The 52,409-nt window shown below is 39.9% G+C and carries 39 protein-coding genes and 1 other RNA gene (1 of these 40 only partly in view); 11 read left to right on the top strand and 29 right to left on the bottom strand.

Annotation, left to right across the window (positions count from 1 at the left end; translation table 11 throughout):
* Positions 1-484: 484 nt before the first annotated feature.
* The 3 genes from ffs to BW976_RS11145 all read right to left on the bottom strand — a co-directional run bounded on the left by ffs (position 485) and on the right by BW976_RS11145 (position 1,987).
* Positions 485-583, bottom strand: an RNA gene (gene ffs / locus BW976_RS11155) — signal recognition particle sRNA small type.
* Positions 584-696: 113 nt separating this feature from the next.
* Positions 697-1,272: a 2'-5' RNA ligase family protein gene (locus tag BW976_RS11150; RefSeq protein ID WP_076373355.1), complete on the bottom strand. Its 576-nt coding sequence runs from the start codon at positions 1,270-1,272 to the stop codon at positions 697-699.
* Positions 1,273-1,282: 10 nt separating this feature from the next.
* On the bottom strand, positions 1,283-1,987 hold the full coding sequence (locus BW976_RS11145) for a 2'-5' RNA ligase family protein (RefSeq protein ID WP_076373354.1): 705 nt from the start codon (positions 1,985-1,987) through the stop codon (positions 1,283-1,285).
* Here BW976_RS11145 and dinB point away from each other — a divergent pair.
* The 4 genes from dinB to BW976_RS11125 all read left to right on the top strand — a co-directional run bounded on the left by dinB (position 1,986) and on the right by BW976_RS11125 (position 6,244).
* Positions 1,986-3,170, top strand: coding sequence for a DNA polymerase IV (gene dinB / locus BW976_RS11140; RefSeq protein ID WP_076373353.1), 1,185 nt, complete (start codon positions 1,986-1,988; stop codon positions 3,168-3,170). The genes BW976_RS11145 and dinB overlap by 2 nt on opposite strands.
* Before the next feature lie 92 nt (positions 3,171-3,262).
* On the top strand, positions 3,263-4,483 hold the full coding sequence (locus tag BW976_RS11135) for an acyltransferase family protein (RefSeq protein ID WP_076373352.1): 1,221 nt from the start codon (positions 3,263-3,265) through the stop codon (positions 4,481-4,483).
* Positions 4,484-4,501: 18 nt separating this feature from the next.
* Positions 4,502-5,542, top strand: a complete 1,041-nt coding sequence (locus tag BW976_RS11130) for a sensor histidine kinase (protein WP_076373351.1) — start codon at positions 4,502-4,504, stop codon at positions 5,540-5,542.
* Positions 5,543-5,545: 3 nt separating this feature from the next.
* The gene (locus tag BW976_RS11125) at positions 5,546-6,244 is read left to right on the top strand and encodes a LytR/AlgR family response regulator transcription factor (RefSeq protein WP_076373350.1); all 699 of its coding nucleotides are present in this window, start codon (positions 5,546-5,548) and stop codon (positions 6,242-6,244) included.
* A 2-nt stretch (positions 6,245-6,246) separates the two neighbouring features.
* On the opposite strand, the gene BW976_RS11120 is transcribed toward BW976_RS11125, so the two are convergent.
* Genes BW976_RS11120 through BW976_RS11105 form a run of 4 tightly spaced genes read right to left on the bottom strand, consistent with a single transcriptional unit; the run spans position 6,247 to position 8,436 of the window.
* Complete coding sequence (locus BW976_RS11120; RefSeq protein WP_076373349.1) at positions 6,247-6,771, bottom strand: GNAT family N-acetyltransferase; 525 nt, start codon at positions 6,769-6,771, stop codon at positions 6,247-6,249.
* Between the two features lie 17 nt (positions 6,772-6,788).
* A complete protein-coding gene (locus tag BW976_RS11115; RefSeq protein WP_076373348.1) occupies positions 6,789-7,379 on the bottom strand; it encodes a hypothetical protein in 591 nt (196 codons plus the stop codon).
* A complete protein-coding gene (locus BW976_RS11110) occupies positions 7,366-7,863 on the bottom strand; it encodes an RNA polymerase sigma factor (RefSeq protein WP_076373347.1) in 498 nt (165 codons plus the stop codon). Before BW976_RS11110 ends, BW976_RS11115 begins: the two co-directional genes overlap by 14 nt.
* Positions 7,864-7,908: 45 nt before the next feature.
* Positions 7,909-8,436 carry a hypothetical protein gene (locus BW976_RS11105; RefSeq protein WP_076373346.1) on the bottom strand — a complete coding sequence of 176 codons (528 nt, stop codon included), beginning with the start codon at positions 8,434-8,436 and terminating at the stop codon, positions 7,909-7,911.
* A gap of 164 nt (positions 8,437-8,600) precedes the next feature.
* Between BW976_RS11105 and BW976_RS11100 the strand changes: the two genes are divergently transcribed.
* From BW976_RS11100 to BW976_RS11080, 5 genes are all read left to right on the top strand, one after another.
* Positions 8,601-9,974: a dicarboxylate/amino acid:cation symporter gene (locus BW976_RS11100; RefSeq protein ID WP_076373345.1), complete on the top strand. Its 1,374-nt coding sequence runs from the start codon at positions 8,601-8,603 to the stop codon at positions 9,972-9,974.
* Between the two features lie 52 nt (positions 9,975-10,026).
* Entirely contained in the window at positions 10,027-10,530 is a 504-nt protein-coding gene (locus BW976_RS11095; RefSeq protein ID WP_084192157.1) for a hypothetical protein, read from the top strand.
* Between the two features lie 74 nt (positions 10,531-10,604).
* Positions 10,605-10,913: a 50S ribosomal protein L21 gene (gene rplU / locus BW976_RS11090; RefSeq protein ID WP_076373344.1), complete on the top strand. Its 309-nt coding sequence runs from the start codon at positions 10,605-10,607 to the stop codon at positions 10,911-10,913.
* Between the two features lie 50 nt (positions 10,914-10,963).
* Positions 10,964-11,398: a 50S ribosomal protein L27 gene (gene rpmA, locus BW976_RS29940; protein WP_076373343.1), complete on the top strand. Its 435-nt coding sequence runs from the start codon at positions 10,964-10,966 to the stop codon at positions 11,396-11,398.
* 141 nt (positions 11,399-11,539) lie between these two features.
* Positions 11,540-12,403, top strand: coding sequence for an EamA family transporter (locus tag BW976_RS11080; protein ID WP_076373342.1), 864 nt, complete (start codon positions 11,540-11,542; stop codon positions 12,401-12,403).
* A gap of 67 nt (positions 12,404-12,470) precedes the next feature.
* On the opposite strand, the gene BW976_RS11075 is transcribed toward BW976_RS11080, so the two are convergent.
* The 8 genes from BW976_RS11075 to pbpC form a co-directional block, all read right to left on the bottom strand.
* Positions 12,471-13,445: a polyprenyl synthetase family protein gene (locus BW976_RS11075; RefSeq protein WP_076373341.1), complete on the bottom strand. Its 975-nt coding sequence runs from the start codon at positions 13,443-13,445 to the stop codon at positions 12,471-12,473.
* A 101-nt stretch (positions 13,446-13,546) separates the two neighbouring features.
* Positions 13,547-15,682, bottom strand: coding sequence for a ribonuclease R (gene rnr / locus BW976_RS11070; RefSeq protein WP_076373340.1), 2,136 nt, complete (start codon positions 15,680-15,682; stop codon positions 13,547-13,549).
* 139 nt (positions 15,683-15,821) lie between these two features.
* Positions 15,822-17,534, bottom strand: coding sequence for an ABC transporter ATP-binding protein (locus BW976_RS11065; RefSeq protein WP_076373339.1), 1,713 nt, complete (start codon positions 17,532-17,534; stop codon positions 15,822-15,824).
* Entirely contained in the window at positions 17,535-18,245 is a 711-nt protein-coding gene (locus BW976_RS29335) for a 3'-5' exonuclease (protein WP_076373338.1), read from the bottom strand.
* A gap of 96 nt (positions 18,246-18,341) precedes the next feature.
* Positions 18,342-19,946 (bottom strand): hypothetical protein, encoded by a 1,605-nt coding sequence (locus BW976_RS11055; protein WP_076373337.1) that lies wholly within the window; start codon positions 19,944-19,946, stop codon positions 18,342-18,344.
* Positions 19,943-20,530 carry an RNA polymerase sigma factor gene (locus tag BW976_RS11050; RefSeq protein ID WP_076373336.1) on the bottom strand — a complete coding sequence of 196 codons (588 nt, stop codon included), beginning with the start codon at positions 20,528-20,530 and terminating at the stop codon, positions 19,943-19,945. Before BW976_RS11050 ends, BW976_RS11055 begins: the two co-directional genes overlap by 4 nt.
* A gap of 161 nt (positions 20,531-20,691) precedes the next feature.
* Positions 20,692-21,252: a hypothetical protein gene (locus tag BW976_RS11045; protein WP_076373335.1), complete on the bottom strand. Its 561-nt coding sequence runs from the start codon at positions 21,250-21,252 to the stop codon at positions 20,692-20,694.
* Between the two features lie 128 nt (positions 21,253-21,380).
* Complete coding sequence (gene pbpC, locus BW976_RS11040) at positions 21,381-23,774, bottom strand: penicillin-binding protein 1C (protein ID WP_076373334.1); 2,394 nt, start codon at positions 23,772-23,774, stop codon at positions 21,381-21,383.
* An 83-nt stretch (positions 23,775-23,857) separates the two neighbouring features.
* On the opposite strand from pbpC, the gene BW976_RS11035 reads away from it, so the two are divergent.
* On the top strand, positions 23,858-24,583 hold the full coding sequence (locus BW976_RS11035) for a glycosyltransferase family 2 protein (protein WP_076373333.1): 726 nt from the start codon (positions 23,858-23,860) through the stop codon (positions 24,581-24,583).
* Here the strand turns inward: BW976_RS11035 and BW976_RS11030 are convergent.
* From BW976_RS11030 to BW976_RS11010, 5 genes are all read right to left on the bottom strand, one after another.
* Complete coding sequence (locus BW976_RS11030) at positions 24,554-25,327, bottom strand: 4'-phosphopantetheinyl transferase family protein (RefSeq protein WP_076373332.1); 774 nt, start codon at positions 25,325-25,327, stop codon at positions 24,554-24,556. The two genes, BW976_RS11035 and BW976_RS11030, sit on opposite strands and share 30 nt — an antisense overlap.
* Before the next feature lie 8 nt (positions 25,328-25,335).
* A complete protein-coding gene (locus tag BW976_RS11025) occupies positions 25,336-29,364 on the bottom strand; it encodes a non-ribosomal peptide synthetase (protein ID WP_076373331.1) in 4,029 nt (1,342 codons plus the stop codon).
* A gap of 1 nt (position 29,365) precedes the next feature.
* A complete protein-coding gene (locus BW976_RS11020) occupies positions 29,366-35,977 on the bottom strand; it encodes a type I polyketide synthase (RefSeq protein ID WP_076373330.1) in 6,612 nt (2,203 codons plus the stop codon).
* A gap of 221 nt (positions 35,978-36,198) precedes the next feature.
* Positions 36,199-37,371 carry a glycosyltransferase family 2 protein gene (locus BW976_RS11015; protein WP_076373329.1) on the bottom strand — a complete coding sequence of 391 codons (1,173 nt, stop codon included), beginning with the start codon at positions 37,369-37,371 and terminating at the stop codon, positions 36,199-36,201.
* Positions 37,368-38,291, bottom strand: coding sequence for a glycosyltransferase family 2 protein (locus tag BW976_RS11010; RefSeq protein ID WP_076373328.1), 924 nt, complete (start codon positions 38,289-38,291; stop codon positions 37,368-37,370). Before BW976_RS11010 ends, BW976_RS11015 begins: the two co-directional genes overlap by 4 nt.
* Before the next feature lie 213 nt (positions 38,292-38,504).
* On the opposite strand from BW976_RS11010, the gene BW976_RS11005 reads away from it, so the two are divergent.
* Positions 38,505-39,644 (top strand): acyltransferase family protein, encoded by a 1,140-nt coding sequence (locus tag BW976_RS11005; RefSeq protein ID WP_076373327.1) that lies wholly within the window; start codon positions 38,505-38,507, stop codon positions 39,642-39,644.
* 48 nt (positions 39,645-39,692) lie between these two features.
* Here the strand turns inward: BW976_RS11005 and BW976_RS11000 are convergent, their stop codons facing one another.
* From BW976_RS11000 to BW976_RS10960, 9 genes are all read right to left on the bottom strand, one after another.
* The gene (locus BW976_RS11000) at positions 39,693-42,350 is read right to left on the bottom strand and encodes a non-ribosomal peptide synthetase (protein ID WP_076373326.1); all 2,658 of its coding nucleotides are present in this window, start codon (positions 42,348-42,350) and stop codon (positions 39,693-39,695) included.
* Positions 42,351-42,408: 58 nt separating this feature from the next.
* Positions 42,409-43,596 carry a glycosyltransferase family 2 protein gene (locus BW976_RS10995; protein ID WP_076373325.1) on the bottom strand — a complete coding sequence of 396 codons (1,188 nt, stop codon included), beginning with the start codon at positions 43,594-43,596 and terminating at the stop codon, positions 42,409-42,411.
* A gap of 38 nt (positions 43,597-43,634) precedes the next feature.
* Entirely contained in the window at positions 43,635-44,843 is a 1,209-nt protein-coding gene (locus BW976_RS10990; RefSeq protein WP_076373324.1) for a glycosyltransferase, read from the bottom strand.
* Positions 44,844-44,856: 13 nt separating this feature from the next.
* On the bottom strand, positions 44,857-46,191 hold the full coding sequence (locus BW976_RS10985) for a lipopolysaccharide biosynthesis protein (protein ID WP_076373323.1): 1,335 nt from the start codon (positions 46,189-46,191) through the stop codon (positions 44,857-44,859).
* A 10-nt stretch (positions 46,192-46,201) separates the two neighbouring features.
* Positions 46,202-46,816 (bottom strand): acyltransferase, encoded by a 615-nt coding sequence (locus BW976_RS29935; protein ID WP_076373322.1) that lies wholly within the window; start codon positions 46,814-46,816, stop codon positions 46,202-46,204.
* A gap of 4 nt (positions 46,817-46,820) precedes the next feature.
* Entirely contained in the window at positions 46,821-48,341 is a 1,521-nt protein-coding gene (locus BW976_RS10975) for an O-antigen ligase family protein (protein ID WP_139332275.1), read from the bottom strand.
* 203 nt (positions 48,342-48,544) lie between these two features.
* A complete protein-coding gene (locus BW976_RS10970) occupies positions 48,545-50,710 on the bottom strand; it encodes a GumC family protein (RefSeq protein ID WP_084192156.1) in 2,166 nt (721 codons plus the stop codon).
* 2 nt (positions 50,711-50,712) lie between these two features.
* On the bottom strand, positions 50,713-51,393 hold the full coding sequence (locus tag BW976_RS10965; protein WP_076373320.1) for a TolC family protein: 681 nt from the start codon (positions 51,391-51,393) through the stop codon (positions 50,713-50,715).
* Between the two features lie 5 nt (positions 51,394-51,398).
* Positions 51,399-52,409, bottom strand: the 3' portion of a protein-coding gene (locus BW976_RS10960) for a sugar transferase (protein WP_076373319.1). 78 nt of this gene lie beyond the right edge of the window; 1,011 of the gene's 1,089 nt are visible here — the last part of the coding sequence; its start codon lies beyond the right edge, outside the window; it ends in the stop codon at positions 51,399-51,401.

Raw genomic sequence — 52,409 nt, 5'->3', positions numbered from 1 at the left:
CTCAAACCAGCGTACCGGACTGTTTTCCAATCCTACAAATACCTTACGCGAGCCGATATCTATACCGGCTGCATGATGATGCATCTTTTCCATCCTGTTGACTTATCGTTAATAAGCCGTGCCCGAAGGAGTGTAAAGAAAAAGACAGGCTACCCATCGGACAAACACAGTTAGTGTTGTACCATACCCTTAGACTCATTGCTTCAGAACCATACTCAGGGACAGGCAAAAATGCACTATAACTTAGACGGCCACACTGCACGGCTTTGCAAAGATAATGTCATTGAACCCTTAAAGGCCCCCGGATTTTAAAACTCAGGATGACAGCTGGCTTTATATTTTGATTAATATCGAATTTTGAATACAGAACTTAGAAGAGAGGTGGCATTTAAAGGATTTTCATTATTCAAAATTCCTTATTCGGTGTTCTATATTGGAATTTAGTCTTTGAGATTTACTCATTTCCAAAAATTAGGGCACAAAAAAAGGGTAAGCTACTTTTATCGCGCCGCTCAACTCTCTACCCTTGCTGTGTTCCCACCCTGGGGGAGTTCAAGAGGAGCTGGCCGTAAAAGACTTACCCCAGCGCAAATATAGAAAAAGGTTTGTTTATGGTTAATAAATTGTTAAAAAAGATAATTGATTAACGTTTAGATAATTAGCCTTCATTGTAGTGCCAATTGATACAAATACAGGTTAAGCCGCCAGCGGATTTTTACCAAAAGGGATCGTTTTATGCACTTTATATCGGTCGTTTTTGTTATCTATTTCCTTTTCCAGTATGGTTAAGCAATCCGCTAAAAAGGTGTCCCGGTATTCCATTTCCTGAAAATATGGCCATAATTTGTTAAATGAGGCTACCGGTATATTGCGGGCTATGGTGAGATGAGGCGTAATTCTCCTGGTTTTCATTCTCAAGGCGCCTTTAACCTGGTTAAACCAATCTTCGGTGGTTTTATCCAGATCTACCCTGGCATATATGGTTCTGGAATTGGGGCCATGCTTAAAAAAGTCGAAGCCATTGATCCGGAGTTTATGCTGGGGTATGGTTTTAACTTTAAAACTAATCATTTCATAAAAAGGAGTAAGGAGCAAGGGTTTTAGCGTAAGCTGATGCACCTCATCCCTGAAGGATTCGATAGTAATGTGTGCCCGCGCATACATCCCCGGAAATTTTCCGATGCGTTTAACACATTCCTGTTTAAACGAGCCAACTTTTTTATCCACGTGCTCCGGCGGAGAAATAACGGTAAGATAATCTTTGTTGTTCATGGAGATTGGTTTAAAATAGGTTTATCTGATCCTGGATCTGGTTATCTGCGGCGGCTTGTTTGTAAAGGATCGCTTCTGCAGTATTAGCCATTGTCTGCTTGTTCTTAAATTCAAAAATCTTAAAAGGCTGCCATTGCGGTTCATGTGCAAAGGTTTCACGTTTAAGCATTATCAGCTCATTCACCCAAAATGGTTCTACCAGTTTTTTATGGCGGAAGTTTGGCCATAGACGTTCAAAATCGGGCCCGGCAACATCGCGGGTCACAGTGATGTGCGGAATGATGGTTTTACGAATTTTAAGTAGCCTTTTGAGTTGTGTAAACCACTCATCAACAGCGGGTGTAACCCGGATATGAGCATAAATGGTCATCCGGTTATGTAGGTGTTGGAAAAACTTAAACCCATCTACATGTAATAAAGCAGGAGGCAGCTCATTCAGGCCTTTCTCTATCTTGTTCAGATTGGTTTCTTCCATGAAGGGTTTCTGCCGTTCCAGGTGATGAACAGAAATATGTGCCGGTGAATCCATGCTTTTATAATTGCCAATTAATTTAGCCGAAGCTCTTTTATAACGGGAGATTTCCTGCTTAATAGCTTCAGGTGGCGAAAGCAGGAATAAATAGTCTTCGTACATATACATAGCTGCTTGTTTTTGATTAAACAAAAATGCTAATATTTTTAGTAAAATACTAAATTTATTTTCATATTTGTACATGGATGTTAAGCGGCATATTGTACATATCGACCTTGATTCCTTCTTTGTATCGGTTGAGCGTAAGTTTGACCCCAGCCTGATAGGTAAGGCGGTGATCATTGGCGGCTCGGTTGACAGGGGAGTGGTATCTTCATGCAGCTATGAGGCGCGTGCCTATGGTGTGCACTCGGCTATGCCCACCCGGCAGGCGGTAAAGCTTTGTCCGCATGCTATTGTGCTTCACGGCAGCCATGGCCGTTATTCGGAGGCCTCGCGTGAGGTTACCCAGATCATCCATGACTCTGTGCCGCTTTATCAAAAAACATCTGTTGATGAGTTTTATATTGACCTGACAGGCATGGAGCGGTTTTATGATTGTTACCAGATAGCCAGCAACCTGCGCCAAAAGGTGATCCGTGAAACTGGTTTGCCCATTTCCTTTGGTATGGCATCGGGCAAAACTGTGGCAAAAATGGCTACCAACCAGGCCAAACCTAATGGGCAGCTATATATTAAGCATGGCGAGGAACGCGCTTTTTTAGCGCCGTTACCCATTGGTAAAATACCGGGTTTGGGTGAAAGCACCTGCCAGAAAATGTATCAATACGGTATTGAAAGGATCGGCGATCTGCAACGAACCAATATTCGTTTCCTGGAGGCTGTTTTTGGCAAGGCAGGTACATATTTGTGGGAAAAGGCTCACGGCATTGATCATAGTGAGATTATTCCGCATAGTGACCGTAAGTCGATATCTACTGAGCATACTTTTGGCAGTAATGTAAACGATCCTCGTACCTTAGAAAATATACTGGTATCGATGACTGAAGAATTATCGGGCAAACTGCGCCGGGAAAATAAACTATCCTCCTGCATGGCTATCAAGATCAGATATGCGAACTTTGAAACTCATACCCAGCAACAAAAAATACCACTGACCGCCGCCGAGCATATCCTGATCCCCGGTGTTAAAAATCTGCTCAAAAAAGCCTGGAATCAGCACCGACCCGTCAGACTGATAGGTGTGAGGCTGAGCGATCTTTGCACAGGCAGTTACCAGATCAATTTATTTGAGGATAACGAAGAACAGATCAGGCTTTACCAGGCTATGGACAGGATAAATTTTAAATTTGGCGATAAAACTATTTGTCGCGCCGCCGGCATGGAAATAGGTACGCGCAATTTTAATCCGTTTATGAAAGGTTGAAATTTTTACTGTTGGTCAAAGAGGCAATGCCATTGGTCAAACTATTTTTAGGAAGTGATATGAGGTAGTTTCTTTTGAATAAAAAAGAAAACATGATGGAAACCACACAACGTCAAACCTACCTGGATTGGTTAAGGATATTATCCATTGCCGGGGTATTATTCTTTCATTCGGCTATGCCCTTTGTTAGCGAAGATGGCTGGCATATCAAAAATGCGGAAACCAGTAATCTGATGATGGAATCGAACCATTTTTTGCACCTTTTCCGGATGCCACTGCTCTTTTTTATATCGGGCACCGTGAGTTATTATATGATGCAGCGGCGGTCGACCTTAAGCTTTATCGGTCTACGTTTTCGCCGGTTGTTTATTCCGCTGTTAGTAGGCATGTTTATTATTGTTCCGCCGCAGATCTATATGGAACGATTGGCACATGGCTACAAAGGCAGTTTTTGGGATTGGTACCCGAGTGTATTTAATTTTGTACCATATCCGAACGGCGGTAGTTTCAGTTGGCACCACTTATGGTTTATTGCCTATTTGTTTATTTACGATCTGATATTTGCTCCTGTATTTACCTGGATGATATCACCCAAGAGTGATGCATTTAAACAAAAGCTTGCTGTGCTGGCTCGGGGTAAATGGGTGTACCTATTAATGCTGCCAGGTATTATCTGGTTTACTTTCACCAGCTGGGATTATCCCGAAACAAACGATTTGATTCATGATGGCTGCTACTTTGTTTACTGGTTGTTTTTTGTTTTAATGGGTTTTATATGTATTACGCAACCTAAGTTGATGGATAGCCTGGAGCGTAACCGCCGCTTCGCACTAACTATCGGTTTTCTGAGCCTGATGACATGGGAAGTGATGAGATGGAATAAAATAGAACCCGATCATGCTGCATGGCCCTTCCATCATATTATATTTTCGTATGCTTTTACTGCGTTAAGGCCAACTATTGCCTGTGGATGGGTGTTGGCGTTGGTGGGTTATGGTAAACATTATCTGAACCGGAAACACGTTGTGCTCAACTATCTGAACCAGGCGGTTTACCCGTTCTATATTTTACATCAAACGGTTATTGTACTGATAGTTTATTACATTGTGCAGGTTCAAAATGAAAGCATTTTGTCCAAATACATTTATACTGTGGGAATTACTTTTTTTGTTACTGTGTTAACCTATCATTTGCTTATACGCCCTTACGCTTTAACACGATTCCTGTTCGGTATGAAACCTAAGGATAAACCCAAACCTGTGATAGTGGCCCCTACAGAAGAAATACAACCCACTGTAATACTTTCTGCCTGAAATTTATAACTTAACGGTATGAATTTTTTCAGAAAATACATTTTCCCAGCCTTGTACGGTTTGCTGGTATACTTTACCATCAGGTTGCTTCACGATACCGATATTGGGGAACTCTTTTGGGAAAGGGATTTTTATATCAATGGTATTGAAATGGCCTGTTCGATATTGGTAGGTTATTTGGCGATCTATCTTTTTGAATGGCTTTTCAGATACTATGACAGGCGCTGGCCGGTTCAACTATCCTATCACGACGTAGTACGGGAGTTGACCATATTGGTATGTGCAGACCTCGTATTGGTAAACGTCGTATTTGTTCCAATGGATATAACCCTGCACATAACCCAGCACAAGGAACCAATCCCCTGGGCTGATGTAGCCGATATTAATATGATACCCACTTTGTACGCTATTGTTTATTACGGCATTGCGCGTAGCAGAACCTGGCTAAAGGCCTATGTAAATAATAAAATGCAACTGGAAAAACTAACTAATGATCACCTGGAAACCGAACTGAAGTTTCTGAAAGCACAATACCATCCACATTTTTTGTTCAACGCTCTGAATACTATTTATTTTCAAATGGACGAAGATGTGGCCGGCGCTAAAAAAAGTACGGAGCTGCTTTCGAGTCTGTTACGGTACCAACTTTATGACCAGCAGCAACAGGTGCCCATTAAACAGGAGCTGGAATATTTGCAGGATTACATCCAGCTTCAAAAGATAAGGGCTAGTCAAAAAATGCGTTTGAATGTGGTTTTTGACGAAAACCTCGCCGATCAGCTGGTGTATCCTTTACTTTTGCTTCCGCTGGTCGAGAATGCATTTAAGTATGTTGGCGGTGATTATAAAATTGATATATCAATCTTTATCAATGAAAAGGGTCTGTTATTTAAAGTATATAATGATGTTCCGACCACAATGAAGTTAAAGGATAATTACAGTGGCATTGGGCACGAAAACTTAAAAAGGCGTTTAGAGCTACTTTATCCAAACAAGCACCGATTAATAGCTGGTGGCGAGGCGGGTAGCTATATTGCACAATTAGAATTAGAATTTTAGAACATGAACCAGATCAGTTGTATTATTACCGATGACGAACCCTTTGCCCGGAAAGGTTTAGAGGGGTATGTCAAAAAAGCAGGCTTTTTTGACCTGAAAGCGCAATGTGAGGACGCCATGGAGCTGGGGGCCATATTGGCTCAGCAATCGGTTGATCTTTTGTTTTTGGATATACAGATGCCGCATCTCACCGGAGTTGATTTTATTAAGTCGTTACCCGATCCACCCAAGGTGATCTTCACCACAGCTTTTAAAGAATATGCTACGGATGGGTTTGATTTGGATGTGTTGGACTATTTGCTGAAGCCCATACCATTTGAGCGGTTTATGAAAGCCGCATTTAAAGCTAAGGATTATTTTGAATTACGCAACAATCATATCAAGGAGGCTGATTACCTGTTTGTAAAAAGCGAGGGAAAATTGGAAAAGGTTGTGTTTGGCGATGTGTTATACATCAAAGGAATGGAGAACTATGTGGAAATACATTTTCCCGGCAGGCGTATTATCACCCATACTACATTAAAAGCATTACTGGAAAAATTACCCCAGCAAAGTTTTTTACAAACGCATAAATCGTTTATTGTGGCAACTCAAAAAATTACAGCTATTGAAGGTAATATGCTTCATATTAATCAGCATCAGGTGCCTATAAGCAGGCAATTACGGGAACAGGTAATATTTTTGTTAGTTAATCAAAGATAGGGTCATAGTTCCTTTTTCATTAACAGGTCGGTTTGCTTATCGCTGCCCAACATAAATGGGTGGCTTCCAATTACTTTAAAGCCATGTTTTTCATAAAAGCTTAAAGCTTTTTGGTTATGTTCCCAAACGCCCAGCCAAACATATTGCAGGCCTTTTTCCTGCGCGATTTTAAAAGCAAAGTCTAATAATTTATGACCGATCTTTTTGCCATGGTATTCGGCCAAAACGTAAATACGTTCTACTTCAAGGGCATCACTGTCCTGTAGGTCGGTTTGCGCGGTACCCCGGTTTATTTTGATATACCCCGTGATGTGTCCATTAAGCATGGCAAAATAAAAGTGTGAGCCAGGGTTATTCAATTCAGCCCGTATGCGTTGTGGTGTAAAGGCATTTGAAGCATAAGCCTCCATATCCTCTGGTGTATTCAAATGTGCAAAGAAATCAAAAAATGTCTTTCTGCCGAAAGTTAACAGGGTATCAGCATCGGCTATGGTAGCTTTTTGTATTATGATATTATGGTCAGTCATCAAATCTAATAATGGGCTTAATCAAATTGTTCTTTGAGGCGTACCAGGCGATCAATCATCAGGTTAAGCTTTTCTTCCTCATTTTTAAACATGCGCGGTTTCAAATAAAAGGTGGTAAATAAAAACCAGATAATGATGGAACCGTAAGTGATGAGTTTAAAAAGGAGGGAGGAAGTTGATAATACTTCGGCGAAGTAGAGTGCCAGGCCGGCACTGATGAGTAATATGTAGATGTAGTAAAACCATCCGATAATTTTGGTTCTTGTTTTTTGGTAAGCCTTCAGGCTGTCAAGATACTCCGATGGGTTTTGAGTGGCATCGCGCTTGCTCAAAATATGGTAGTGCCTTACTACGAGCGACAAGTACATGAGCATAGTGACCAGCACTATTAAAATACCCACTGTAGTAATCCACGATTTAAAGGCCAGGAAAAACGTAACGATAAAAGCAAATGCCGCTATCGCCACCATGGCCACAATTGTCCAGTATAACTTGGTAGTTATGCTTCTAATCCCCTTCTTTACCTGTTTCAGCACATCATCCACTGAAAGTTGATCTGGTTTTGGCTGTCCCTGCCAAACCGACATCAAATGATCAAAGTCTTTCATACTGGTTAAATAATTCTGTTAGTTTTTGTTTTATACGATAAATCTTCACCCTCAGGTTTCCTTCTGATATACCCGAAATATCAGCTATTTCGGGGTATGGCACTTCGTCGAGCACCATGGTTATTATAATTCTTTCTGATTCCTCCAGTTTGGAGATACATTTGTACAGCAAAGCCACCTGCTCGTTTTTATCCGATAGTTCTTCTCTTTTGGTTTCGGCTATCAGAGGGGTTAACTCATCTTTAGCCTGTCTTTTTTCTGATCGTAAGTAGGTTAAACAAGTATTTACAGCAATGCGGTATATCCAGGTTGAAATCATGGCCTGGTTGCGAAATTTCTCTAGATTTTGCCAAACTTTTAAAAAAGTTTCCTGTAGCAGGTCGTTCGCGGCATCATCATCGCCGGTATAGCCATAACATAAATGGAATATCTTTTTAGAATTAGCTTCATATATTTGCTTGAATGCTGCTTCTTTGTTGGCCACGCGTTAATAGGTTTTTATATGTTAGATTAATGTAAAGGCTATATGTTACAACTGATAATCATTCTTTTTGAACCAAATTAGCTTTTTTTCGGCATCATCAAGCAGGTTATTATAACTCTCCAGGTAATCAAATTGCAAATCCTCATGTAGTTTACCTATTAATCCGCGTACCTTTTCTACTTGTCTGGTTAATATCAACCTGATGGGTTTGTAAGTAGTGCGCCTGTCGGCATATTCCAGGTAATTAACACAAAAACTCAATAGTAATTCAATTTCGACTTCTTTTGAACCGGCAAATTTAGTGTACTTGCTCAGCAGCCTCAAAATTTTGCGCATACCTTTTGCGGCATGATAACTCAGGGCCGATAGCTGACTAAACATAAAACCTGCTTCGCCCTTTACTTTTTCAATAAAAGCGGCCTCGTCATGAGCTTCAAATAGTAAATAGGCCAGCAACTCTTTATTTTCTTTTTTATAACGTGCCAAACGGAGCAAAAGCTCTGATAACTGCTCTTGCGACAGGTGTTGAGTTTCTTTTTTTATATGCTGTAAACCGTAAGTGGTAATACTCATGCTTAGGATAATTTGGTATCAAGTAGTTAGTATCAAGTATCAAGATTTATAAATGTATTTGCAAAGAGAACCCCATTTTTAATGTGGTCTTGATACTTGATACTAGCTACGTGATACTATTAAAATTATTAATTTTTGTAGTTTAGCGCCCTGCAATAAGTTATATGCCAAAAAACAACCTGACTCTCTACATTTTTATCGCCCTTGTACTAGGTGTAATAACCGGTTACATTTATAATGTAAGCGTAATTAATGCCATCAACGTGAAAATTAATACGGCCGATGCTAATATCAAAACCATTAACACCAAATTGGTTTTATTAAACGATACTACTTCTACCGAGCACATTGCACTGCAAGCACAAAAAGTACAACAATTAAAGATCAGTAAAGATAACAATTCTATCCGCGAGGATAAACTGGAGGGTTTTTCCATTTTAAGTGAAATATTTTTACGACTGATTAAAATGATCGTGGCGCCATTGGTTTTTACCACATTGGTGGTTGGAGTTGCCAAAGTAGGTGATATTAAAGCCGTTGGACGTATAGGTGGCAAAACTATGCTCTGGTTTTTGAGTGCCACCTTAGTTTCTTTGTTGTTGGGAATGCTATTGGTTAACTTGTTTCAACCCGGTAAAGCCATGCACTTGCCATTGCCCGACAGTCATTTAAGCACGGGTATCAAGAAAACAGCACTATCATTTATTGATTTTGTGGGGCACGTTTTCCCTAAAAGCATTTTTGAGGCCATGGCCAACAATGAAATCTTACAGATTGTAGTGTTCGCGATGTTTTTTGGCGTAGCTACAGCGGCCATAGGCGAGCAGGGTAAGATCGTGATTAAAGCGATGGATGCCATTGCCCATGTGATATTAAAAATTACGGGTTATGTGATGAAAGTTGCCCCTTTGGCTGTTTTTGGAGCAATTACTGCCGTGATAGCCAAGCAGGGCTTGGGTGTATTATCTACCTATGGCATTTTTATCAGTGAGTTTTACTTTTCATTGATCATGCTTTGGCTGGTCATTGTTTTGGTTGGCTTCATAGTATTGAAGAAGCCTGTGTTTAAATTAATAGGCCGTATAAAAGATGCCATGTTGATAGCCTTCAGTACTTCAACTAGTGAGGCTGCTTATCCTAAAGTATTACTTGAACTGGAAAATTTTGGCTGTAGTAATAAAATTGTAAGTTTTGTACTGCCGTTAGGCTACTCATTCAATCTGGACGGCTCTATGATGTACATGACTTTTGCCTCCTTATTTCTGGCACAATCCTATGATATTCATTTATCTTTCGGGCATCAATTGTCCATGCTGCTGGTATTGATGCTTACCAGCAAGGGGGTGGCCGGAGTTCCAAGAGCTTCACTCGTAGTAATAGCCGCCACGCTATCTATGTTCAATATCCCCGAAGCTGGCTTATTTTTACTGATCGGTATTGACCCATTATTAGACATGGGTAGGTCGGCAACCAATGTTTTAGGTAATGCCATGGCAGCTGCAGTAGTAAGTAAATGGGAGGGGGAGTTAGATAATTAGGGAATTATCTTTAAAATTGCAGCTTATTAGGAAATAATTCAATAATTAATCCATGTCTGATCGTTCCAAGAAAATATTTTTCGCGCTTACTATTATAGTTCCGTTTTTGGCATACTGCTTTTATTATTATGGCATGATGATCAAAAACGCCCCATATCGATTCTCTGATTTTGATTCCATGTCGATACAGTTTGGCCCTGTGGATAGCCTAATCAATAAATATGACTCCAAAACAGGCGATTATCAATATGTAAATAAGCAAGACTCCTTAGTGAAAATGCATCTGCGCCTAACCAGCGATGATCTGCTTTATTTGCACCATAAGGCTGCCGATCTGGGTTTCTGGGATTTTCCGGTAAAAGAACTGGCAGATAGTACTAAAGGCAAAAACAGGTCAATACGCTACATTATTGAATTTAGATATAAGAAAAAAAGCAAGCGGGTAGTGTATGATAGTGGCTATGTAGGTGACGTTAGACTTATTGATGCCAACAAAAACCTGATCAAAGAAATTGAGCAGAGTTTATATGCCGCCGAAGAAAGATTAAAGAAATAAAATAGATGGTGTTGTTTATTTAATAATCAATCCCTATATTTGCACCTCGAATTTTAAAACAATAATTAACAAACATGTACGCAATAGTAAGTATAGCCGGACAGCAATTCAAAGTTGCAAAAGACCAGCAGATCTTTGTACACAGACTACAAGGCGATGAGGGCGCTAGTATTGAATTTGACAGTGTATTGTTAGCAGAAAACGAAGGTAAATTCAAATTAGGTTCTGATTTGAAAGGTGCTAAAGTTTCAGCTAAGATCTTGTCTCATTTAAAAGGTGATAAAGTAATTATCTTCAAAAAGAAAAGAAGAAAAGGTTACAAAAAGAAAAACGGTCACCGTCAGCAATTTACCAAGATCGAGATCACTGGTATTACATTATAATTAAAGTTTAAACCTGGAGTTGTTCATCAATTCCATAAAAAATATTAGAAATGGCACACAAAAAAGGGGCCGGTAGTTCCAGAAACGGCCGTGAGTCGCATAGCAAACGTTTAGGTATCAAAATATTCGGTGGTCAGCCAGCAATTGCAGGTAACATCATCGTACGTCAGCGCGGTACCAAACACAATCCTGGTGTTAACGTAGGTATTGGTAAAGATCATACTTTATTTGCATTAGCTGATGGGCACGTAGTGTTCAGAAAAAAAGCTGATAATCGTTCATACGTTTCTGTAGTTCCGGTTGCAGCAGCACCGGTTGCTGAGGTTGCAGCTCCTGCACCAAAAGCAAAAGCAGAAAAGAAAGTAGTTGAAGCACCAGTAGCCGAAGTTGAAACTACTGAAGCAGCTCCAAAAGCAAAAAAAGCAGCAGCTCCAAAAGCAAAGAAAGCTGATACTGAAACAACTGAAGAAGCAGCAGCTGAATAATTAGCTAAGCTTAACAGATATTAAAAAGCCCTGGTCAATTTGACCAGGGCTTTTTTTATCTTATCACGAGATGGCTGAACTTACACAAACTTGACATCGTTGCGGGGCAAATCTTTTATTTTTATCGCTAAACATCTTTAAATGAAGAATAAAAAGAGGCTTGAAGTCCCGGCAATACCTGCTGTACTATTATCTATTATAAGTGTTCAAGGCGGTGCGGCAATTGCTAAAAGTATCTTTCCTGTATTAGGCGCTGCTTCAACTTCTGCATTAAGAATCATTTTTTCTGCTATTATCCTGGTTGTTTTTAACCGTCCCAACCTAAAAAGTCTGTCTAATACGCAATGGAAAGCGGTAGCCTGGTATGGTTTAACGTTAGGAGCGATGAATATTATTTTTTACATGGCCATAGCCCGTATACCTCTGGCGCTGGGCGTTGCCCTGGAGTTTATAGGGCCTCTGGTGCTTGCCATGACCAGCTCTAAACGGGTTATTGACTTTTTATGGGTAATTCTGGCGGCGGCAGGGATAGCCCTGATCGCACCGTGGAGCAATAACGGATTAGATGTTATCGGTGTTCTACTTGCTTTACTTGCCGGGGCATTGTGGGCAGGTTACATTGTGTTGGGTGGGCGTATCTCAAAAATAATGGACGGAGGTAAAGCCGTGAGCATCGGTATGATTTTCGCTTCTGCTGTAGTATTACCGGTGGCCATAGGCAGTGGATTATTTACTCATTTCAGACCTCATATGTTGCTGTCGGGCTTTCTTCTAGCCTTGCTCTCGAGTGCCATTCCTTTTACATTGGAGATGAGTGCTTTGCGAAGGATCCCTGCAAAAACATTCAGTATCTTAATGAGCCTGGAGCCTGCCGTCGCGGCGCTTTCCGGTCTTGTTTTTCTTCATGAGTACCTTTCTTTAAATGAATGGATAGCAGTGGCACTGATCATTATAGCGAGTGCGGGAGCAACTATGAAAACAAAAAATCCTGTGCCGGAATCCTGATATTAAACATGCTTTTGCCACAGACTTATAGCCAATAATAAAAGCATGCCTTTTTTGTTCAGGAAATTTAGTACTCCCTCACCAGTAAACTATCGGCAAACTGACGCAGGTATTGGCGGCGCTCTTCGGGCAGGTTAATATTGTCCAGTGCCTTAAATGCCTTGTCGGCAAAGTTGTGCATAGCTTCTTCGGCATATTTCCTTATCTGTAACTCGTTGTAGATACCTGTAACGGCAGTTACCTTCTCTGCTACATCAAACAGTTGCATGGTTAGCCACTTGTTCAGCTCATATGCCTGGTGATCTTTGGCCAGTTCAAGGGCTTTGATGAGGAGATATGTTTTTTTGTTGGAGATGATATCGCCACCTACTTGTTTGCCAAATTTTTCCGGATCGCCATAAACATCCAATATATCATCCTGCAATTGGAATGCGATACCGAGGTTTACACCAAAATCGTATAATAATTGTGCGTCAGTTGGTGCTGCCCCGCCTATAATGGCACCTATTTTAAGTGTACCGCCTAATAATACAGCGGTTTTAAGGCGTATCATGTTCAGATATTCGTCAATGATCACGTCACTGCGTTGTTCAAAACTCATGTCAATCTGCTGGCCTTCGCATACTCCGGTAGCCGTTTCGTTAAAAACATCCATCACATGACGTAAAATGGTATCAGGAACCTGCATCATCAGCTTATTTGATTCTACCATCATGGCATCACCTGAAAGTATGGCCACATTGGCGTTCCATTTTTCGTGTACGGTTACCTGGCCGCGGCGGAGTGGAGCGTTATCCATGATATCATCATGCATCAGCGTGAAGTTATGGAAAACCTCTATAGCGAGAGCCGGTTGAACTGCGCTTTCTACATCGCCGCCAAAAAGATCGCAGGCCATGAGTAAAAGTGCAGGCCTGAGGCGTTTGCCGCCCAAAGACAGTATATAACTTATAGGTTCATATAAGTCGGAAGGTTGTTGAGGGAAGGTTAGTTTATCAAGGGCCTCATTTATAAATTCCTGCAGATCAGTAAGTTGTTTCATTTTTTTAGTTAAGTGGTTGAATGGTTGATCGAGTTAGATTAAGTTAATCTTGCGTTGAACCATTCAACCTAATCTAACTCAGTCAACCACTCACTAGGACATCAATCTTGTACTAATGAAAAATCGATTTGTTTTTTGGTCAGGTCAACATTTTTCACCCTGATCTGTACCTCATCACCAAGCTGGTATATTTTCTTTTTACGCTGACCGATGATGGCATAGTTCTTTTCATCGAGCGTATAAAAATCATCAGATATATCACGTAAACGGATCATACCTTCGCATTTATTCTCGATGATTTCCACATACATACCCCATTCGGTAACGCCCGATATGATGCCGGTAAACATATTGCCGACCTGGTCTTTCAGATATTCGGCCTGTTTGTATTTTATCGAGGCGCGTTCGGCATCGGCCGCTTTTTTCTCCATTTGAGAGCTATGGGAACATAGCTTTTCATAATGCTCGGCATTGGCTGATTGACCACCGTTCAAATAATGAAACAAAAGCCTGTGTACCATTACATCCGGATAGCGGCGGATAGGAGAGGTGAAATGCGTATAATGATCAAAGGCCAGTCCGTAATGGCTACTGGTTTTGGTGGTGTAAATAGCTTTAGCCATTGACCGGATAGCCAGTTGGGTAAGTACATTTTGTTCTTTTTTACCTTCCACATCTTCCATCAGAAAGTTAAGGGATTTGGCCGTTTCCTTGTCCGATTTGGTATTTATTTTATAACCAAAGCGGGCAGCAAATTGCGCAAAATTTGCCAGGGCATCAGGTTTTGGGGAGTCGTGGGCACGGTATACAAAAGTGTATTTATGTTTGCCTTTACCCATTTTGCTTACATGTTCGGCTACTTTGCGATTCGCCAGGAGCATGAAATCTTCAATGAGTTTGTGGGCATCCTTACGCTCTTTTACATAAACGCCGGTTGGTTTACCGTGCTCATCCAGCTTAAATTTAATTTCAGTAGCTTCAAAACTGATAGCCCCATTCTTGAATTTACGTTCGCGTAATTTATAAGCTAGAGCGTTGAGCTTTAAAATTTCATCTAGAAACTCGCCGGCTTTATTTTCGATCACTTCCTGTACTTCCTCATAAGTAAAGCGCCTATCAGAGTAGATAATGGTTTTACCATACCACTCGTTAATAACGTAGGCATTTTCGTCAAGTTCGAACACTGCGGAAAAGCATAGCTTTTCTTCCTTTGGCCGTAAAGAACAGAGTCCGTTTGATAAACGTTCGGGCAGCATAGGTATCACTCTGTCGACCAAGTAAACCGAAGTTGCACGCTCCAGGGCTTCTTTATCTAAAGCGGAGTCGGGTGCTATATAATGTGATACATCGGCAATGTGCACACCTACTTCATAATTGCCATTGTCTAATTTTTTGAATGACAAGGCATCATCAAAATCCTTGGCATCAAAAGGATCGATGGTAAACGTAGTGATATTTCTAAAGTCGCGTCTTTTGGCTATTTCATGCTCTGAGATAACACCAGATATGGCTTCAGCTTCATGTTCTACTTCGCCAGGAAACGAAAGCGGGAATCCATACTCCGCAAGTATGGCATTCATTTCTGTATCATTTTCGCCCTGAGTGCCCAATACATGTTTGATGCGACCTATTGGGTTCTTGGCTTCGGTTGGCCAGTCGGTAATTTCGGCAACAGCTTTTATTCCATTTTTAGCGCCATTCAGTTCGCTGATAGGTATAAAGATGTCATGCATCATTTTACGATCGTCTGGGATGAAAAAAGCGAAGCGTTCCGATAATTTTACAATACCGGTAAACTCCATTTTAGCCCTTTGGAGGATCTCGATAACCTCACCCTCTTTGTGTTTTCCCTTACTTTTCGCGTATACGTATACCTTAACGCGGTCGCCGTTCAGGGCGTTGCGTAGTTTACGGGGAGCCACGAAAATATCGCTTTCAAATTCGTCATCGGTAACAATAAATGCCGAGCCATCATTGGTGAGATCAACTTTACCCTCAACAAATGTTTTTAATTCCAGGAGCTGGAATTTACCGGGTGAAAGTTCTTTTAATACCGATTTTTTGGCTTCGTCTTTTAATATATCAAATATGATTTCGCGGGCTTCCGGGTCGCGAACGTTTAGTTTAGCAGAAACTTGTTTGTAGTTTAACGGTGTATTACCGTTTTGTTCAAATATATCAAGCACCATTTGGGTGAGCACCTGAACTATAGAAGAATTGTTTTTCTTTTTAGACATACATAAGTATTTGGTCAAAGATACGGAATTTGGGCATTAGCAGATGGAGATTTAGGAGAGCAAGTTTTCTGGGAATAAAGATTTTTTGAGCAAGGATTCTTTCTTTGTTCTTCCTGTCCTTATTCTTGGCTCTAAAAAATCAACCTTGCGGAATAGACGCTATCAGCCGTTTGGTATAATCCTGTTGCGGACGATAATAAATATCGTCAGGATAGCCGGTTTCAACAATTTCGCCTTTATTCATAACCACCATACGATCGGATATGTGTTTGATAACAGCCAGATCATGTGAAATAAAGATGTACGTGAGTTTAAATTCATCCTGAAGCTCCCGGATAAGGTTAAGCACCTGTGCCTGTACCGATACATCCAACGCGGATACCGATTCATCACAAATAATGAATTTAGGCTGCAAGGCCAAAGCACGCGCTATCACAATACGCTGCCTTTGCCCGCCAGAAAACTCATGCGGATAGCGGTTAAAATGCTCCGGTAAAAGATTTACCCGTTGTAATAGTTCCAACACCCTTTGTTTACGCTTGGTGTCGTTACTATAAAACTGATGCACCTGTAAAGGTTCCATTAAGGATTGCCCTACGGTTAATCGTGGATTTAAAGAGGAGTAGGGATCCTGAAAGATGATCTGTATATCCCTGCGAATTTCACGTAGGGCGTCTTTTTTTAAACCGCCCAAGTCTTTGCCTTCAAAACTTACGGTGCCGTGCGTTGGTTCAATAAGGCGCAAAATAGTGCGGCCCAGGGTAGTTTTACCGCAACCCGATTCGCCTACCAGGCCCAGTGTTTCACCGGGATAAACTTCCAGACTCACATTATTCACGGCTTTAACCACCTGTCCGGATGGGCCCAATAAACCGGGATTGATAGGGAACCAGGTAGAGAGCTTATCAATTTTTAATAAGGGTTGTTGCTGATAGAGTTCCTTTTTACGATCAGCCATTTCTGTTTCAGAATAGCTGTATTTGGTACGGATACTTTCGATAGTTGCCGATCGGGTATCTGAAGCGCCATTAGCATCAAAAAAATCGGCAATTACCGGTAGTTTCTTTAAATGCTGATCGGGGGATGGCCTACAGGCCAATAAGCCCTTAGTGTAAGCGTGTTGTGGATTGTTGAACAGATCGGTTACAGTAGCTTCTTCCACAATCTGCCCTTTGTACATCACCAAAACCCGGTCGGCAATCTCTTTGATCACTCCTAAATCATGTGATATGAATATCAAACTTCGGCAACGTGTACTTTTGAGATTTAGCAATAGCTCGATGATAGCTTTTTGAACAGTTACATCCAAAGCCGTTGTGGGTTCATCGGCTATCAGTATCTCCGGATTGCAAGACAGGGCCATCGCTATCATTACCCTTTGTTTTTGTCCGCCGGATATTTGATGCGGATAACTGTCAAATATGGCTTCGGGTCGAGGCAATTGTACCTCATTAAATAATTCTATAGTTTTCTTTTTAGCTTCGGCGTTGTTCAGGCCCAAATGAAGTTTTATGGCCTCGGTGAGCTGAAATCCACAGGTAAGCACTGGATTAAGCGAAGTCATGGGTTCCTGGAATATCATGGCCATCCGGTTGCCGCGAATTTGGCGCATATCAGCTTCGGGTAAATCGAACAGCCGGGTGTCGTTTAATAACACCTCACCGTTAATCACTGTTTGATCGGTATTCAATAAACGCATCAGCGCAAGCGATGTTACCGATTTTCCTGAACCAGATTCGCCTACAATACCTACGGTTTCGCCTTTTTTTAAGCTGAAGGATATATTTTTTACCGCTTTGAATAAGCCGCTGGCGGTTTTAAAATTGACCGATAGATCGTTTACCTGCAGCATTTATTGACCTATTAGGGTAATTAATTCATCTTTTATCAATTCTTCGCCCCGATAACGTCTCAATAATTGCGCTGTAGCTACCACGTCTTTCTGGCAATAAGTGCATATGCGGTCAAGCTGTTTCAGGTTCCAGTAAACATCTCCTACCATACTGCCATCAATGTCGTCTTTTGGAGTAGGGATATCAAAAATGGCTGTAAGCAAGTTAAGAGAGGTGTAGTTTTTATAATCCCCAAATTTCCAAAGTTCCATCGTATCCAGATGTACAACTTCCCATGGTTTTTTACCGGCAATTTGTAATTGGGGCGGAAACGGCAGTCCATTGATAAGTAGTCTGCGGCAGATGTAAGGAAAATCAAATTCTTTACCATTATGCGCGCATAAAACCAGGTTCGACGGTTGACTGATCAGTAGTGCCGAAAACCGGCTGAGCAGATCTTTTTCATCGTGACCCGCAAATGATTTTACTCTTAAACCAGCATCTTTCCCGCTCGTGAATATACCTACGGATATACAAATGATCTTACCAAACTCGGCCCAGATACCCGCGCTTTTATAATAATCCTCGGCGCTTTCATCCTTGCGAATATTTTGGCTTTTACGTTCCCATAACTTTTGCAGATGTTCGGGTACCTGATCATGCGAACTGTATTGGGGTACGGTTTCAATATCAATTACCATTAAATTATGCAGATCATACTGTTCAAGCATTGCGATTAAAATTGATTTGCCAATATAATAAATGTTTGTACTTGTATTTCGCCTAAATCAGGTGTTTTTATCTATAATAGTGTAATTTTATTACAACTACTTTTTAGGTTTATTGAGTTGGAAACCAATAGAAATTTGAACAGAACCCGTGTTTGTGTTGTAACTGCCCAAATCCGATGCTACATGGTAACCCTTAAAACTTTTATTATAGGTAGCTTCTAACATCCAGCGCCGGTACTGTAGGCCAACACCTCCGGAGAATCCAAAATTAAGCTTCTGATCATACCTTGTTGCGTTTAGTTTGCCCGAAACAGTATTATAATAACCAAGCGTGTCTTTCTTTACACCTGATGTTTGATAATTGGTGCTGCCATTCACCTGCTTTACCGGTATATTAATGAGAGGTCCGCCTTTAATATGAATATTGGGTGTAATATGGTAAACAAAATGTACGGGAATATTTACAAAGTAGGCCTTTCGTGAATCACTTATACTTAATGTTTGATTGGTATCTATTTTACTTTCATTATGGTGAGTGTACGATCCATTAAAACGTAAGGGGTTTAGACCCTTCACTTGTATATTTATAGCCAGCTTATCGTTGAATTTATAAGTACCATATAAGCCAGCATATATATCAACCGGCAAACTTCCATAAAAATTGCTATTTTGGGCTTTAGTGGTAAAGCTATTAGGTGCATTTAAACCAATAAGAATCCCATAATCAATATTTGATGGCATTGAAATACCGGTCCTGTTTTTTACAGATTTTGTCTTTGGGCTTTTATCCTTTGTACGCGTACCAGAAGAAGTTGTTTTTTTATGATCTTTTGTGATTATGCTTACAGCGGTATTATACTGCATATTACTGCCTTTTATTGTCGATATATAATTTGCTGTATTAGACCCAAAGAAACTGTTACGATCATTGAAAACACTATCAATGTTATTGATCAAGTGCTGCATTATATAACTATTTGATGCTTGTATAAGTGTCTTATTGTTGCTTATATCAGCTGGATTAGTACCCTGGGTAGAAAAGGAATCGCCAAGTACACTATTATTAGTTTTATTTGACCTGTTAGGATTGCTCATTTGTCCGGAGTTACTGCCATGCGCCGCATGAATTCCATTAAGAGAGAACACTCCCTTGTTATGGTTATTCATAACAGCGTTAGCATTACGATTATTTTGTGGGGTATTTGATGATGATGCTACATAAGGCTTGCTTTTCGATGGATCAGCCATGTTTGTCAATCCGGTATTTGTTGGTTCATTTTTATTATCAACAGTATCAGATAGTTCTTTAATTGCCGATGTACTATCAGTCTTAAATAATACGGTATCTGTTTTATTTAAGGAATCTGGATTAAGGTTTTGCAAACTGTCTTTATGAATTATCACCTTCTCTTTCTTATGTTTTTTGGGAGGAGCCGTAGGTTTAGGCTTGATGATATATACATAAGCTAAAACACAAACCAATACCGCTACCGGTAGCGCAATAGATATGATTGGCCATGTTTTTGACGCTTTTATAACTTTAGTTATTCTTGACGCTGCATTATGTTTTACTGTAGGATGGGGTAAGTGAGCATCCAGGAGTATCTGCATAGCCAACCAGTCCTGTTTTGGTTCGTCAGTTACAGGTAATTCATTTCTCTTTTTCTGCCAAAGGTTAAGGTAGTTCAATGAATTTTTCATTTTGCTTTTTCACTCCTTTCTTTGGGCAGATTGTTGTTTGTTGCCAATGCTTCCAGTAGCTCTCTTAATTTTCTTTTTGCTTCGGCTAAATGCCAGCGCGACGTTCCTTCGCTTATATTTAATTGCTCGCCTATTTCCTTATGTGTAAAACCATCCAATACAGATAAGTTAAAGACTGTTTGAGTAGCAAATGGTAGGGTTCTGATATTTTTTAAAATATCTTCAAAATACAATTTCTCCAATACAGACGGACTAATAAAATAATCATCCGAATCCTGCTCGTCTAGGTTTTTAACATTAAATTTTAGTTCTTTGCGGCAAAGATCAATAGCAGTATAGATCATGATCTTCCTGATCCATCCGCCTAATCCCCCTTTTTCGTTATCAAAGTTTTTTATGGATTGGAAAACTTTAAGAAATCCAGTATTAAAAGCTTCTTTGGCAAGCTCTTTATCAGGCAAATAGTTATAGCATACCCGTAACATTTCGGCATGAAAAAGCTTGTACAAAGCTTCCTGGGCCGTGCGGTTATTATTGATGCAGTCTTTTACCAGCTTTTCAGCCTGCTTTTTAGAAAGATTCATTCAAGAAATTCACACAGTAAGTGCTTTTAACAGGCTCTTCGTAAGTAGTAACTCAAACGTTGGGTAAAAATGGAAATAATTTTTTGTTTTTTTTAATACTTGATTTTAATGAGAGATCATCCGCCATAAGCGGATTGATCTCTCCTGTTTTAGGGTTTAAGTTAGCGGGTTAAAGTTTTTGGGGATATAACAACCCCAGATGTGTAATTCCAATTGAAGGTTATGTTTGCTGACGTGACGGTAATACTGCCCGTGTAAGTAGTGCTGTTTAAGGTAACTTTGAGTGGATAATTACCATTAGCAAGATTTGCGTGTCTGATTAAAACAGGGCTTGCTACCATAGGTATTTTGGCACCTACTGGGCAAATACTAGGTTCTCTCACATTAAAAAAATCAATACTGAAATTTTTATTGTAGTCAATAATGGCTTGATACTGTAACGTGCCGTGAGCGCAATATAAGTTAGTTGTATGGGCGTTAAAGCTAATAGATACGCTGTCGCCAACTGCACTGGGTGAAAATCCTGGTGCTAAGGTAATCTGATCACCGGTAAGCGGAACAAGAACTATTGTGTCAGCCGGGTTACCACCATTGTTGGCTGCATTAGCTTTGCTGGTTGTTGATTTTTTGTCAACAGCAACTGGATTTTCGGCCTTTTTGCACGCTGTGATAAAACAAACCGATAGTACAAGGGCCGCAAGGACGTAAGTTAAGTTTTTCATTTTTTTGATTGATTACGTAATTTATCTTTATTGCATCATCGTATCCATAACCCAAAACGTTGGGTAGTATTGATGATTTTTACAGATCAGTCAAATTTTAAGCAATCAGTCATTTATTAAAGTGAGGGTTATTTACTTAATATTTCAAAGCCAATGTTTATGGTATTGCCGTTCCCATCAACCAGGGTAAGTATATGTTTGCCGGGTGGTGGATTTAAGGACATTTGATGAAAATCCTGGGTTTCGCCAATGTATTGATCATCCAGGTGCCAGAATATTTTCATACCCGGTACACGATGCGCAGCGTTGCAGATCATCCGGCCTCGGCTACCGTCGGCTTCAAGTGGAACATATATTTTCGCGCCATCTTTGGGGTATATCACTTCCATAGCGTTGCCATTCTCTGTCTGCGAGCAACCCGGACGAAATGGCGGCAATACATGGTATTGATAATCCCTTGCTTTATAATAGTACTCCATAGAAGGCGGGAGCACAAACCAATTTTTATTTACAATATTATCCGGCGATTCGCAGTTTCCGTTTACCTGGTACCTGCCATCTGCAGATAGATGTATCAGTTTGTGATAGGGACAAACCGGTGCTTTGAGTCCTGATTTAGGTACCAGCATATCATCTGTATTGTCGCAATACTGCCCGGCCCTGTAACCGCTTTGGTGGCATACCTTTATTTTCACCATTTCGCCTACAGGCATTGGAAACCAATCGCGCGATACGGGTAATAATCTGAAGATCTCAAACAGGGCAGGAGCGGCAGTATTAATACCAGTTAACCCCGGCCTGCCTTCTCCATCGGTATTACCTACCCATACGCCAACTACATATCGGGGGGTAATTCCGATTGCCCAGCCATCACGAAAGCCAAAGCTGGTGCCTGTTTTCCAGGCTACACGCTGGGTAGAGCTAAATTGTTGCCATAGCATTTCTTCGCCAGGTCGCATTACTTCTTCCATAGCTTGAAAAGTGTAATATATAGAAGCCGCATCCAGCAAACCGGTTTTTTCCAGATTAGGTTTTATAGTTTCTTTAGGCATACTATAAACAGGGCTATGATAATCAGCCGGATTATATTGACCACGGTACTGGTTGTAATGATTAAGCACACGAGCCATATCAGCATAGGCTCCGCTCAACTCCCATAAGGTATTTTCGCCACCACCCAATATCAATGACAGGCCATAATGATCTGCCGGTTTTGTTAAAGTAGTGATACCCGTTTTTTGCAGAAAATCATAAAAGCGTTCGTATTTAAATTGCTGAAGCATTTTCACTGCTGGCACATTTAAAGAACGTGATAATGCACGAGATGCAGGTACAGCGCCATCATAGCCGAGGTCAAAATTTTCCGGATGATAGCCTGCTATTAGTGTAGGCACATCAGGTAGCAGACTATTAGGTAATATCAAACCACTGTGTAACATCGAGGCATACAGTAGGGGTTTTAGGGTACTGCCTGGGCTGCGTGGCGCATCAATGACGTCAACATCACTTTCCATCTGCGGATCTTCACGGTGAGCTATGTTACCGGCATAGGCCAGTGTAGCACCTGTTTCTACATCTAAAACAATAGCGGCAATATTGTTGATATCATTGGCTTTTAAAACCTGGTGATGTTGCTCTAAAATATCGTTGACCTGTTGTTGCAAGGCTGAGTTAATACTGGTTTGTAATCGGGTATCGCCATCTGGATGATGTTGATGGTCGTTTTTAAAACGTTGTAGCAAGTGGGGAGCCTGCTGTGGCAAAGGTACCGGGCGATCAGGTACAGGTTCCAGTTCGGCCAGTGCCCTTGTAGTGCTGTCTATAGTCCCATTTTTATAAAGGCGCTGAAGTAGTAAGTTTCGTTTTTTGAGTAGTACAAGCCTGTTTCGGCCAGGATGTACTAGCGATGGTGAATTAGGCAGAACGGCCATCGCAGCCATCTCACCCCAAGATAATTTATCCGGCCCTCTTCCAAAATATCGCCAGGAAGCAGCATCCAAACCTATTACGTTGGTCCCGAAGGGTGCATTACTGGCATAAAGTGCCAATACCTCATTTTTGCTGTGTGTAAATTCCAACCGCAAGGCCATGAATATTTCTAAAAACTTATTCCAGATGCTTCGCTTATGTCTGGTAGCCAATCTGATAACCTGCATAGTAATGGTACTGCCACCGCTGGTTACTTTTTTGGATGAGATGTTTTGTTTTATAGCCCGCCCAAAGGCCAGGGGATCGAAACCGGGGTGATGCTCAAAGCGTTTATCCTCAAAAGCAATGATACATTGCTTAAATTTATAGGGCACACTATCGTTGTAAGGAAAACGCCATTGACCATCTGTAGCAATAGATGCACCCAGTAATTGACCATTACTATCGTCAATAACATATGATGTAGGACTTTTAAATAAAGGATTTGGCAAACAAAACCAAAATAGCAGGGTTAAAACAGTCAGGAATATGAGTATAAATATTACTTTTGGTTTTTTTAAGTAAATTTTGACTTGTTTTAGTACAGCTTGCATTAAAATATTTTCAATAAAGATATAATAAGCTTATACCGAAGTATAAATATATAACAAAGCAAAGTTTGACCACAAAAACAATAATGACACTACAAAAATTATCAATTATCATCCCTGCTTATAACGAAGGTAACACGATACATTTGATTTTGGATAAAATTAAAGAGGTAAACCTTGTAAATGATATTCAGAAAGAGATTATTATTGTGAATGATTGTTCAAAGGACAATACAGAGCTGGCCATAGCCACCTATCAGCAGACTAACCCAGACCTTAATATACAGTACTTTAAACACGAGGTAAACAAAGGCAAAGGGGCCGCCTTACATACCGGTATATCAAAAGCAACAGGTGAATATCTCATTATTCAGGATGCTGACCTAGAATATGATCCTGCGGAATACAATGATCTGTTAAAACCGGTGGTTTCTGGCTTTGCCGATGTAGTTTATGGCTCAAGATTTATGGGCAGCAATCCTCACCGGATATTATTTTTCTGGCATACCATAGGTAATAGATGGCTTACGTTCGCCTCAAATATGTTTTCCAACTTGAATCTTACCGATATGGAAACCTGTTATAAGTTGTTTAACACCCAAATGATACAAGGTATTTCACTTACCGAAAAACGTTTTGGCTTTGAGCCGGAGGTTACCATAAAGGTTTCGCGGATTCCCAAGATCAGGATATATGAAGTTGGCATATCTTATTATGGTCGTACTTACGAAGAAGGAAAAAAGATAGGGTGGAAAGATGGGGTCAGAGCAATATTCTGTATATTAAAGTACGGATTGTTTAAAGCCCGGTAAAAATTTCTCAAAGTTAACATCCCAATACATGATATGTCCTGCTGTTATTTCGGTGGCCAGGCTTGCCATATTATTTTCGTCTGTTTTAAAACTGTTCATTTTCCAATTACCACTTGAGGCCAATAAGCCCCCGTCTAATTCGTGATCACCGTTTAAACTGGGGATATGTTTTAGGTTGTTGTCTAAACCAATGGCGGTTGCTTTGGTTAAGGCTTCTTTACGCGTCCAGAGTAAAAAAAAGCTATTACTGGAACCCTGGTGAGCAATGTAATTGATTTCATCTTTACTGAAATAATCAGCGAGGATCTCCTTATAACTAAAAGAGTGATCTATTTCTTCAGTATCAACACCAACCTCCGTGTTTGATATGGCTATTAAAACCCAATCACCAGCATGTGATACATTATACTTTAAATTTTGTTGCTGTATATAGGGTTTCTTATTAGCGCTGATAACAAATTTAATAGTGGTGGCCGGTTGATTGGTATATTTACTTAATAAACAACGCAACGCCCCACGACTTACAACAAACCGGAGCTTGTCTTTTTTTTGTACATAACGGTTGGCCCTTATTATTTCGTCGGGCAACAATACTTTAAAAAAGTCATCAATAAGTACCAGGTTGGAGCTAATCCTGATACGCCAAACATCAACTTGACCATCTTTTAATTTATAATCACAACCCGCCCCGTTTTGCCAACTAATGTCATCCTGGTATTTGATATGAACTTTAATTAAACACATAAATATGATTATTTTGGGGCGACTTTGTTTAGGCAGTTTTGTAATATACTTGCAAATATTTTATCATTGGGTGCTTTAAAAATTGAATTATGCCCACCTGGTATTTGATGAACGTTAACTCCTTTTAATGCATACGGTTTCCAGCCAAGGTGTTCAAAATCGTCCAAATAAAAAGTACGATCCTCAGCTTTGAATAATTCAATAGCAATATTTCGGGCCTCTAATTTATAATGTTTTTCGGCAAGTACGTTCATTTCATCAATTTTATTAGCGTAACCAAAAAAGCCCTCCTGCTTTTCGTCTTTGAATAACTTCCAGAATACTTTGGTTAATCCTCGTTTGGTGACTTTACCCGTATGTACCATGGTATTCACAAAACCATTTGGAAAAGTAAGATTGTACAATAGTTTGCGTGCAAAAAATTTACCTCTTTTTACCTGCATAGTTAACCACGGATCAAAGCGAGGGGAACGGTAGGCATAAGTATCAAACATGACCAGCATTTTTACCTGTTTACCTTGTTCTTCAAGCTGTTTAGCCATTTCAAAAGCAATAATGCCTCCGAATGAATAACCAGCGAGAGCATAAGGCCCGGTTGGATTTTGTGCCATGATAGCTATGTTGTAATGCGCCGCTATGTCCACAATATTACTTAAAGGCTCATCAATGCCATTAAGACCCTTAGCTTGCAAGCCATATACCGGTTGATCTGCATCCATGCCTGATGCCAGGGTGTTGAATAATAAAACATTAAGTCCGGCACCGTGTACAATGTATAAAGGCATCTTGTTGCCCGAAGGTTTAATAGGTACCAGGGAATCCCACACGATAGATTTGCCATCCATCTCTAACATCAATGCTAGTTTTTCAACTGTAGAGTTTTCAAAAAGAGTAGCAAGGGGTAATCGTTTACCTGTGAGTTTTTCAATGCGGGTCATTACCTGCACTGCAATAAGTGAATGGCCGCCTAATTCAAAAAAGTTATCGTAAATCCCTATGTTTTTAATTTCCAGAAATTCCGACCAGATATCAGCTATCAATTTTTCTACATCTGTTCGGGGAGCTATAAGCAGGCGAATACTTTCAGTCAGCTTGCCATGATTATTGGCCAGCGCTTTTTTATCTATCTTACCACTAGGTGTTAAAGGCATAGCCGGAACAATGGTCAGATTATCCGGTACCATATAATCAGGTAACGCTGCTTTTAACGTCATTTTCCAACCCTTTATTTGATCTGCTTCAAACTCGGCTTTAAACTCATCGCCAACAACTACGTAAGCCACCAGTTTATTAATGCCATTACTATCCGGTTGAGCCATCACTACGGCTTCTTTGATATTATACTGATTAACCAAGTGGTATTCGATCTCGCCGGTCTCAATCCGGTAGCCCCGTATTTTTATCTGAGAATCTATACGGCCAAGACATTCTATTTCTCCATTTTCCATGAATTTACCCATATCACCTGTCCGGTATATTTTATTACCTGGCGTATTGGAAAATGGATCTCTAATAAACTTTTCAGCAGTTAACTCAGGCTGATTTAAATAGCCTTTGGCAACACCATCGCCGCCTATGTAAATCTCGCCGGCTGTTCCTGCCGGTAATGGGTTCAGATACTTATCTAAAATATAAATTGTGGTGTTATCAATAGGGCGACCAATAGTAATAAGGCCATCATCTGCCTTAATTTGTTTTACGGTTGACCATATAGTAGTTTCCGTAGGCCCATATACATTCCACAGGCTTTCTGCCCTTGTGATTATTTTTTCGGCCAATTCTTTCGGTAATGCCTCGCCTCCACAAATAACTTTTAGTGGAGTTGTGTTATTCCAGCCGGCCTCAATCATGATGCGCCAGGTATAAGGCGTAGCCTGCATTATGGTTATATTTTCTTTCCTGATGATATCAAGTAAAGCGCGACCATCTTTAGCTTCTGCGCTGTTGGCGATGATCACTTGGGCGCCGCTGATCAGCGGTAAAAATAATTCCAGGCCCGATATGTCAAAACTTACAGTAGTCACTGCCAAAAGCTTATCTGTTACCGTTATTCCAGGAGCTTTTTGCATACTGTACAAAAAGTTAATCAGATTGTGATGGGCTATCTGTACGCCCTTGGGTAATCCTGTTGAGCCGGAGGTATATAATACATAAACCAGGTCATCACCGTTTACGTCGACTTCTACATCGGTTACCGGGTATTGATTCAGCCTGGGCCATATACTATCTATCAGTAATTCTTTTGCAGTCGATTGATAACGTTCTTTGTAGTCCTCTGATGTAATGAGTAACACAGCACCTGAGTCGTTCAGCATGTGATTAATGCGGTTTAAAGGAAACTGTGGATCAACCGGTACGTATACAGCGCCAGTTTTCATGATACCTAGCATGATCACAATCAATTGTGCCGAACGATTAAGTACAAATGCTACTTTGTCACCTTTCTTAACTCCTTCATTAATCAGTAATGCTGCCAATTGATTGGCCTTTTCATTCAATTGTTTATAGGTTAGTGATTGCTCAGCAAACTTTATAGCTATCTGATCACCAGATTTTTGTGAGCGTTGACTAACTAAGCGATGGAGGTTTTTAGCTTTTGGATAAACAGCAAATGTGTTATTCCAGGTATTTAATTGACTGATAAGTTCCTCGGAGTTTTTAAGTGGAATATCGCCAATCAGTATATCCGGATTTTTTACTAGTTGCTTTAATAAAAACTCAAAATCATCCATCATGTTGCGAATGGTTGATGATTTGAATAACTGGATATTGTATGACCACTCTAGTATGAGCGAATCATCGCGCCCAGATATATTTACAAATATTTCAAAGTTTTCATATTCGCGCGGGTTGCTTATCAACTGATGTTGTAGGCCGTCAAACTTTACATCATCGTCGAGCCCCATATCAATATTAAACATTACCGGTACCAGGGGTATCCTGGAAGCATCCCGAGCGATATTTAAGTTTTTGAGCAGGCTGCCAAATGTATATTGTTGATGTTCATAGGCATCTAAAATAGCTGAGGTACGTTGCTTTAAATAGCTTTTAAATGAAAATTCTCCCTTGGGATAACTTCTTAACGCGAGTAGATTAACACAGTGCCCAACTAATCTATAGTTACCCGTAGCTGATTGCCCGGCTGCGGGTAGCCCTAAAATGATCTCGTCCTGTCCGGTCAAGCGTTGCAGAAATATTTCAAATGCTGCCAATAAGGTGGTAACAAAGCTACTGCCGTTGTTTTTAGCCAATTGCTTGAGTGAGGAAGCTAATTTACTGTCCACACTAAAATCATCACGATGACTTTTGTAGGTTCGCAGGGTAGGGCGTGGCAGATCGGTAGGGATATTTAGTGTGTGACTGCTACCTCTGAATTGTTTGAGCCAATAGGCTTCGGTACTTTTATATTCTGGAGTTTGCTCAAATGTTAATTGTTCTACCGCGTAATCGCTAAAAAGAGGCGCTGGCAGCAATTGTGGAAGCTGGTTGCTGATATATGCGTTATATAGTTTACCAAGATCCTGCATCATGATACCTATTGACCATCCATCACAAACGATGTGATGCACGATGAAGGTTAAAAGATGCTTGTCGTTAGTTAACTTGATCAACGTTGTTTTAAACAGAGGGCCGGTTACCAGATTAAAAGGCGTTAAAGCGTTTTGTTGATTTTTATCTTCGATAAAATCTAGTTGTTCCTGGGTCGAACGATCAGAAATATCCTGGTAATCGATCCCAAGAGTTAACTCCTTATAAATGCAGATGTATTTGCCGTCTGCGCTGAAACAAGACCGGAGTACCTCATGCCGGTTAGCAAGATCCTGAAGTGCCTGGAGCATGGCATCCTGGTTAAAAATACCCGAAAATGATAATGAAAAGGATTCATTGTAAGCACAGTTAGCCTCATCGCCACCAATAAGGCATGATGTCCAGATTTCCAATTGTGATTCTGTAGGATGAGCCAAACTCCGCAATTCGGGGCCGGCAAACGGATCAAATTCAACCGGAATGGTATCGTATGTGTAGATGATGTCCAAATCAGTTGTTGCTAATTTTTACCTGTAAATACTTCCCCGGGTTTTCTTCATCCCTGATAAACCAGCCTGGATTTCCATCTTTGTCCCGCCCAAGTTTTGCGCCAGGAACAGGAGGGTTTGTGGATAATCCATTTTGTGTAATACTGATTTGTTGTGGTTTTTCTGAAGGCATAAATCCAGCTTCTATCAATTCAACAACGCTTTCGCCAAATTTATTGATGATCTGGTCCACCTCTTCGTCTGTATGCGCTGCAGTTAAAAAGCAAGGGAAAAGATCCCAGATATGGATGCCTTTTAAGCGCATGAGGGTAAATAGCAGTTCCCCATAAGCGAGTTCATACTTGAATTTTATCTTCCATAACGAACCAAAGTTAGGTATATACAATGGAATGGCATATTGCTCACAAATGGTGTTTAAAGCGTCAGCCAATCGTTTAGTACGGGCGTTAAGCTCTTCTTGAAGTGCAGGGCCCCGTTCTTTCATATATAATAGCGAAGCTCGGCCTGCCGCCAATGCTAATGGGTGCCGAACGAACGTCCCGGCAAAGTAAGTAACACCGGCTTCCGGGGTGGAGTCATCACCATATTGCCAGTTACCGCCATCTAAAGCATCCATATACCTGCTAATGCCGGCTATTGCGCCAATAGGCATTCCGCCACCTATAACTTTGCCGTAAGTTCCCAGATCAGCCTTGATCCCAAACAAAGCCTGTGCGCCACCAGGATGCATCCGGAAACCAGTTATCACTTCGTCAAATATTAAAACGGTTTCTGATTGCCGGGTTATCTCCCGTACCTTCTTTAAGAAAGCTATGGGTTGAAACTCCGGTCTTCTGCTTTGAACTGGTTCTACTAGTACAGCTGCCAGTTCATGTGCCCGTTCGGCTATTATTTTCAAGGATTCTTCGGTGCCATAATCCAGTATCAGCATATTTTGAACTACCTCGGGCATTATGCCTGGCGCTGCTGGTACCGTTTTTAATTTTTTAGTGCCGCGAACAATTACCTCATCATTAATACCATGATAAGATCCGCTGAAAGCCACGATAAGCGATCGGCCTGTAACGGTACGGGCTATACGCATGGCACCCAGAACGGCCTCAGAGCCTGTATTACAGAGGGCTGCACGATCAAAATTGGTAAACTCGGTGATCAACTTGCAAACTTCGCCGGCAAGTTCATGTTGTGGCCCTATTTCGTAGCCTTTTTCAACTTGCTCCAGAACTGCTTTTTTCAGATAATTTGTTTGATACCCCAAAAAGTTTGACCCAAAACCATTCAAAGCATCAATATATTCATTGCCCTCAATATCCCATACACGACTACCTTTGGATCGATTAACTACCAATGGATATACCACCTCCTTGGTTAAAGGCCTAAAACCACTAACCACGCGTGGATCGGCCATATACGGGCGGTCTTTTTGTGTTTGTGCTTTACTCGCGCCCGTCTTTGCATTGTATTGAGTGGTGAGCGCTTTTAAAAATGCCGCTTGTTTGTCATTTAATTCCAACTTTTGCTTTTCGATGCGCGCAGTTGCTCCGAATGGCTTTTTTAACTCTACCTGTTCTTCGGGTGTAAGCTCGTATGTTACCGACTGTGTTTTTGCAGGAGTTATAGCTGGTGTACCATGGTTTTGAATAGCTGCTGATGGTTGAATACTACTGCCGTTTTGTATCAGTGCCAACTGATTAGTAAGTAACTGCAATTGCTGTGATATCAACCTAATGATCAGGTCGTTATTTTCCGTGCTATTATTTATAGGCTGTGGGGTAAATGTTTGTTGTTGAACCGCGGTAGAGGCAATAGCTTCCGGTTGCAATACGTCTGAGGGCAGGTTTGCATCGAGATACGATGCCAGCAAGTTTAAGCTGTTATACTCTTCAAACAGCTTTCTGAAAGTAATAGGTATATTAAATGTCTTTTTTAGGTTTGTTGCAATTTGTGTAAGCGAAAGGGAATCGAATCCTATTTCAATAAAACTCAATCCGGTGTTTGCCGCATCAATTTCGATACCGGCCGCATCTTCAAATATTTCTTTTAGTTTATTAATTAAAATATCTTTTCTCATCGGTGTAGTTGGTGTGATAGTGTTTTGCTGTACAAAGGTATCGGCTGCTGTTTCAAGTTTATTAATAATATTTGCTGGTTCAAGCCAGTATCGCTTATGATCAAAGGCATAAGTTGGCAAATCGATCTTTTTCCTGTTCTGACCCAGATAAACAGCATCCCAATTAAGCTCTACTCCGTTTAACCAAAGCTGTCCCTGAGCTTTAAGTACAGAATAGTTTTCGCTTAAATTTTCTGTTTTTTCAAATCCTGATATGATAGCAACATTTTTGCCGGCAGTATGTTGCCGGGCTAATGTAGCTAATATATTTCCCGGGCCAACTTCCAGGAAAAGTCTGTTTTCATCCTCCAATAAAGTATCTAAACCATCGGCAAAACGAACAGTTTTACGCAGATGTTGTGCCCAGTACTTTGGATCTGTAGCTTCTGCCTCAGTTATCCAATTACCGGTTACTGTTGATACTAATGGTTTTACCGGTGCGTTTAGTTTTATCGATCTTACTACCTTTTCAAATGGAGCAATAACTTCATCCATCATAGATGAATGGAAGGCATGGCTGGTTACCAGTAAACGACTTGGTATGCCTTTTTCAGACAAATCATCAGCAAACTTATTGATCCATTCATCCGGCCCTGCTACAACGCATAATTTATGACTGTTAACGGCAGCGATGGATAAACCTTCGGGCAATAGTTCGCTGAGTTTATCAGCTGTTAATCTTACCGATAGCATGCTGCCTTTAGACACCCTGTTTACTAACCTTGCCCTTTCAGATATCAATATCAAAACATCTTGAAGGCTGAAAACCCCGGCCAGGTGCGCCGCTACAAATTCGCCAATACTATGGCCAATGAATACCTCGGGTTGTATGCCCCAGCTCATCCATAATTTGGCCATGGCATATTCCAATATAAATATGGCAGGTTGAGCGTTTATAGTCTGTTTTATTTTTTCGTGCGATTGACTATCCGGTGCTACAGGATACATGATCTGTAACAGGTTTTCATGTATCGTTCCTTGTAGTAAGGCTATACACTCATCAACTGCGTTCGTAAAAACAGGTTCGTTCCGATAAAGATCGCCCCCCATTTCCGAATACTGCGAACCTTGGCCCGGAAACATAAATACCACACCACTGATCTCCGCTTTTAGGTTTTTGTAAGCTGAGGCATCAGTTTGTAACGTGTTTAATTTAGTTAGCAGTTCATGATTATCAGCAACCAACATGAACCTCCTGAAATTAAACCCTGCTCTTGTGGTTTGCAGGGTATAGGCAACATCGTTCAAATCAACACCTGTGTGCTGTGAAATATGTTTGCCCAGTTTTTGAGCATAGTTATTAAGACTATTCTCTGTTTTTGCCGACCAGCAGATCAGTTTCCAGGGATTATTTGTTCCTGTAGGTGCAAGTTCAGTTTCGTACTCTTCTACAACCACATGCACATTGGTGCCGCCTACGCCAAATGAGCTTACACCGGCACGCCTGATATTGTTAGTCTCCCAGGATTTCAGCTCTGTATTCACATAGAAAGGCGTGTCGGCAATATCAATGTTAGGATTAATGTGCTGATAAAATAACGATGGTGGTATTTGCCGGTTACGCAAAGCCAAAACTGTTTTAATAAGACCAGCCACACCCGAAGCCGCGGTAAGATGACCCATATTACTTTTTATGGAACCAATAGCACAAAACTGCTTTTGGTCCTGTTCCCCAAAAGCAACGCTTAAACCTTCTATTTCAATGGGATCGCCAATAGGGGTAGCCGTTCCATGAGCTTCCACATAACTGATAGAAGAAGGTTCAATTCCGGCGTCATCAATAGCCATAGCGATAGCACCGGCCTGGCCTTGTGCACTTGGGCCGCTGAAGCTGCTTTTTACTGCGCCATCATTATTAATGCCAACGCCTTTTATAACACCGTAAATCGTATCGCCATCCTGCAGGGCATCTTCCAGACTTTTTAGTAAAACAATGCCCGCGCCATCACTAAAAACGGTACCTGTAGCCTGTGCATCAAAGGGGCGGCAATGACCATCGTTACTCATGATCGATCCTTCCTCGTACAGGTGCCCGCTTTTTATAGGCGATGTGATCGATGATGCGCCAGCAATGGCTACAGTACACTGTCCGTCACGTATGTTATTTACCGCTTGGGCTACTGCTAATAAGGATGTAGAACAAGCTGCATAAACTGCTACCGCCGGACCTTGTAGGTTTAGCTGATAGGCTGTGCGGGTGGCTATATAGTCTTTTTCATTTAGTAATCTTACCTGAAAAGGGCCTGTCTTTTCTACGATCTCAGGATTGGTTAAAACATTGTTGTCATAATAAGTATTGTATCCGCATCCTGCAAAAACACCAATGGTGCCTGAGTATTTTTGAGGCAGATGTCCGGTTTTTTCCAGTACTTCCCAGGCTATTTCTAAAAACACGCGGTGCTGGGGATCCATTAGCTCAGCTGAGCGGGGATTGAAACCGAAAAACTCAGCGTCAAATTCGTCGGCTCCATCAATAATGCCACGGGCCTTTATGTAAGCTGGGTTGTTTTTAATATTGATTGGAATACTTCTGTCTATTTCACCTGTACTGAAAAAACTGATTGTTTCCCGACCTTCGGCTAATAATTTCCAAAATTCATCTATAGTATTAGCCCCAGGGAATCTCCCAGCCATACCTATAACAGCCACATCCCGGTTGGTATTGTTCTCCTTGCTTTTCTTACGTATTGGAAGTAATGCTGTCTTATTTGTACCACTGAGCAAACTTGCTAAGCCGGCTACGGTAGGGTATTGGTAAAGCTTGGTTACTGCAATAGTATAGTTATATTGTTGTTTTAATTCGGCTATTGTTTTTAGGGCCAGTAAGGAATTACCGCCAATCTGAAAAAAATTATCATCCAAGCCAATCTTATCCAATTGCAGCAAGTTTGTCCAAACAGAGGTGATATTTTTTTCTATGGAGGTAGATGGTGCTTTATACAATGTAGAAAGATCCGGTCTTTGCAGGTTAGGTTTAGGCAGCGCTTTTCGATCCACCTTTCCACTGGTTGTTTTTGGTAATTCATTTAGCCACACATAAGCAGAAGGAAGCATAAAATCGGGTAGATGCTTTTCCAGATGCTGGCGTACTCTATCTGTGTTTGGCAACTCGTCAGATGCAACAAGGTAAGCCAATAACCGCTTTTGACCGGAAGCATCTTCCTGTGCAAATACTACAGCCTGCCTGATGTTTTCAAGTTGATTTAACAATACCTCTATTTCGCCTAGTTCAACCCGGTTTCCCCTGATTTTTACCTGCGTATCCTTTCTGCCCAGATATTCAATATTACCATCGGGCAAGTAACGGGCTAAATCACCTGTGCAATAAATACGGGTAGTTTGATGTCCATTTTCCTGCCAGTTGATGAATTTCTCGGCTGTTAATTCCCGCTTATTTAAATATCCTTCAGCCAGGCTTATACCGGCAACGCAGAGTTCGCCCGTTTCTCCTTCAGGTAGATTATGTAACTCTTCGTCAAGTATTACGATGTCTGTATGGTTGATAGGGATTCCAATAGTTGGTAAAAATGGCCATAACGAAGCATCACTATCTAACTTCAGTTGTGTTACCACATGCGTTTCCGTGGGGCCATATTGATTATACAATACACTGCCTGGTAAAGCCTTAAAAAACTTAACAATCTGCGGTGTTATTTTTAACTGTTCCCCAGCAGTCATGATCTCCTGTAAGCAAGCAGGGATATGGTTATTGGCAATAGCAGCTTCTGTTAGATACTGAAGAACAACAAATGGTAAAAAGATCCGGTTTATGGAGTTCGACTCAATATAATGTAATAATTGAACTGGATCAATCCGCAGATCATCGTTTATGAGTACCAGTGTACCACCTGTACTTAACGTGGCAAATATTTCCTGGAAAGATACATCAAAAGTAAGCGGCGCAAACTGTAAAGTACGGCTGTCCGATGCAGCTATAGAATTATCTTTTTGCCACAGTAATAGGTTTACTAATGCAGCATGGCCCATCAAAACACCTTTAGGTTTACCGGTTGATCCGGAGGTATATAAGACATAGGCTCCGGCTGTGGTTTCTATAGGTGGTAAAGAATCTGCTTCAGGGTAAGTTTTATCACTCAAGAGGATACTGATCGCCAATTCCTTAAAAAAATGTTCCTGAGCATTGGTAACTATACAGGTATCTATACCTGAGTCTGTTATGATTTGTACAAGCCTGTCTTTCGGATAGTCAGGGTCGATGGGTAAATATACTTTGCCGGCTTTGAGTATAGCCAATACACTAATGATAGTTTCTATACAGCGGCGGGTACTCACACCAATTATTGCCGAAGCCGGAGATTGAGCTAAGATTACGGCTGCTAAATTATTTGATAGTTGATTTAAGCTTGCATAGGTAATACTTTCGCCCTTATAAACAATGGCTACGGCATCAGGTGTTTTGTTTAGCTGAAGCTCAAATAACTGGTGGATCAGAGAAATATGATCTGTACCCTCTGTCGATGCGTTGCTGTTATTGTTGTTCATGAGTTGACAAGGGTGACTATCTGCGCCGGTCAGACCATTTGTTAATGGTTTTTAAAGTTATTTGCAGGAACTTTAACCCAGTTCAAGATAGCCATTTTATATGTTTTATATAGCTATATTTTAATTTAACGAAATAAAATTAATTAAGCGTGTATTTAATCTCTGGTGATAATAATTTAACCACTTTGAGAGTTTTTATTAAACTTCCGCTTAAGTGTTAACTATTGCTTACGTTGTACCTTTTCCCAAACCGCACTTTGTTTGCTGGTGAAATACCTGATAATACCAGCCAGAACCGCATAGTTCATCACGCAAAAATAATATGGTATAAATAATATTTTTATTCGCAGTTGCTTCTTTTCCATGATAAAGCCTAACAGCGCCAATATATAAAACAATATTTGAGCCAATAAAAGCAACTGATATCCGGTTGCTCCGGGTTCAAGCGCCAATATGATATTTAGTGCAAATGATATTATCAATAAAAAGGGAGTTATGGTCCATCGTAAAACCCGGTGACTGATATATTGAAATGAAAGTACTGGGTTACGAAGAGGATTAAATAGACTTCTTAAACGCAAAATAGACTGTATTCCTCCGGCTGCTATTCTGACCTTTCTTTTTAATTCCTCTGATACGTTTTCCGAGGCTGTTTCAGTGGCATAGGCCTCAGGTTCATATACAATACGATATCCATTTTTTGCTATCAGCATAGATATCATAAAGTCGTCCAGTACGGTATCAGGTGGAACGGGTTGATAAAGCGATCGTCTTACACTAAATAATTCACCAGCTGCCCCAACAACAGAATAAAGTTCAGAATCCCATTTTTTTAAAGCTGATTCATATTTCCAATAAAAACCTTCGCCGGCAGCACTCGCATCTGCATTTTCATCAAAGTGTACACGTTTTTCCCCGGCTACCGCCCCAACTGTGATATCACTATAATGCCTGCATATTTTTATTAAGGCATTTTTATTTAAAAAAGTGTTGGCATCTGTAAACACAACAGCATCGGTATGCACAAACTCCATAGCACGGTGTATAGCTGCTATTTTACCAGCTCGTTGTGGTTGATGTAGTAATTGGATTTGTGGGTATTGCGCTATGATGTTTGGTGTATCATCAGATGAACCATCCGTTATAAAAAGCAGGTTTAGTTTTCCAGCAGGATAGTTTAGTAAAAGCGTATTCGCTATTTTATCCTTTATAAACCCCTCTTCGTTATAAGCGGCAACTACCAGCGTACATGTAGGCAAATTATCCAGATCCTCTGCTACCGTTTTAATGCCCTTAAATATCCTTTTAACACGAATGATGAAATACAAAAGTATCCCATAACCGGCAAAGGTGTAAAATACAATGATCAGGCTTAGGAATAATGTGATTTTCATTTGATGGTGTTAATGGGATAACCTAAATTATTGCTGTTTTTTGAGTGTGTAAAATTCCACCAAATAGCCTTAAAAAGCATAGGTATAAAATTGCGGTTCCCCGATTTAAGGTAAGCTATTAAGTTACGTGGCACCACAAGAAGTAAAAAGTAAATATAAAAGATCAGCATTTTGCTCAAAGATGCATTCCGACGTATAAAGAGTATTCGATTTCGATTCATAAAGTACTCTTTTAGTTTACTTTTTTTACCTACAGAAACTGATTCTTTATGATAGATCAGGGCATCAGTACAAACCCAGGCCTTATACCCAACTTTAATGATATGTTCGCACCAATCAACTTCTTCATAGTATAGGAAAAAACTCTCACTCATTAACCCAGCTTTATCGGTGGCTTCTTTCCTGATCATCATCGCGGCGCCATGGCAATATGCTGTAGGGCCCGTAATATGATCATATTGACCCATGTCTTTTTGTTTTAACCCAATACAACTATTACGACAGGTATAATAATTCATGGGCGTATAACCAGCATATTGTATAAGCTGCTTATTGCTGTAGTATTTGATCATGGGAGATATCATACCCACTTCAGGGTTAGCATCCATTACCTGAAGCAATTTTTCGACCAATCCAGAAGTAAATTCAGTATCGTTATTAACCAGGAAAAGGTAATCGCCGGTTGCTTCTTTAATACCCAGATTGTTTCCTCCTGCAAAACCCAGGTTAACTTCCGAACGTATAAAAACTATGTGTGGATATTTTAAAGACCACTCTGGTAAGGGATTTGCTATACTTGCATTATCAACTACAATAATTTGTATGTTTTTGTAGCTGTTCAATTTTTCTATTGATTCAAGCAAATCCTCAGTTACAGCCGACTGATTAAAATTTACAGTAACAATAGAAACTTTTTTCATGTACAATGATTAGCACCGAATATGGATTGTTTTACGTGTTAATATACACAAAAGTTAAGCCATAGCAAGGTTAAACGTGTAATGCAAACCGTGATTGGCATTATTTAATGAGCTGCAATATGGGTATCATCATTATTGATACAGAAGTGTTTAACCTGTTGTTTCTTAATCGGAAAAAATTATCTAAAAGTTAAATTATAATATAGAATAGCTATGGATGATGGAACGAAACAAGTTTCATTGAGTAAAAATCACCCCAAGTTACATTTCCCCAATTTGAATGGGATCAGGGCTTTGGCTGCACTGATGGTAGTTGTAGCACATATTGAATTACACAAGGCTAATTTTAACATATCCCGTATCCCACATTTTAGCGTGCTTAATTTAGGAAAGATCGGTGTAACCATTTTTTTTTCATTGAGTGGCTTTTTAATAACTTATTTATTGCTCGAAGAAAAGAAAAACTTCAAGGCTGTTAATTTTAAAGCATTTTATATACGTAGGCTTTTGAGGATATGGCCTTTATACTTCCTGGTAGTTTTGTTTGGTTTTTTTATTTACCCGGGTGGGTCAGGCACCGCATTATGGCTTTCGGTGTTATTTTTGCCTAATCTTGCCTTTTGTTTGAATCTGTTACCTGCTATTATGGATCCGATATGGTCAATTGGTACAGAAGAGCAGTTTTATATCTTTCACCCACATTTTTTCAGGATTAAAAAGCTGAAGCATATTCTTTACGCTTTGCTGCTTTTTATAGTTCTGATTATAACAATTCAACTGGTATTTGGAAAATTGGCCGGTGAAAATCCTATTTATCAAACCCTGCATTTAGTTTTGTACTACGCCCGGTATGATAATATGATGATAGGAGGGGTAGTAGCAGTTATTTACTATAATACCAAACACCCAGAATTTGATTTTAAATTTCAGGCGCTCTTTGATGTGATCTTTAAAAAATGGTTCCAGGTTTTATTATTGGTTACCTATGTTATTTATCTGGGGGCGTATATTAATTATGATATCCCTCATGGGGATGTTTTGATCGCTTTTATGTCATCTTTACTTATTGTGAACCTTTGCGAAGCTAAAACAAGCATCTATTCATTAAATCATCGATACCTGGATTATATCGGTCAAATTTCATATGGCATATATCTGTTGCACAAGTTTGTGCTTTTCCTGGTGTTGTACCTGGTTAAAAAGTATCAGCCGTCCGGGGGAATGTTTACCGAAAATATAATAATTTATGTAGCAACAATAGGAGGGACTATTGCCCTGGCTTCGGCTTCTTATTATGGGTACGAAAAGCCATTTTTGAAGATCAAAAAACGCTTTCAAAAAATCACCCAATAATAAATTAATATTATTGGGCGACAGATCAGTTAATAGTATAGTTAATTTTTAATTTTTTGATACCTGATCAAGGCAGTTTTGTAGTACCACAGCAAACTCCTTATCGTTTGGTGGAGCAAAAATGGTATTATGTTCGCCGGGTATTTCATGTACATGAACGCCTTTTTTGGCAAATGGCCGCCATCCCAGAAAATTAAAATCAGCCATATAAAAAGTGCGTTTTTTTGCCCTGAATAATTCAATGGCGATAGGCAACGGTTTTAAAATATAATTACGCAGTGCTTTTTCACTCGCTTCGTCTATCTCATTATCATAAGCAAAAAAGCCTTCTTTCTTCTCGTCTTTACCGGGAGCTATTTTCCAGAAGAGTTTAATAATCTTTCGTTTGAGAATCAGGCTTTTATATTCAATAGTGCGTTTAGGGTCTTCTGCAAGTAATACCAGACTGTAACCTATCTGTTTTAAAACCAATGTTACTTTGTTAAATACTTTTTTCAACAGGGGATCATTAACAGTCGACAAATCAGCATAAGTATCAAACATGGCCAGCATTTTAACCTCTTTACCCGCAGCCATCAATTGATTAGCCATTTCGTAGGCAATGATGCCACCTAAAGAGTAGCCAGCAAGCGCATAGGGCCCATCTGGATTTTTGGCTACGATCTCAGCGATATAATTAGCTGCTATCTCCTCCATTACATCCAAGGGTTCATCAATACCGTTAAGTCCCTTAGCCTGAAGACCATAAACTGGTTGTTCTGCGTCCATATTCATGGCCAGGGCATTAAATAATAATACATTTAGACCCGCACCGTGTACAATATAAAGCGGCATTTTTGTACCATCGGGCTTTATCGGAACTAATGACTCCCAGGTAATAGAGGTAGCATCAACCTCGAGCCGGGCAGCCAGTTTCTCTACTGTAGAATGTTCAAAAAGCGTAGCCAACGGCAGGCGTTTACCTGTTTCCTGTTCCAGGCGGGCCATAATCTTAACAGCCACCAATGATCGGCCACCCAGTTCAAAGAAATTATCAAGAATGCTGATGGTTTCCACCCCCATTAGCTCTTTCCAGATATCAGCTACCAGTTTTTCGTTACTGGTGCGCGGAGCTACTATCTCGCCAGCCCGTTGTATATTACTATAGTTTGGTTTTGGTAGAGCTTTGCGATCGATTTTCCCATTTGGGGTAATCGGAATGGTTTCCATGATCACAAAATCATCGGGTACCATATATTCTGGTAATACCTCCAGCAAACCCCTTTGCCAGGTACCAAATTGGGTTCGAAGATCACCGTCACTTTTTTGTTCGTTGATGACCACATAACCTACCAATCGTGGGTTACCGGGTGTGTCTTCACGGGCTATTACAACTGCCTGTTTTACATTGTCCTGTTTTAAAAGATTTTGTTCTATTTCTTCCAGCTCAATGCGATAACCACGAACTTTCACCTGGTGGTCAATACGACCGAGACAAACAATCTCTCCATCTTCACGTATCTTGCCTAAATCGCCGGTACGGTACATTTTGCTGCCGGGGATACCAGAGAAAATATCATCAACAAAACGTTCGTTTGTAAGCTCGGGGCGTTTTAAATAACCCTTTGCAACACCATCACCGCCAATATATATTTCACCAATGGTGCCATCTGTAAAGTTGTTCAGGTTTTCATCAAGAATATAAACCTGGGTGTTATCAATGGGTTTACCTATGGAAATATCCTCATCATTAGTAATGTGTTTTACGGTTGACCATACTGTAGTTTCTGTAGGGCCATACATGTTCCATAGTTCAGAACATCGGGCAATGAGTTTATTGATCAGGTCTTTTGGTAAAGCCTCGCCTCCGCACAATATCCGGAGCGGGAACTTTGTTTCCCAGCCGGCCTCTAACATTACGCGCCAGGTATAAGGAGTAGCCTGCATTACGGTTATCTGATGATCAGCAACCAGATCAATCAACGCCCGGCCATCTTTTGCAGTGATGGCATCAGTGATAATCAATTTGGCGCCTGTTAATAACGGCAGGAACATTTCGAGTCCGGCAATATCGAATGAGATGGTTGTAACCGCAAGCAGGTTATCGCCGGCCTTTAAGCCCGGTTCTTTTTGCATGCTGAGCAGAAAGTTTACCAGGTTATGGTGTTTGATTTGTACTCCTTTGGGTTTACCGGTTGAACCTGATGTAAATAAAACATAAGCCAGGTCATCTCCGGTAACTATAGTCTCAGGTTCGTTGGCGCTGTAAGTATTAAATTTATCAATAGCATCCTCTATCAAAACTTCCCGGGCCCCTGAAACAAAGTGCCCTTTAAATTTTTTAGAAGTAAGCAATATTTTGGCTGATGAATCATCCATCATGAACTCAACCCTGTCTTTTGGATATTCAGGATCAAGAGGTACATAAGCAGCGCCGGTTTTAAGAATAGCCAGCAATGCGATAACCATTTCAGGTGAGCGATCAATTGATAAACCAATAATATCGCCGGTTTGTATATGGAAGGTAAGTAAATGCGCGGCCAGCTTATTGGCAGCCTCATTTACCTGTTTAAAAGTAAGTGAACGATTTTCAAACACCACCGCTACTTGATCTGGTATTTGTGCAGCCCGATCAGCAATAAGATGATGGAGCGCCTTATCTTTCGGATAATGAACCTGGGTATTGTTTAGTGTATTTATAGCGTCTGTATTTACTGGAACAGCCATCGTGAGACATTTAATTATTTATCCGGTTAATAATCAACTTCAAGTGTTATATACGTAATTAAGCGGCAGTATGATCGTGCGGTGTATGTATAAATTTTTTATTGGCACCTTTTAATTTAAATAATAACAATAGCATAGTAAAAAATATCATCGGCAACTTTAAAGCTGCTTTAAATAATTGCTTATTAAAGTATTCCCGGGGTATAGCAACAACAATACCAATATAACAGCAGCATGTTGCGATAAGCCATAAGTACCAGTGCGGACCTATGCCGGGAAGCAACAGGGAGATTAGTAGCATAAAAGGCATCAAACCCAACATCAATACCCGTGGTAATATGGACATCTGATATATCTCGTTGAAGTAATCAAAGTTGCCGTGTAAAAACAGTTGGCCAAATCCGCTGCTACCATATTTGCGCAGTAGATTGAATTGGGCCGATAACCATCTTTTGCGTTGCTTTTTAAATACTTCAGGATTACTTACCTTTTCGTCATAAACCAAAGCGTTTTCAGCGTAAGCAACGCTTATTTTTTGCCGGGTAAGTATTAATCCCATCTCCTTGTCGAAACCACCTACAGCATCTATTTTAGTCATGGTTTCTTTAAATAGCTTGTATTCCAGTGCCATTCCGGAGCCAATTATAGCTGCAGATAGTTTAAATACCCATTGCGACTTCCTGAAAATGTGGTTGTTAACCTCTTCGCTAATGCCATCAAGTACAGCTACTGAGGTATTAGCGTTTTTGGCTATACGGTGGCCTTGTATTACCCTTTCTCCGGCTTGTAACCAGTTATTGATCTGGTACAGATAGTCGGGTGCTGCTACATTATCGATGTCAAAAACTATAGCAGCGTCAAAACCATCGGCTGTGTTCTCGATAGCCTTATTAAGTGCTTTAGACTTAGTACTATTTTCAAAAAAAACCTCCAGAACCTGTAAAGGCATCTGCTTTAATTTTGCAATGGTTTCAGGTTTTAGTGAATCGGCAATAATACAAACGTGAAACGAATCTTTAGGATAATCAATAGTTAAGGCACTTGCGGCAGAGTTTAATAAAATCTCATCTTCTTTATAAGCACATATATAAATTACAAACCGACTTAACGAAGAAGCAACCTGCGGCTGCTTAATGGGTATTAATTTCCCCGCAACTGAGAAAATAAATAGATAAATGCAATATACACCCAGGTATATAAAAAGCACATCCATAATTACTGTTGCTATTAATTTTATAATATCCATGTGTGTATTATCTATGAGGCGTTATACTATAAATTTAACTATTTAGATACTCTATCTAAATTTAATGCCAACAAGTTTTCGATTTCTAAGATCCGGTGCTCCCACGTATTTTCTGCAGCTATTGCAAGTCTTTTTTGCTGCAGATCAGAAGTGTCATTAAGCGCTGTGTTCAAAGCTTCCGAAAACTCATTTGCGTTGCTACAATAGGCTACCGTATCTCCGGTAAATTCGCGCAGATCGATATTGAAATCGGTTGATACTACCGGCCGCCCAGATCCCAGGTATTCGAATAGTTTTAACGGGAATATAGCATTGCTCACCCCATCTTTTTTGAATGGAATAATAGCAACATCAAATCCTTTTAAAACTGCTGGCATCTCCTCATAAGGGACGGCGCCCTTTAGTGATATGTTAGGTGCCTTGAAGATGGCATGGTCTGAGTAGTCGATGTCAATGGGGCCCACAAAAACAAAATTCTTATCCGGATTTTGCTGCAATACTTCGGTTAGCAGATCATAATCAATGCGTCGTTCTATATTTCCAAAATAACCGATCACCGGTTTTTTGATGTCTGCTAAAATAGCAGCTACCGATAATTGCGGATCAAGTGCTTTTTGACTGTGAGTGATGTTTGCGGCGTTTGGAATGAAAAAGGAATTACTGTTTAACTTTTTCTTGCTGTCTCTTAACTGTTTGCTGGTACAGATCACCAGGTCGACACTTTTTACAACAATATCTTCTGATATCAGTCCATGCCTGATCTGATACTCTTCAACCAAGGGATCAACGCAATGATAAACCGTTAATACCGGTTTTATCAGTTGATGAAAAGTAGGGTAGGTGTAGTTATAGGAATTGATGTAGATATAATCTTTGATATTCAGATGCTTAATCACCTTCTTGAGCCTTTTGGCTACAATACCCTCATTGAATTTGACTGCAGCCCGATAAAATACACCTTCGGGTAGCATGTTAATGGATGGCACCGGAGGAGAAATGATAATTTTAAGATTCGGAATATCGGTTTGAATATAACTGTTGGTCGATGAAAAAAAATGCGGTTTTCGTATCTTGTACTCTTTGGTATCTCTAAACTTGATATAGTCTTTCCAGGTAAAAGGCCGATCTACATAATATACATAATTGTCTTTAGCCAAGTGTTTGGCCATGGTATAATTAGTTGACTCCAGGCGGCCGTCAAACTGCATTTGCGAGAATATAATGATGTGCCTGTTTTTCAACTCCATGATTAGTCTTGCTTCAACTCCTTTTTTGCAATTTTTGATACAATATGCCTAACAATTCCATGAGCTCGATATAACCCAGTTTAAATATATCCCCGATCTTAAATTCCAGATGTTTTTTAAGGGCCCAGTAACCAAATATCGCTCCTGAAAAAAAAGTGAATATAGAAGCAATGGCCACGCCATAAAGATTATGAAAGATGAATATGCCTGCAAAATCACCTGCTACATTTACGGCCAACATGATAAATACCTTAATCATGTTTAGCTGTGGTTTACCAATGATGTCGAGCGTAATTCCAAAAAATCTATCGATGGGTAGCAGCATTACAAAACACATGAAGATACGAAAGATATTACCTGCATCGGAATGTTGATACTTGCCGCCAAAAAGCAACCCTATGATCAGATCGGCAGCGATGAACGAAACTATAGCAACAGGTATTAGGGCAATAGTGAGCATACCCGCATACTTTTTCATGATATAAGAAACATACCTTTTATCATCACGGTGAACCGCTGCTGACATTACAGGTAGGGCTGTAGCTATAAAGGCCCTGAGCGGTATTTCAAATATTTCCATGAGACGCTGGGGGATGTAATAAACAGCCAGCAACTCAGATGGAAACATCATCTTAATAATGAAGGTATCTGAACTGCGTAAGAGGTAGGAGCTGATGGAGGTACCAACACTGAATTTACCAAAATGTGCCAGCTCTTTGATTGATGTCCAGCTTTTACTGCTGATGGTTTTTACCTTTGACCAGCCTATAATAATGGTGATTATACTGCTTACCACATTATTGATAAGATAACTATATAAGGCGTTTTGGAAACTTACCCTATGAAAAATAATCAATAACAATATCAGTATAAAGAATCCACCCTGGTTTATCAATTGTAACAGGAATAGTTTATCGAAGCGTTCCTCGGCCTGTAGTATCCACATGGCTATGGCTGCAGGCAGGGTACAAAAAAATATAGCACTGAACCATCTGATGATCATAAACATATTCGGATTATTACCGAAGTAGAAAAAGTACATCAGCAAATTACCTATACCAAACGCCAATACGATCATGAAACCCAGGTACCATGCCGAACCTGCTATGTTAGCTGCCCGTGTTTTATCAGTACCTGCGTAAAATTTAATAAGCGATGTTTGCATAAAGCCGGTACGAAAGGTATCGGCCAGGGTAAATACAATCAGGAAAAAGATATAATCGCCAAAATCTGCCTTGGAAAGATAGCGGGCCATCAACGATAGTATGGCCATCCCCAATACCGGCATAATAGCGTTACTAGCTAAGGAAAGTGTGTGCTTATTAATAACTTTTTTTAAAAAGCTCATGTATCAGTTGTTATGCTTTTTCCCAGCTGTTAGTTGTGAAATTATACCTTTTGATCACTCTTGCGGGATTACCAACTGCTACACTGTATTGTGGTATATCTTTAGTAACTACACTACCTGCCCCAATAATGGCATGTTTACCAATGGTAACGCCGGCTGTTACCACACTATTGGCGCCTATCCAAACATTGTCATGAATAGTGATCTGTTTGGTGGTTACCTTTTGTAGACGAGGGGGAGTAGTAATATCCTCATAGCCATGATTAAGTCCCGAAAGCACAATGTTTTGAGCAAGCATAACGTAATTACCTAAACTCACCGGGCCTATTAATACGTTGCCAATGCCAATGCCACAATTGTTACCAATAATAACATCACCAACTCCGTTATTTATAGTGGCCAAATCTTCAATAATACTGTTGCTACCCAGGGCGAATTTATTGAAAGGAAATATATCCATACGGGCCTTAAACCTCACAACCGACTTTTTGCCCCGTTTATGAAAAAATGGATTAACAAACCAACGCACCCATAACCTGGGTTTAGCTTCGCCACTGCGTACAATTAACCAGTGTACAAAGCGCTTTAAACCGGGGTTCGACTTTATTGTTGATACTAACGTCATTTACTTAACTCCATTTTTGTAATTTATGTTCATTCCCAAGAGGTTGAGCTATAAGCTTTGCCTGTTCTTCATTATCCAAACGCATACATGCTACGATGATAGCTATGGCCAAATAAAACAAGACGTTACTTGGATATTGTACTAATGCCTGCTGCGGGAAATTACCTATATTGAAAGCAAAAATGATCAATATCATGGCCATACAGTAGTTTTTGAGCTCCGGATTTTTGATCCGGTAATAGTAATTAATACCGTTATAAAGGGCGATATATATTAATGTGCAAAAAAGAATCAGGCCGATCCACCCCATTTCAACCGCTACACGTACATAACCACTATCCGGAGGGAACTTTGATAATTCTGAATTTGGTGAAAACCGCCGCCCCCAAACACCAACAGAACCAAGTCCGCCACCAATGGGATGTGATAAAATGTAAGGCTTTATTCGTTTTTGATTTTCTGCCCTTACATTGTATGATGGATCATCGGAGGGGTTAAACGCCGTCTGAAACCGTTTGATCAATGGGTTTGAAGTAGGCATTACTATTAAAAAGCCAAGCATTAAACCTGCTGTTACAGCAAATAGCATCACCTTTTTATTGAAATTTAGGACAGCAAGCATCAGGAGCGATGCAGGTACAAGCACATAAGCAGCCCTGGTGCCCGAATAAAGCATTACAAAGAGGAAGAAGGCTGCCATAAAACCTAAAGCTAGTTTTTTACGCAAACTATGGTTCCCCATAATTAAAGCGATGCAAAGCAAAGCCGCAACCACCATATTGTATGAAAAAGTAACCGGATCAGGGAAAATGCCAAACTTACGCATATGCCCATTGATGAAAAGCAAGCTTACACGTAAAGGATCTGCGTACAGATAATCTTTTTCAAACCAAAAAAAACCAATATTTTCCTGTTGAAACGCGGATATGGCAGCAATACAGGAAAAAGCAAGCCATAGTTTTAAAAGAAACTTTATAAAATCAACAGACCTGATATGATATACAAATATAAAGTACATCATCATGATAAAGCCAACTGTACGTACGGTATATACCCAGGCAAGTCTTGATGCGGCCCAGGGGTTAACGACTTCCAGGAAATTATATGCCAGCCAGATTAAAATAATATAACTAATTGGGTTTTTAAAGCGCGACCAATCATGTTCCCCCTTTTGTTTAATGAAAAATCCAAGGATCAATAAATACGTTATGGCATCAAGCAGTGTACCTATAGGGGCAATTTCCGGGACCATCTCCGAAACATAGTTTATAAAAAATGAGGCGATGATAAGGATTGTTATTCCGAATTTAGGGTAGGCCACAATGCCATACAGTATAGGAATGCCAACCAATAGTGTTAAAACTATACCACCTCCAATTATTCCGAATTTAAACACGATATAACTAAAGAATAACGAGGCTAGCAACAGTAACAATATCACCACTTTATTGGATAGCTTTTGTATTAACATGCTTTTCCAAAGTGATGGCTTTGTTTCAGTACTATTGTTGACATTATTCAGCATTTGCTGTTATTATAGTTTTAAAAAAATAGAATTTTAACTACCCAAACAAACGTTCCGATAAAAGCGACAACAATAGCAGCCTTGCGTGATTTTTTTTGCAGGGGACTTAAATTTTCAAATGGGTCAAGTTCCTGTTTCTTGGGTTCCAACCTCATAGTAATGTAGTTTTAAATCAATATTAACACCAGCCGAAGGACCTTAGTTTATGATGCTGATTCTTTTTTTTGATTGAAATCAGTTTTGTTAAGTACCCAACCCGCAAATTTATTATTAAGGCTACGCAGATAGGCTATATCAGGCTTTTGACCGTTGGTGATACTTTTCCCTGATTCAAAAACTGCAAGGGTTTTATTAGCGAATAATAACCACTCTTTTGATTTATTTAAGGAAGTCAATGGAGCTGTATCAATAATAATAATGTCGTACTTCGACCTAAGGTCATCAAGGCGGCTTTTTATAAAAGCGTCATGTCCGATTTCAAATAAGGTAACATCTCCGCCATGATTTCCAAGTACGGTAGCTGTGCTACTATCTACCACCTGTGTATTAAGCGGGTTGTTTTTGAAGTAATCCTCAACATAAACACCTGGCAAAGCTGTTTTACTAATGGTAGGATTATCGAAATTTCCATCAATTAATAATACCTTTTTATTGATCATGGAATAAGAATAGGCTAAACTAATGGCTAATAATGTTTTCCCTTCCGTTGCATTTAAACTGGTTACGGCGATGACTTTATCACCTTGTAACTCCTGATCAATTTCAAATCGCACAGATCTGATCAATTCTTTAAATTGCTTCATTTTATCCCGGTGTTCTACATCCCAAAGTTTTTTCAGGTCGAGGTTTTCGCCTTTGATCTGATTCAGGTAACCCAGTAAAGGCAATTGTGTTTTATTAACCAGATCTGAGGGATCCTGAATACTTCTATCCAGATAAAACAATACAAATAACACAAACAAACAGGCAAATACACTTAATATAACACTAAGCGCAATCAATAGTATTTTTTTTGAGGGCTGAGCTACGTCAGGTGTAGCAACTTCAACTTGCCGCAGATTGATCGAGAAGTTGGATTTTAGGCTAGTTTCGTTATATCTGTTTAAAACGTCGAGATATTCCTTGCCGGCAATATCAATGTTAAAATCATAAGTTTTTACCGTGGCATCAAAAGGAACCAGGCGCGAAAATTTGCTATTCAAACTGGCCAATTCCTTATCAATTGATTTTACGCTGTATTTAGCCAGATCCCTTGATATTTCCAGTGTTAATTTTTGATGGATCAGATCGTCCTTGGCTACTAACGGATTGGTAACATACTTATCTGATGATTGATTTATCTGGCCGGTAAGAACATTTTGAACAGAATCTATCGTGTTTTTATAACGCGGGTTAAATCCGCTGCGTACATATCTGTCCTCCAGGATGTGAAGCTGATCTTGAGTTGTAGTAATGGCCTGGTTATATTTACTAACCGAGGCTTCTACATATTTCCTATCGCCTGGTTCAAACTTGCCGTTGATCGCATTAATAGCCCCATCGTAAGAGATAATGTCTTTTTCGGCCTGTAACTTTTTGTCGTTATAAACCATGATCTGGCCAAATATAGCTTTAGATTGTTCGTCAAGACTAAGTACGCCGTTCTGTATCTTATATTTCTGCAGTTCTTCTGTCTTTTTACTTAAGGCGTTCTTTTTTTCTTCTAATAATTTAGATAAGAAATTCACGGCATTAGTTTCATTTTGCCTTACATTTTGGGTGTAATAGGCGATGAACTGATTACATAAAGTATTAACTATAAAAGCAGATAACTGCGGGTTTTCTGAATCAAAACTTACCGAAATAAAATCACTATCCTCATCACGTGCTATAGTAAGCTCTTTTATTATCGAACGCTCATCATATTTCATGGATATGAGAATGTCGTTGAGTTTATCTTCTTCTTTATCATAAAGAGATAAAGGTTCCATGCTTTGGAATTTATTTTTAAATAGCATCAAGGCTCTATCGCGTTCATAAGGATGCAATGCCAATAATTCCTTACTGAATTTACGAAATGGAGTAGGGCTGCTCAAATCATGAATCATGAGCTGATAAGAAACCTGATTGATCAGTTTCTTGAGCTTCATAATAGCTATCAGGTTGCTAAACTCGCGGAATACCTGTTGTTCCTGGGCATTTACATTGTCGTCTTTATCCAACAGGTGCCTGGAAGCATCAACAATACCGGTTGCTATTTGGGCATGGGATATATAATTGTTCGGTAGATTCTTAACAAGGAAAAATGAACCAATTACCGTTACCAGCGGAATGATGATGAGTGTATTTCTATATTTACGTAGAAGTTTAAAAAACTTAGCTATCTCCATTATTATTTAATCTCTTCTAATTTAGTACCCAATAATTCTTCCAGATTGGTTTTTGCTGTAAATGTCGCCAATTCAGCTTGTACTTTAAATGAGTTTTGATTGTAAAGACTGTTTAACTGTTCGTTATAGATCTGAAAAGTAGTCTCACCTTTCTGAAAGGCATATTTTAATTGTTTAACTGCACCTTCGGCATCAAGTACGGCATTTGAGCGTAACCTGAGTTCAGCCTGGGCTTCCAGATAAGCGAAATAAAAGCGTTTTACCTGGGCCTCAAGGCTTAATAAATATTCGCTTTGCTGATACTCTGCTACTTTATACGTCTCCCTGGCTGCATTGGTTGTAGCCGGATTTTTTAGTAATTGACCAATATTAAGTGATACGGATAATTGGTAACCTTTAAAAATAGTTGGAGTAGAAAGATTGATGGAATTTTGCGGACTATAAATATAAGAAGCGGTTAAACCATCGAGCCAGGCGAATTTGGTTGCGTTGTAATTACTTTTAGCAGCATTAACCTGGCTTTGCCGTAGTTTAACTTCCGGATAGTTTTTCTTAGCAGTAGCTATCAGTTTTTCGAGATAAGGATAGGAGATATCTTTAATAAAAGATTCCTGGGCGTATATATTATTTGTAAAAACAATAAAAGTTAATAAAAGTGAAAGCTTGATAATATTTTGGTTCATTAGTTTTATACTTTTTCTTTTTGAAACAGTGCAGGTATAGTTCCCATAATAATTCTTAAATCTAACCAAATAGAATATTTTTGCGCATAAAAATTATCTAATTTTTTCCGTTCACGCTCAGACATGTCTTCTTTTCCTCGTTTACTGATCTGCCAAAGTCCGGTTAAACCGGCGGGCCCCAGGAAACGCATTGACCACTCGTTGGAGGTTAGCATTTCTGCTTCATAAACCGGCAATGGACGGTTACCTACTACAGACATATCGCCTACCAGGATGTTAAACAATTGGGGCAATTCATCAAGGCTCGAATTGCGTAAAAACTGTCCGAGTTTGGTAATGCGTGGATCGTTCTTGATCTTTACAAATGCGGCCTTATTGCTTCCTGTTTCAGATGCATATTGATTACTTTCTGTTGATAATTTGGCCAGTAGCTGATCAGCATCGGTGCGCATCGATCTGAATTTATAAAAATCGAATACTTTGTAACCGGTACCAACACGTTTGCTTTTGTAAAAAACAGGCCCCTTTGAATCCAATTTAATCAATATAGCAATGATCAGGAATACTGGTGACAGCACAAACAGCATGCTGCACGATATAGCCAGATCAATCAAACGTTTGCCAAATGGCATCTTATAAGTGGTATCTACCTCTTTAGAAAGTTCAAGCAATCTTGGTTTGATCAATTTAAAAGTAACCAGGAAGTTAAGGCGTTCTCGCAGGTTATCGATCAGGAAAGGAACGCTATAAAAATCGTGCACTTTTAACTGCATCGCTTTTTGTTTAAGACTTTTATCATCAATTGATGATAAAAGAACGATGATCGATCCATTGAGTAAAAAGCTTTTTTTGATCTCCTGAATCATTTTAAAGCATTCTCCATCGGTGTCAACTTCCATTAAAATAATATCAGGAACGGTTAAAATGGATTGATTACCCAAATATTCTTCAAGCTCGGCAATGGAATTATTATATGCTACATTAAAATTCTCATGAAGACCAGCAGAAACCAACTC

Source organism: Mucilaginibacter lappiensis (assembly GCF_900155965.1).
In the GTDB taxonomy this organism is placed as follows: Bacteria; Bacteroidota; Bacteroidia; order Sphingobacteriales; family Sphingobacteriaceae; genus Mucilaginibacter; species Mucilaginibacter lappiensis.
Note: the sequence above shows the minus strand (reverse complement) of the source record. Positions and strands in the feature narration are given on the sequence as shown.

Bases quoted from the DNA above. Each gene is read 5' to 3' on its own strand.
- BW976_RS11080 (WP_076373342.1), top strand. From the start codon at position 11,540: ATGAAGAATAAAAAGAGGCTTGAAGTCCCGGCAATACCTGCTGTACTA.
- BW976_RS11125 (WP_076373350.1), top strand. From the start codon at position 5,546: ATGAACCAGATCAGTTGTATTATTACCGATGACGAACCCTTTGCCCGG.
- BW976_RS10995 (WP_076373325.1), bottom strand. From the start codon at position 43,596: ATGGATATTATAAAATTAATAGCAACAGTAATTATGGATGTGCTTTTT.
- pbpC (WP_076373334.1), bottom strand. From the start codon at position 23,774: ATGCAAGCTGTACTAAAACAAGTCAAAATTTACTTAAAAAAACCAAAA.
- BW976_RS11145 (WP_076373354.1), bottom strand. From the start codon at position 1,987: ATGTACAAATATGAAAATAAATTTAGTATTTTACTAAAAATATTAGCA.
- BW976_RS11010 (WP_076373328.1), bottom strand. From the start codon at position 38,291: ATGAAAAAAGTTTCTATTGTTACTGTAAATTTTAATCAGTCGGCTGTA.
- BW976_RS11015 (WP_076373329.1), bottom strand. From the start codon at position 37,371: ATGAAAATCACATTATTCCTAAGCCTGATCATTGTATTTTACACCTTT.
- BW976_RS11045 (WP_076373335.1), bottom strand. From the start codon at position 21,252: ATGAAAAACTTAACTTACGTCCTTGCGGCCCTTGTACTATCGGTTTGT.
- rpmA (WP_076373343.1), top strand. From the start codon at position 10,964: ATGGCACACAAAAAAGGGGCCGGTAGTTCCAGAAACGGCCGTGAGTCG.
- BW976_RS29935 (WP_076373322.1), bottom strand. From the start codon at position 46,816: ATGACGTTAGTATCAACAATAAAGTCGAACCCCGGTTTAAAGCGCTTT.
- BW976_RS11000 (WP_076373326.1), bottom strand. From the start codon at position 42,350: ATGGCTGTTCCAGTAAATACAGACGCTATAAATACACTAAACAATACC.
- rplU (WP_076373344.1), top strand. From the start codon at position 10,605: ATGTACGCAATAGTAAGTATAGCCGGACAGCAATTCAAAGTTGCAAAA.
- BW976_RS10975 (WP_139332275.1), bottom strand. From the start codon at position 48,341: ATGCTGAATAATGTCAACAATAGTACTGAAACAAAGCCATCACTTTGG.
- rnr (WP_076373340.1), bottom strand. From the start codon at position 15,682: ATGTCTAAAAAGAAAAACAATTCTTCTATAGTTCAGGTGCTCACCCAA.
- BW976_RS11005 (WP_076373327.1), top strand. From the start codon at position 38,505: ATGGATGATGGAACGAAACAAGTTTCATTGAGTAAAAATCACCCCAAG.
- BW976_RS11050 (WP_076373336.1), bottom strand. From the start codon at position 20,530: ATGAATCTTTCTAAAAAGCAGGCTGAAAAGCTGGTAAAAGACTGCATC.
- BW976_RS29335 (WP_076373338.1), bottom strand. From the start codon at position 18,245: ATGCTTGAACAGTATGATCTGCATAATTTAATGGTAATTGATATTGAA.
- BW976_RS11030 (WP_076373332.1), bottom strand. From the start codon at position 25,327: ATGTGTTTAATTAAAGTTCATATCAAATACCAGGATGACATTAGTTGG.
- BW976_RS10970 (WP_084192156.1), bottom strand. From the start codon at position 50,710: ATGGAGATAGCTAAGTTTTTTAAACTTCTACGTAAATATAGAAATACA.
- BW976_RS11120 (WP_076373349.1), bottom strand. From the start codon at position 6,771: ATGACTGACCATAATATCATAATACAAAAAGCTACCATAGCCGATGCT.
- BW976_RS11035 (WP_076373333.1), top strand. From the start codon at position 23,858: ATGACACTACAAAAATTATCAATTATCATCCCTGCTTATAACGAAGGT.
- dinB (WP_076373353.1), top strand. From the start codon at position 1,986: ATGGATGTTAAGCGGCATATTGTACATATCGACCTTGATTCCTTCTTT.
- BW976_RS11105 (WP_076373346.1), bottom strand. From the start codon at position 8,436: ATGAGTATTACCACTTACGGTTTACAGCATATAAAAAAAGAAACTCAA.
- BW976_RS11100 (WP_076373345.1), top strand. From the start codon at position 8,601: ATGCCAAAAAACAACCTGACTCTCTACATTTTTATCGCCCTTGTACTA.
- BW976_RS11075 (WP_076373341.1), bottom strand. From the start codon at position 13,445: ATGAAACAACTTACTGATCTGCAGGAATTTATAAATGAGGCCCTTGAT.
- BW976_RS11055 (WP_076373337.1), bottom strand. From the start codon at position 19,946: ATGAAAAATTCATTGAACTACCTTAACCTTTGGCAGAAAAAGAGAAAT.
- BW976_RS10965 (WP_076373320.1), bottom strand. From the start codon at position 51,393: ATGAACCAAAATATTATCAAGCTTTCACTTTTATTAACTTTTATTGTT.
- BW976_RS11095 (WP_084192157.1), top strand. From the start codon at position 10,027: ATGTCTGATCGTTCCAAGAAAATATTTTTCGCGCTTACTATTATAGTT.
- BW976_RS10985 (WP_076373323.1), bottom strand. From the start codon at position 46,191: ATGAGCTTTTTAAAAAAAGTTATTAATAAGCACACACTTTCCTTAGCT.
- BW976_RS11115 (WP_076373348.1), bottom strand. From the start codon at position 7,379: ATGAAAGACTTTGATCATTTGATGTCGGTTTGGCAGGGACAGCCAAAA.
- BW976_RS11135 (WP_076373352.1), top strand. From the start codon at position 3,263: ATGATGGAAACCACACAACGTCAAACCTACCTGGATTGGTTAAGGATA.
- BW976_RS11065 (WP_076373339.1), bottom strand. From the start codon at position 17,534: ATGCTGCAGGTAAACGATCTATCGGTCAATTTTAAAACCGCCAGCGGC.
- BW976_RS11020 (WP_076373330.1), bottom strand. From the start codon at position 35,977: ATGAACAACAATAACAGCAACGCATCGACAGAGGGTACAGATCATATT.
- BW976_RS11130 (WP_076373351.1), top strand. From the start codon at position 4,502: ATGAATTTTTTCAGAAAATACATTTTCCCAGCCTTGTACGGTTTGCTG.
- BW976_RS11150 (WP_076373355.1), bottom strand. From the start codon at position 1,272: ATGAACAACAAAGATTATCTTACCGTTATTTCTCCGCCGGAGCACGTG.
- BW976_RS10990 (WP_076373324.1), bottom strand. From the start codon at position 44,843: ATGGAGTTGAAAAACAGGCACATCATTATATTCTCGCAAATGCAGTTT.